The following is a 57,671-nucleotide window of genomic DNA, read 5'->3' as shown; positions in this document are numbered from 1 at the left end:
AGCAGCCCGCTCGCGGCGTACGTGATGATCTTGATCCGGGCCACGGGCAGGCCCATCATCGCCGCCGCCTGCTCGCTGCCGCCGACGGCGAAGACCGCCTGCCCGTACCGGGTCCGCTGCAGCAGCAGGCCGCCGACGGCGAAGGCCAGCAGCGCCAGCCACACCGGGTAGCCGAGGCCGAGCAGGGTGCCCTGCCCCAGCTTCGCGAACGCCGACGTCTTGTCGATCAGGTACGTCTGGGCGCCCTCGTCGGTCAGGGCGAGCAGCAGCCCGCGCGCCCCGAGCAGGCTGGCCAGCGTCACGATGAACGGCGCCAGCCGCGCCCGCGCGATGAGCAGGCCGTTGACCAGCCCGATCGCCCCGCACACGACCAGCGGCAGCAGCAGCGCGCCGAGCATCCCCCAGCGCGAGCCGTACGCGGCGAGCACGCCGCCGAGGGCGAACACCGAGCCCACGGACAGGTCGATGCCGCCACCGATGATCACGAAGGTCATGCCCAGGGCGACGATCGCCAGGAACGCCGACTGGATCGCGACGCCCTGCGCGTTGCCGACCGTGCCGAACGACGGGAACCGGATCGACGCGACGACCACGACGATGCCGAGCACCGCCAGGGCGCCGTGGCGCTGCAGCAGCCCGGCGATGCGCTCGCCGCGGGTGGACTGCTCGACCGGGACCTCGTGCCGCTGCGGCGCGGGGGCGGCGAGGGTGGACGTGGTGCTCATCGGCGTCGCTCCCGGGCCAGGTAGACGGCGCCGAGGATGATGACCGCCTGGACCATCTGCGCCGTCGAGTCGGACAGGTTGTGGCTGATCAGGGTGGCCCGCAGCAGCTGCATCAGCAGCGCACCGGCGACGGTGCCGAGGACCCGGATCCGGCCGCCGTTCAGCGGCGTGCCGCCCACGACGACGGCGGTGATGGCGGACAGCTCCATCAGGTTGCCGATCGCGGACGGGTCGCTGGCGGTGAGCCGGGCGGTGGCGAGCACCCCGGCCAGGGCGGCGAGCACCGCGCACAGCACGTACGTGCCGAGCAGCACGCGGCGCACCGGCAGCCCGGCCAGCGTGGCCGCCGCCCGGTTGCCGCCGACGGCCACCAGCTGGCGGCCGTACGTCGTGCGCGACACCAGCAGGCCCACCGCCAGCGACAGCAGCCCCGCGATGACCACCACGACCGGGATGCCGAGCAGGTCGTCGGAGCCCAGGGCCAGCAGGTCGGCGTTCTCGATCTGCTTGAGCCGCCCCTCGGCCAGCACCAGGGCCAGGCCCCGGCCGCCGACGAGCAGGGCGAGGGTGGCCACGATCGGCTGCAGCCCGACCACGGCGACCAGCAGTCCGTTGACCGCGCCCACGACCACGCCGGTGAGCAGCGCCATCGCGATGGCGGGCCACATGCCGTAGCCGAGGTAGAGCGGCAGCGCGGCGGCCGACAGGGCCATCACGGAGCCGACGGACAGGTCGACGCCCTCGGTACCGATGACCATGGCCATGCCCAGTGCCACGATCAGCACCGGTGCGACCTGGATCAGCTGGGTACGCAGGTTCGCGCCGGTGAGGAAGTTGTCGGTGAACACGGCGTTGAACGCCAGCAGCACCAGCACCGCGGCGTAGACGCCGTACTGGGGCAGGGCGGCCGACAGCCGGGCGGTGCGGGGCAGGGCGAGGTCGGTCATGCCTGCTCCCCCGCCAGCGCCGCCATGATCCCGGCCTCGGTGACCTCGTCGCCGGTGAGTTCGCCGGTGACCGCACCGGCGCGCAGCACGACCACCCGGTCGGCTCCTTCCACGAACTCCTCCAGGTCGGAGGAGATGAGCACGACCGCCAGCCCGTCCCGGGCCAGCTCGTCCACCAGGGCCTGGACCTCGGCCTTGGCGCCGACGTCGATGCCGCGGGTGGGTTCGTCCAGCAGCAGCAGGCGCGGGTGCAGGCACAGCCACCGGGCCAGCAGCACCTTCTGCTGGTTGCCGCCGGACAGCTCGCCGACGGGCTGCTCAGGGCTGGCCGCCTTGATCCGCAGCCGCTGCATGAACGTCTCCACGATGCGGTCCTGCCGCTTGCGCGACACCAGCCCGAACCGGGAGATGCGCGGCAGCGCGGCGAGCACGATGTTCTCGCGTACCGACAGCTCGGGCACGATGCCCTCGGCCTTGCGGTCCTCGGGCAGCAGCACCATGCCGGCGCGGATGGCCGCGGCCGGGTTGAGCCGCCGCAGCCGCCTGCCGCCGATGGTGACGGTGCCGCTGTCGAGCGGCAGGGCGCCGACCACGGCCTTGGCGGTCTCGGAGCGGCCGGAGCCGAGCAGGCCGCCCAGGCCGGTGACCTCGCCGGGGCGTACGTCGAAGGAGACGTCGTGCAGCACGTGGCGGCGGGTGAGGCCGCGTACGCTGACCAGCGGTTCGGCGTCGGTGTCGTGGTGGCCCTCGAAGCCGGTGAGGCCCTCGCGGCTGACCGCGGCCGGGTCGCGGCCGAGCATGTGCGACACCAGGTGCAGCCGGTCGAGGTCGGCCAGTTTGCCGCTGTGCACTCCCCTGCCGTCGCGCAGCACGGTGACCCGGTCGCACAGCCGGTAGAGCTCGTCGAGGCGGTGGCTGACGTAGATGATGGCGATGCCCTGGGCGGACAGGTCGCGGACGACCGCCTCCAGGGTCTGCACCTCGCGCGGCTCCAGCGACGAGGTGGGCTCGTCCATGATGAGCAGCTTCGCGTCGACGGCCACGGCGCGGGCCAGCGCCACCATCTGCTGCGCGCCCAGCCCGAGCGAGCGCAGCGGGCGGCGGACGTCGACGGTGATGCCGAAGCGGGCCAGGGTCTGCGCGGCTTCGCGGTGCATGCGGCCGAAGTCGATGAGCCCGCCGGGCAGCATCGGTTCGCGGCCGAGGAACAGGTTGCGGGCCACGCTCATCAGCGGGACCAGGTTCACCTCTTGGTAGATGGTGGAGATTCCGGCGTTCTGCGCCTCGCGCGGGCTGCCGAACGACACCGGTGCCCCGTCGAGCAGCACCTGGCCCTCGTCCGGGGTATACACGCCGGTGAGCACTTTGATCAGGGTGGACTTGCCCGCGCCGTTCTCGCCGACGAGGGCGTGGACCTCGCCCGGCGCGACGGTCAGCGACACGTCCTGCAGGGCGAGCACGCCGGGAAAGCGTTTGGACACTCCGCGCACGTCCAGCATCGGCGGATCTGCCTCCGGTTCTGTCGAGGGCGGGCGCCCGGGATCGTATAGGATCCCGGGCGCCCGTGGGTGGGTCAGTAAGCGCTGGACAGGGAGGAGGCCGCGTTGGCCGGGTCGTACTCGCGGTCGGAGATGATCACGTTGGCCGGGATCGCCTCGCCGCTGTAGAACTTGGCCGCGGTGGCGAAGGCCAGCGGGCCGAAGCGCGGGTTGGACTCGATGACGGCGTTGATGGTGCCGTCGACGATCGCCTTGACGGCGTTGGCCGTACCGTCGATCGAAACGATCTTGATGTCGGTGCCGGGCTTCTTCCCCCGGCCCTTGATCGCGGTGACCGCGCCCAGGGCCATCTCGTCGTTCTCGGCGTAGACCGCCGTGATCTCCGGCTTGGACAGCAGCAGCTGCTCCATCACCGCCTGGCCCTTCTCCCGCGAGAACTCACCCGTCTGCTGGGCGACGATCTCGATGCCGGGCGCGGTGGCCTTGATCTGGTCGACGAAGCCGTTGGTGCGGTCGGTGGTGACGTTGTTGCCCGAGGAGCCGAGCAGGATCGCCACCTTGCCCTTGCCGCCGGTGGCCTTGACCATCGCGTCGGCGGCGCGCTTGCCCTGCTCGACGAAGTTCGAGCCGAGGAAGGCCAGGTAGTCCTTGCAGGCGCCGGCGTTGACCTTGCGGTCGATGGTCAGCACCGGAACCTTCTTGGCCGCCGCGGCGGCCAGGGCCGGCTCGAGGCCGTCGGAGTTGAGCGGCGCCACGATCAGGAACTGCGCACCCTGGTTCAGCATGTCCTGGATGTCGCTGATCTGCTTGGACAGCTGCGACTGGGCGTTGGTGACCAGCAGCTGCTTGACGCCGATCTTGGCCGCCTCGTCCTTGATCGACTGAGTCTCGGCGATCCGGAACGGGTTGGCCTCCTTCTCCGACTGCGAGAAGCCGACGACGGCGTTCTTGAGGTCGAGCTTCTCGCTGCCGTACTGCTGCAGCGTGCAGCCGGCCCCGCCGGGGCTGGCGGATGCGACGACCTGCGCACCGGCGCTGGCGTCGGTGCCCGGGGTGCCGCTGTCCTCGGCCTTGGTGCAGGCCGAGAGCATCATCGCGCCGCCCAGCAGGACGACTGCGGCACGGACCGAAGTCCGCGAACTGATCTTCATTTGAGGGATCTCCTGAGTACTGGATGGACGGTCAACCAGTTTTGTGCCATATTTCGACACATATCACTAAAAGGTGGAGATTAGAGAGACCCAGGCCTAGGCTCTATAACGTTATACAGCCCGGTATCCGTGTCAGCAAGATGTCCGTCCCGTGACAACCCCGTCGCCCGGAGGTGCTGTCCCGCATGAAGGTCAGAGCAGGTCTGGCCGCGCTGAGTCTGATCGCGACGGTGCTCGTCACCGCCGCGTCACCCGCGCAGGCCGGCTACGTACCCAAGACCCCGCCCCTGTCCACGCCCTGGACCAGCCAGGTCTCGCTCACCAACCCGCTGCCCGAGTACCCCCGCCCGCAGCTGACCCGCCCCGACTGGCAGAGCCTCAACGGCCAGTGGCAGTTCGCCGGGGCGGCCAACCTCAACACCCCGCCGACCGGCCAGACCCTGGCCGAGACGGTGCTGGTGCCGTACCCGATCGAGTCGGCCCTGTCCGGGATCAAGCGGCACGAGAACAACATGTGGTACCGGCGCACCTTCACCGTCCCGGCCGCCTGGTCGGGCCGTCGCGTGCAGCTCAACTTCGGTGCCGTCACCTACCGTGCCTCGGTCTGGGTCAACGGCGTGTCGATCGGCGGCCACAGCGGCGGCTACGACGCGTTCACCTTCGACATCACCGGCGCGCTCAACGGCGGCACCAACGAGCTCATCGTCGGGGTCTACTCCCCCGTCGACGCGGCCGGCATCCCCCTGGGCAAGCAGCGCCTCAGCCCCAGCGGCATCTTCTACACCGCCGCCAGCGGCATCTGGCAGACGGTATGGCTCGAGCCGACCAACGCCGCGCGAATCACCCGCCTGGACACCACCCCGGACCTGGCCGCCGGACAGCTCGACCTGGTCACCCAGGTCAGCGGCTCGGCCCAGGGCGTGACCGCCGAGGTGCTCAGCGGCGGCGCCGTGGTCGGCACGGCCACCGGCGCCCCCGGCGCCCACCTGCGCGTCACCATCCCCAACGCGCACCTGTGGACCCCCGACGACCCGTTCCTGTACGACCTGCGCGTCACGCTGACCGGCACCGGCGGCGGCGACCAGGTCGGCGGCTACTTCGGCATGCGCTCCATCGGCAAGGCGGTGGTCGGCGGCGTGCTGCGCCCGGTGCTCAACGGCAAGTTCGTCTTCCAGCTGGGCACCCTGGACCAGGGCTACTGGCCCGACGGCATCTACACCGCGCCGACCGACGCCGCGCTGCGCTTCGACCTGGAGCAGCAGAAGGCGCTGGGCTTCAACATGGTCCGCAAGCACATCAAGGTCGAACCGGCCCGCTGGTTCTACCACGCCGACCGCCTCGGCCTGCTGGTCTGGCAGGACATGCCCGCCATGAAGACCGGCTTCACCCCGTCGGCGGCCGACAAGACCACCTTCGAGGCCGAGCTGCACCGCATCGTCGACCAGCTCAAGGGCATCACGTCGATCGTGTTGTGGGTGCCGTTCAACGAGGGCTGGGGCGAGTACGAGCCCGCCCGCATCGCCGACCTGGTCAAGAGCTGGGACCCGACCCGCCTGGTCACCAACAACTCCGGCTCCAACTGCTGCGGCTTCGACGGCGGCAACGGCGACACCATCGACGACCACATCTACGTCGGCCCCGGCCAGCCGCAGCTGCCCACCGCCAGCCGCATCGCGGTCCTCGGCGAGTACGGCGGCCTCGGCCTGCGGGTCTCCGGCCACGAGTGGTCGCCGGGCAACGGCTTCGGCTACGAGATGCTGCCGGACTCGGCGTCGCTGACCCAGCGCTACGTCGGCATCACCGGCCAGCTGCGCGACCTGATCAGCACCCGCGGCCTGTCCGCGTCGGTCTACACCGAGCCGACCGACGTGGAGAACGAGGTCAACGGCTTCTACACCTACGACCGCGCCATCCAGAAGATGAACTTCGCACAGGTGACCGCGGTCAACAACTCGGTGAAGGCGGCCGCGCAGGGCACCTACCTGCCGGTCGACCAGCCGGTGTCGCTGAAGGTCACCACCTCCTGCTGCACCGACCGGTCGCTGAGCGTGGCCGCGAACCTCGGCGTCACCTCGGTCGTCAACGCCGCCAGCACCGACGCGCTCAAGAAGGACTCCACCTTCTGGGTACGCCCCGGCCTGGCCGACGCCGGCTGCGTCTCGTTCGAGTCGCGCGGCGCACCCGGCCAGTTCCTGCGCCACTCCGGCTACCGGGTCCGGCGCGACGCCAACGACAACAGCACCGGGTTCAAGGCCGACGCGACGTTCTGCGTCCGGGCCGGGCTGGCCGGAGGCGGCAGCTCGCTCGAGTCGTACAACCTCCCCGGCCGGTACCTGCGCCACATCGCGTCCGAGGTGTACGTCGCGAACAGCTCCGGCGCCAACGCCTGGGACAGCCCGACCAGCTTCGCCGCCGACGCGACCTGGGCGGGCGTCCCGCCGTGGTGGCGCAGCGGCGCCGACCTCACCCTGAACGCCGCCCAGTCGTTCCAGGTGGTCACGCCCGGGTTCACCGACCGGTTCCTGCGCCACTCCGCCTCGCTCGGCTACACCGAGGTGGTCAACTCGGGCAGCTCCGCCACGCTCAAGGCCGACGCCACCTTCTACGTCCGCCGCGGCCTGGCCGACCCGAGCTGCTACTCGTTCGAGTCGCGCAACTTCCCGGGCCACTACCTGCGCCACGCGGCGTTCCGCGTCCGCAAGGACGCCTCGGACGGCAGCACGCTGTTCAAGAACGACGCGACCTTCTGCGCCCAGCCGGGCCGGTACGGCAGCGGCAACGTCACCCTGGAGTCCATCAACATCAACGGCTACCGGCTGCGCCACTACTCCGCCGAGGTGTGGATCGCCTCGGCGGGCGGGCCCAACGCCAGCGACAACCCGAGCAACTACGACGCCGACACCAGCTGGAAGGTGGTGGCGCCCTGGGCGCCGTGATCCCGACCCGCTGATCCGGAACCGCCGGACCGCACGCACCCACGCCGGCGTGCGGTCCGGCCCCATGATCACTAGGTGACGCTTCCGTGGCGGTCGGTATGGCTCCAATCAGGTCGGCGGACTATGCTGCTTCCCTTATCACCAACCAGGGTCGATGGGAGCGGCACGTGTCGCAGGACAGCAAGGTTCGCGAAGAGGTCGCGCCGCCCGGCGTGGACACCAGCGCGCCGCACTCGGCGCGCATGTACGACTGGTGGCTGGGCGGCAAGGACAACTTCGCCGCCGACCGGGCGATGGGCGAGGCCTTCATCCAAGCCATCCCCACCATCAAGACGATGGCCAAGGAGAACCGGAAGTTCCTCGGCCGGGCCGTGCGCCACCTGGTCGCCGAGGCGGGCATCCGCCAGTTCCTCGACATCGGCACGGGCATCCCGACCCGGCCGAACCTGCACGAGGACGCCCAGGCGATCGCCCCGGAGACCCGGGTGGTCTACGTGGACAACGACCCGATCGTGCTGGTCCACGCCCGCGCCCTGATGGTCAGCTCCGAGCAGGGCCGCAGCGAGTACATCCACGCCGACCTGCGCGACCACGAAAGCATCCTCAACGACCCGGCGCTGCTGGCCACCCTGGACCTGAACAAGCCCGTGGCGCTGATGATGATCGCGGTGCTGATGCTGCTCAAGACCGAAGAGGACCCGTGGGCGCACACCCGGGCCCTGATGGACGCGCTGCCCTCGGGCAGCTACCTGGTCGTCACGCACCCCGGTCGCGAGTTCGACGAGGAGGCGATGGAGCTGATCCGGTCGTCGGCCGCGCGCGGCGGCATGACCGTCATCCCGCGCACCAAGGCCGAGGTGGAGCGCTTCTTCGAGGGCTGGGACCTGGTCGAGCCCGGCGTCGTGCCGGTGATGGGCTGGCGCCCGGACGAGCCGGTCGAGGATCCGGCCAGCGCCTTCTACTGGGCGGGCGTGGCGCGCAAGCGCTGACCCACGCTGCCGTCGAGCGGCGCGGTCGGCAGGGACTTCCCTGCCGACCGCGCCGCTTTCGCGTGCGTAGGGGCGTCACCGGACGGGCGCGGGCTCGTTGGTTCGCACGGGCGATCCCCGTGCCGCTCTCGCGTAACGCAACATTCATCTCGTACCACCGCCGATCAGCCCGTATCGCGACCATCTACATTAGACTCGCGCGCATGAGTATCCCGACCGAGCCCATCGGCAGCATCCCGCGCTCCCCTGAGCTGCTGGCGGCCGTGGCCGACCACGCCGCGGGCAAGATCTCGTCAACGGAGCTCGATGAGCACTACGACGCGGCCGTCCGCGACACCGTCAAGCGGTTCGAGGAGCTGGGCTCGCCGGTCGTCACCGACGGCGAGCAGAGCAAGCCGAGCTTCGCCACGTACCCCCTGGTCGGGCTGGCGCTGGCCGCCGACGGCGCGGTGATCCCGTTCGCCGACGGGCACACCCGGCAGCTGCCCCGGCTGACCGCAGGCCCGTTCCGCTACGGCGTACGCGCCGGCAGCTACCTCGCCGCGGCGCAGCGGCACGCCTCGGTGCCGGTCAAGCAGGCGGTGATCGCCGCCTCGGCGCTGAGCCTGCTCTACCCGCAGGACGGCATCGCCGGCTACGACCGCGACGCGTTCGTCGCCGACCTGGTCGCCGAGGCGGAGGCCGACATCCGCAGCGCGCTGGACGCCGGGGCGCACCGGGTGCAGCTCGACTTCACCGAGGGTCGGCTGGCGCTGAAGCTGGATCCGTCCGGCGGCGTGCTCGACTCGTTCATCGACCTGAACAACCAGGTGCTGGCCCGGTTCAGCGACGCCGAGCGGGGCCGGATCGGCGTGCACACCTGCCCCGGCGGCGATCAGGACTCCACCCACAGCGCCGACGTCGACTACGCGCAGCTGCTGCCGAAGCTGTTCGCGCTGAACGCGGGGGCGTTCTTCGTCCAGCTGGCGAGTGAGGCCGACCCCGACCGGGTGCTGCGGATCATCGGGGCGCAGGTCCGCGACGGACAGCAGGTCTTCGTCGGGGTCACCGACCCGATCGACCCGCGGGTGGAGACCCCGGAGCAGGTCCGCGACCGGGTGCTGCGGGCCGCCGAGCACCTGGGCGTGGAGCGGCTGGGCACCACTGACGACTGCGGGTTCTCCCCGTTCGGCGACGACACGTCGACCTCGCGGGAGACGGCCTTCGCCAAGGTGCGCGCGCGGCTGGAGGGCACGGCCCTGGCCGCGGCGCAGCTGGGCGTCTGACCGTCCGCGCTGCGCCGCATGGGGCGCCAGCGCGGACGAATCAGGCCGGGTACGGGCGGCTCGCACCGCTGCCCGTACCCGGCCTGCCTGGCCTGTACCTCACACGTACGTGAGCGTGTCGATCGCGGGGACGATCGAATCTCGCCTGGCCAGGAAGCGTGCCGTCCTGATCTCGATCTCATTGCCGCGCGCTGAGGCCGCGCGGCAGATGACCGTGGCGGCGAATCCCGAGGCCTCGTAGATGACGGCCGGGTCCCACTCGCCCTCGCGGAATACCCAGACCCGGTCACGCGGAGCGTAGGACTCCGTGGACTCGACTTCGGCCAGCTCGCGCCGGTCCGGGTGCACCTTCGGTCGTGGCATGGATCGTGAATCCTCCCGTAACGCGGTACAGCGGTGTGTCGCGGTGCCCAGACGGTTCCGGGAGGGGGTCCGTGCCGTCTGCAGAGCTGCCAGGTCGCGTTCGCACTGGTGCCGGGGGTGGCGGTGGTCGCGCTTCCATCGAACTATCTGACTTAGCTGCAACCATGATGCACGGGTATCCTGTGCAAAAGCAAGCGCCAAATGCACGTGCAGATGCAATGCCGACTGCACGTGTCTCTGGCGTGGGGGGCAGAAGGAGCACGGGATGACGCACACCCACGGCGCAGCACCGGAGCTGACCGCGGTGACCTGGCGAAAGAGCGAGCGCAGCGGGGCCGACGGCAACTGCGTCGAGATCGGCCGGTTGCCCGGCGGGGGCTACGCGATCCGCCACTCCCGCGACCCCGGCGGCCCCGTCCTGCTCTACACTCCCGCCGAGATGTCGGCGTTCCTGCTGGGCGTCTACGACGGCGACTTCGACGATCTACTTTCTTGATCGTTGCTTGATTGATCGCTGCTTCTCGACAGTCGACCCTCGCTTTGGGACAGTATGCGCAACGAGATCAGCGGCAGGACGGTGGACTGATGGCAGCGGACCCGGAAGCCGGGGCGAGCGGAGGCCCCACCGTGCTGCGGATGCTGCTCGGCGCCCAGCTGCGCCGCCTGCGCGAGGCCGGGGGGATCACGCGCGAGGACGCCGGCTGGCACATCCGGGCCTCCGAGTCCAAGATCAGCCGGATGGAGCTGGGCCGGGTCGGCTTCAAGGAACGCGACGTGGCCGACCTGCTCACGTTCTACGGCGTCACGGACACCACCGAGCGCGAGACGATGATGGCGCTGGCCCGCCAGGCCAACGAGGCGGGCTGGTGGCAGCAGTTCGGCGACGTCTACCCCGCCTGGTTCCAGTCGTACCTGGGGCTGGAGTCGGCCGCCCAGATCATCCGCATGTACGAGGTGCAGTTCGTGCCCGGCCTGCTGCAGACCGCCGACTACGCCCGCTCGGTGATCATGCTCGGCCACGCCGGCAAGCCGACCGCCGAGGTCGACCGGCGGGTGGAGCTGCGGATGACCCGCCAGCAGATCCTCACCCGCAGCCGCCCCGCCCCGCCGCACTTCTGGGCCGTGGTCGACGAGGGTGCGCTGCGGCGGCCGGTGGGCGGCCGGGCGGTCATGCGGGCGCAGATCGCCAAGCTGCTCGAAGCCACCAAGCTGCCGAACGTCACCCTGCAGGTCATCCCGTTCGCCCACGGCGGGCACGCCGCCTACAGCGGATCCTTCGCCCTGCTGCGCTTCCCGGAGCACGACCTGCCCGACGTCGCGTACATGGAGCAGCTGACCAGCGCCCTCTACCTGGACAAGCGCGAGGACGTGGAGCGGTACCTGACCGTCATGGAGCAGCTGTGCGTCGACGCGGCTCCCCCGGCCCACACTCCGCGCATCCTGGAAGGCATCGCCCGCGACCTGGACCGCGACTGACCGGCCGGGCCCGGCCCCGGCGTAACGATTCGATAACTCTGCCGCTCAGGCCGGTGGCGGCGACCCGACCGACAACGTTGCCAGGCGGCTGACCTGAGGGTTCGCAAATCGGTGCGAGGCTAGCGGTTTTCCCACCAGGCGCGACGGCGCAGCATCTGCACACATCGACCTCCGTCGCTGATTCTTGCCCTGCTACCTGCGCAAGCTTTGATCATATGGCGAAATACCGGGGTCGGGCGTGTCGCGCGCCACGCAAGGGTGACTACCCTGCGGCTACCCGGGACCCAACTGCGACCATGGCGGAAGGCGCCGATGTCAGATTAGGACCGATAGCTGGTTCAGCGCCCGAATAGTCGACAAGCATGAGGAGCCCCCGCATGACCACCACCAGCAGCCCGCCAGCCGCGGCTGACCCCCCGGCCCCAGCAGCCGCGACCGAGAAGCTGGACAGCGGCGTCCTGAAGGTCGCCGGCGTGGTGGTGCTCGGCGCCATCATGTCGATCCTCGACATCACCGTGGTGAGCGTCGGCCTGCCGACCTTCGGCCAGGAGTTCCACGCGACCCCGGCCACCGTCGCGTGGACCATGACCGCGTACACCCTGGCGCTGGCCGCGGTGATCCCGGTCACCGGCTGGGCGGCCGACCGGTTCGGCACCAAGCGCCTCTACCTGACCTCGATCGTGCTGTTCGTGGCCGGTTCGGTGCTGTGCAGCTTCGCCTGGGACATCGGCCCGCTGATCGCGTTCCGGGCGCTGCAGGGCCTGGGCGGCGGCATGCTCATGCCGCTCGGTATGACGATCATGACCCGGGCCGCCGGCCCGGAGCGGATCGGCCGCGTCATGGCCGTGCTCGGCGTGCCGATGCTGCTCGGCCCGATCGGCGGCCCGATCCTGGGCGGCTGGCTGATCGAGTCCTTCGAATGGCAGTGGGTCTTCCTGATCAACCTGCCGATCGGCCTCATCGCGCTGGTCGCCGCGTGGCGGGTGCTGGCCAAGGACGAGCCGAAGCCCTCGGAGTCCTTCGACTTCTTCGGCATGCTGCTGCTCTCCCCGGGCCTGGCCCTGTTCCTGTACGGCGTCTCCTCCATCGCCGGCGAGGGCAAGGTCGCGTCCGCGAAGGTCCTGGTCCCGGGCATCATCGGCCTGGTCCTGGTCGTCGCGTTCGTGCTGCACGCGCTGCGCAAGCAGCACGCGCTGATCGACCTCAGCCTGTTCAAGGACCGCAACCTCACCATCTCGGTCATCACGATGACCCTGTTCTCGGTGGCGTTCATGGGCTCGATGCTGCTGCTGCCGAGCTACTTCATCCAGGTGCGCGGCGAGGGCACCCTCGACGCCGGCCTGCTGCTGGCCCCCAACGGCCTCGGCGCGATGCTGACCATGCCGATCGGCGGCAAGCTCACCGACAAGATGGGCCCGGGCAAGCTGGTGCTGACCGGAATCGCCCTGATCACGGCCGCGCTCGCGGTCTACACCCAGGTCGGCGCCGACACCTCGTACCTGGTGCTGCTGGGCGCGCTGTTCGTGCTGGGCATGGGCATGGGCCTGACCATGATGCCGATCATGTCGGCGGCGATGAGCAGCCTCACCGACGGCCAGATCGCCCGGGGCTCGACGATGATGAACATCGTCCAGCAGACCGCCGGTTCGATCGGCACCGCCGTCATGGCCGTGGTGCTCACCAACAAGGTGCTCGCCGACCAGGCGGCCAGCGCCTTCTACGCCGTCGCGCAGGGCGTCCTCCCGGCCGACCAGGTGCCCCCGCAAATCCTGACCCAGGGCAAGGAGGGGCTGGCCGGCGCGTTCGGCAGCACCTACCTGGTGGCGATGGTGCTGGTCGCGCTGTGCGTGGTCCCGGCGCTGTTCCTGCCGCGCAAGAAGGTGGTCCGGGCCGCGGCCGAGGGCACCGAGGGCAAGCCGGCCGAGCCGGCGTTCGTGCTGCACTAGTTCCACCGAGGCACCGGACGGGCTGCCCGCACCAGGCGGGGATGCGGCAGCCCCGTTCGGCACCGAGGCCCGGCTCGTACGAGCCGGGCCTTCATGCTTTACGGACCTGGGCGTCCACAGTAGATGATCTACGAGATTGGCATCCCTGGACCCATTTACTTAAAAGTAAACCTTACTAATAATTGCGGGATGTCGAACACTTCGTTTCGGACACCGCGTCGCGCGGCGCGCTGGGCGGTCGCACTGGCCGCCAGCACGGCCGTCACCTTCGCGGTCGCCGTGGTCTCCATGCCCAGCGGACAGGCCGCCGAGCCCACCGGCGCCGTGACCGCGCTGGCCGCCTGCACCGCCCCGGCCTGGGCCGAGGGCAACACCTACACCGCGGGCACCCAGGTCACCTACAACGGGCGGCTGTACCAGGCCCTGGTGACCCACACCGCGTACGTCGGCGCCGGCTGGAACCCCGCCGCCACCCCGTCGCTGTGGAAGGACCTCGGCGCCTGCGACGGCACCACTCCGCCGTCGCCGTCCGCCTCGCCCTCCCGCTCGGCGTCGCCCTCGCCGTCGCCGTCGCGCTCGGCCTCCCCCTCGCCGTCCCCGTCGAAGTCGGCTTCGCCCTCTCCGTCGCCGTCCACCTCCCCCGGCGGCACCACCTGCGCCGTCAAGTCCCGCCCGGCCGGCAAGGTGCTGGTCGGCTACTGGGAGAACTGGGACGGCGCGTCCAACGGCGTGCACCCGGGCATGGGCTGGATCCCGATCACCGACTCGCGCATGGCGCAGCACGGCTACAACGTCATCAACGCCGCGTTCCCGGTGATCCGCTCCGACGGCACCGCGCTGTGGGAGAACGGCATGGACGCGGGCGTCAAGGTGGCCACCCCGGCCGAGATGTGCGCGGCCAAGGCCGCCGGGCAGACCATCCTGCTGTCCATCGGCGGCGCCGCGGCCGGCATCGACCTCAGCTCCAGCGTGGTCGCCGACCGGTTCATCGCCACCATCGTGCCGATCCTGAAGACGTACAACTTCGACGGCATCGACATCGACATCGAGACCGGCCTGACCGGCAGCGGCAGCATCAGCACCCTGTCGACCTCGCAGGCCAACCTCATCCGCATCATCGACGGCGTGCTGGCGCAGATGCCGTCCAACTTCGGCCTGACCATGGCGCCGGAGACCGCGTACGTCACCGGCGGCAGCGTCACCTACGGCTCGATCTGGGGCTCGTACCTGCCGATCATCAAGAAGTACGCCGACAACGGCCGCCTGTGGTGGCTGAACATGCAGTACTACAACGGCAGCATGTACGGCTGCGCCGGCGACTCGTACTCCGCGGGCACCGTGCAGGGCTTCACCGCGCAGACCACCTGCCTCAACAACGGTCTGACCATCGGCGGGGTCACCATCCGGGTCCCCTACGACAAGCAGGTGCCGGGCCTGCCCGCGCAGTCGGGCGCCGGTGGCGGCTACATGGCGCCGAGCCTGGTGTCGCAGTCGTGGAACAGCTTCAGCGGCAGCCTCAAGGGCCTGATGACCTGGTCCATCAACTGGGACGGCAGCAAGAGCTGGACCTTCGGCGACAACGTCAAGTCCCTCCAGGGACGCTGACCCTCCGCCACACCGGTGGCCCGGCTCCACACGCGGAGCCGGGCCACCGGCCTTTTCACGTGCAGTTTCGGGGAAACTGCACCAATCTTGAGCGCAATTCCTGCAGTTTCCCCGAAACTGCACTACTGCCCGCCGCCAGCGACCGCGCCGAACAGCCGGTCGAGGTGGTATCGCAGCACGGCCAGTGCCGCCTCGCCGTCCCGCTGGCCGCCCAGCACGCTGGAGCCCAGCCCGTTCGTCAGGGCGAGCAGCCCCGCGGCGATCGTCGCCGAGTCCGCCGGCGAGGCCGCGCCCGCCGCCTCGATCTGCCTGGCCAGGAACCTCTCCAGCGCGTCGGGGTAGGCCGTCCCGTGCTCGGTGGCCAGGTCCGGTTCGGCCAGCACCAGCGTGTAGTACGCCGCGTAGGTGCGGGTGATCCGGCGGCTCTCCTCGTCGGTCGGCAGGATCGCGGTGAGCGTGCCGTAGACCATGCCGGCCGGGGTCGGGGGCGTGCCCAGGGCACGGATGTGCCGCTCCACCCGGGCCGACAGCTGCTCGCCCAGGTAGGCCAGGCCCGCGAGCAGCAGGCCGTTCTTGCTCTGGAAGTAGTACTGCACCAGCCGCAGCGACACCCCGGCCTCGGCCGCGACCTCCCGCATGCTGGCCGACTGCAGGCCCTTCGTATCGGCGATCCGCAGCAGGGCCGCACCGATCTCCCGGCGGCGCACCTCATGGTCGACTCTCTTCGGCACCTTTTGATGATACAGTCGTATCATGAAAACGGTGGGAGGCTTCACCAGCGAGAAAGCACGCGCCAGATTCCTCACCGCGTACGGTCAGGCCCTCGACCGCCGCTGGCCGGACCGGACCGCCGCGGACGTGCCGACCACCTTCGGCACCACTCGCGTGCACACGTGCGGCCCCGCCGGGGCAACGCCGGTCGTGCTGCTGCCCGGGGCGGGAGGCAACGCCCTGATGTGGCACCGCTACGTGGCGGAGCTGGGCAGGCACCGGCGCGTGATCGCGATCGACCCGGTGGGCGACCCCGGCGGCTCCACCCAGGACCGGCCGATCGACGGCCCCGAGCACCTGACGCAGTGGCTGGGCGAAGTCCTCACCGCGCTCGGGATCGGACGCGCGCACCTGATCGGCTGCTCATACGGCGGATGGACCGCGCTGCGGTACGCGCTGCGCGACCCCGCCGCCGTCGCCTCGCTCACCCTGCTGGACCCGGCCGGATTCGGGAAGGTCACCGGTCGGTTCATCGCCTGGGTGGTGCTCGGCGGCCTCGCCGGGATGGGCCCCCGGCCGCTGCGCCACCGGGCGGCGGGCCGGCTGCGCAACGCCACCCTGCGCGACGACGACCTGATGGGCCTGGCCACCGCCATGATGGGCTTCCGGCGGCGCCTGCCCGTCCCGCCGCCACTGACGGACGAGGAACTGCGCGAGGTCGGGGTACCGATGCTGGTCCTGCTCGGCGAGCGCGGCCAGCTCTACGACGCCGCCGAGGTGGCGCGCCGGATCCGGACCCTGACCGGCGCCGAGGTCGAGGTCGTGCCGGGCGCGGGCCACGACCTGCCGATGAGCTGCCCGGACCGGATCCTCGACCGGGCCGGCGCCTTCATGGACGGCGTGGCTGCCTGACCTGCATCGATGTGACGGCCGCCGCTGAAGCACTCGACGTGTTCGGGGAAAGTGCAGTGATTCCTGCCAAGATTCCAGCACTTTCCCCGAAGCTGCACCGGGGCGCCCGCACGGGCGGGCGGGCGGCGCCCCGGTTCTTTTAGGTTTGTTTCTAGTAGGGTGGCGCGCATGGTGGACGCGCAGATAGTCAGGCCTGGCGATGCCGCGCACGGGGAACTCGCGCGCGCGCTCAACCGCCGCTTCGCCGGCAGCCCGGACGAGATCCACCGCGTACGCGACACCGCCGACGTGGTGGCCGCGGTGACCCGCGCGGTGCACACCGGACGCAGGATCGCGGTGCGCGGCGGCGGCCACTGCTACGAGGACTTCGTCGCCCACCCGGACGTCGCGCTGCTCATCGACGCGTCCGGACTGGACACCGTCGACTGGGACGCCGAGCGCGGCGCGTTCGCCGTCGGCGCGGGGGCGACCCTCGGCGCGGTGTACAAGAAGCTGCTCAAGGGCTGGGGCGTCACCATCCCCGGCGGGTCCTGCCACAGTGTCGGGGTCGGCGGCCACTTCACCGGCGGCGGCTACGGCGTGCTGTCGCGGCGGCACGGGCTCACCATCGACCACCTGGAAGCGGTCGAGGTGGTGGTGGTCGACGCCGACGGCGCCGTACGCGCGGTGCTGGCCTCCCGGGACCCGCACGACCCGCACCACGACCTGTGGTGGGCCCACACCGGCGGTGGCGGCGGCACGTTCGGCGTGGTCACCCGCTTCTGGCTGCGCTCGCCCCAGGCCGGTGCCGAACCCTCGCGCGCCCTGCCGGCTCCGCCGGCCGAGGTGTGGCTGCACGCCGCCACCTGGCCGTGGGAGTCGCTGGACCGCGACGGGTTCGACCGGCTGCTGGCCAACTTCGGCGCCTGGCACGAGCGGCACGCCGACGTGGCCGACCCGTACGCCGGGCTGGCGTCGGCGCTGCTGGTGCCGACCCGGGCAGCCGCCGGGATCAGCCTGCGCTCCACCATGGACGCGACCAGCCCGGACGCGGAGCCACTGCTGCGGGCGTTCGTCGCCGAGGTCGGCGCCGAGGTGGGCCCGGCGGCGCCGATGACCGAGCAGGCGGGCAAGGTGGCGGCGCTGCCCGAGGCGGCCGCGCCGCGCAGGCTCAAGTGGGCCTGGGCCAACCAGCTCGCCGCAGGCACCGACCTGAGGCTGCGGGCCAAGTACAAGTCGGCGTTCCTGCGGCGCGGGTTCACCGCGGCCCAGCGGGAGGCGATCTGGGCGTCGCTGGCGTACGGCCACCCGGACGCCCAGCTGCAGCTCGACTCGTTCGGCGGGGCCGTCAACGCGGTGGCCGCCGACGCGACGGCATACCCGCACCGCGACAGCGTGCTGAAGGCGCAGTGGCAGGCGTACTGGGCCGATGCCGCCGACGACGACCGGCACCTGGACTGGATCCGGCGCGCCTACCGGTCGGTGTTCGCCGACCGGGGCGGCGTGCCGGTCCCCGACGACCAGCTCGACGGCTGCTACGTCAACTACCCCGACGTCGACCTGTCCGACCCCGCCTGGAACACCTCGGACACCCCCTGGTCCGCGCTCTACTTCGGGGGCAACTACGAACGGCTGCAGCGGGTGAAGGCCCGCTGGGACCCGACCGACACCTTCCGCCACGCCCAGTCGGTCCGGCTGCCTTGACGGAGGGGTTGACTTTGTCGCAAGGTATGGCTCATCTTGATGATACATTACTTGCGACATACGGAGGTGGCGCGATGAGCCCGGCGGAGCATGCGGAGGTCAGCCAGTGGCTGGCCCGGCACGGTATGGCCGACGCCGAGCCGACCCCCCTGCTGGCGGCCCGGCTGGCGGTGCGCGGACGGGCCAAGTTCATGGACAGCCTCCTGCTGGCCGTGTTCCTGATGGGCGCGGCACTCACCCACGCGCTCGCACTGCCGGGCGACGTCACGTCCGCCCGGTGGCCGCTGCTGGTGCTGGTGGCGCTGGTGGCCGCGTTGCTGGCGGGGCAGTGGCTGGTCGGCCGGTGGGTGCGCCGCGCCGACCAGCGGGCCGGCGCGGGGCTGCCCCAGCGGGTGGCCCACCCGGTCGAGCTGGGCTGGCCGGCGGTGCTGGGCAGGCCGTTCGCGGTCTTCACCGTCGCCGCGTACGCCAGTGCCGGGCTGCTCGCGCTGAGCGTGCTGCCGGTCGCCGACCCCGGCCTGCGGCGCGGGGCGGCGGTCGTCCTGATCGGCCTCGCCGGTGCCTGCGCCGGTCTGCTCCTGCAGCTCCGCCAGGTGCTGGCCAGCCCGGCCGTGGCGCAGGACGAGGCGTCGCTCACCGCCGACGTCATCATGCGTGTCGAGGATGCCCGCGCGCTGGTCACCCCCAGCCTGGTGTGGTCGCTGCCGCCCATCTTCCTGTACGGGGAGTCGCTGGGCTGGTGGAACGCGGCGGCCGTGGCGCTGGTGGTGGCGGGCGTCGCAGCGTTCGCCTTGATCCAGTTCCGAGCGCCACGTCCGGCGTCGGCGGCGCGGCAGGCCATGGCCACCCGATGATCGTCATCGACCAGAACTCGCCGACGCCGCCGTACGAGCAGCTCCGGGTGCAGCTGGCGCGCCAGATCCAGGATCGCACGCTGGCGGTCGGCACGAGACTGCCGACGATCCGGCGGCTCGCGGCCGACCTGGGCCTCGCCGTGAACACCGTCGGTCGGGCGTACCGGGAGCTGGAGGAGGCCCGGCTGATCGAGACCCGGGGACGGGCCGGCTCGTTCGTCTCGGCCGCCGGTGAGCAGGCCCTTGAGCAGGCCCATCGGGCCGCCCGCGACTACGCGGCGGTCATCGCCGGCCTCGGCATCGACCGCGACGAGGCGATCCGCATCGTCGCGGCGGCGCTGGGCCGTCCGGTGGCTCCCTGAGCACTGACGACTCGCCGCTACGGCGCCGGCGGCCGGGAATCACGCGCGGCCGCGGCCTGCCGCCAGCGCAGGTCCGCGCCCCCGGCCACGAGCATGCCGGCCGCGCCCGCCAGCGCGGTCACCCCGGCGGCCGGGCCGAGGTCGGTCCACGGCGCCGGGCCGTCCACCGGCGGCCGGCAGCGCAGCCGGGCGCCGGTCGCGGCGAACAGCAGGCCGCTCAGCCCGGCCAGCGCGACCACGCCGGTCGCGTCGTCGATCCGCTGCCAGGCTCCCGTGCCGTCGGCCAGCGACGCCGCTGTCCGGGACCACAGCCCGCCGTCGGCGACCGCGAAGTAGGTGGCGTTCACGCAGGCCAGCGCCGTCGTCCCGGCGGCGGCGCCGCCGAGGTCGCGCCACGGGGCCGGTTCGGGCACCGGATCGCGGTAGACGATGCGCCCGTCGGTGGTCACGCCCAGCAGACCCAACGGCATGCCCCGGTACGCCTCCCGTGGTGAGCCCAGCGCCACCAGCTCCGGCGCGGTGTCCACGGTGCGCCACGACAGGTTCTGCCCGCACAGCTCCCGTACCCGCAGCACGCCGTCCGCGGCCGCGAACAGGCGCCCCTCGCACGCGGCCAGCACCGCGCCCGGCACCGCCGGGCCGATCGGCTCGAAGCCCGGCTCGGCCGCCCGGGTGAAGCGCGCCAGCACGTTGCGGGTGATCCGGTCCACGACCGGGTCGGCCAGTGCGGCGCCCCAGTTGACGGTCGCGGCGGTGAACACCTCGCCCTGCCCCAGCCGGTGCACGCCCATGGTGGCGTGGCCGCCCTGCCCGTAGTGGCGCCAGTGCCGCAGGTCGGCGGTGGCGAGGATGACGAACCCGGGCGGGGTGCCGTCCCGGCCCGTCACCCGGGGTACGCCGTCGACCTCGGTGAAGTCGGCGGCGTCGGTCTCGTACCCGAGGGCGCCCTGGGCGAAGGGTTCGCCGTCGCGCAGCCCGGTGCCCGCGAACACCCAGTGTTCGGCGAACCGGACCCGGTACGACTCCTCGCGCATCTTCACCATGTGCTCGCCCCACGTCCCGGCCCCGCGCCGGTAGCTGACCCCGGTCAGCGCGTTCTCAGGCCGGTCGACCGGCGCACTGGACCACTCGACGGTGGTGCGCGACGGATCGGTACGGGCCACCGGGTCGGCGACGGCGTCGCGATGGCACACCATGCTCCGGCCGCCGTCCTCAAGCCGTATCTGCCACCAGCAGGTGTTGGCGCCGAACACGGCCAGGTTGCCGCCGCCGCGCACGTACGCCTCGACGTGGTCGCGCATCTCCCAGGTCCAGTACTCGTCGTGGCCGTTGACGACCAGCACCCGGTGCCGGGCCAGCAGTTCGGGCTGGTCGTGCAGGTCCAGGTTGGCGCAGTACGCCACCCGCAGCCCGCTGCCGGGCAGCCACCGGATCAGCCCGTGCTCCCATTCCTGCGGCGGCGGCCCGCCGCCGGGGCGGTCGAAGCCGACCTTCGCGGCCCGGGTCGGCTCCTCCGCGTAGTACAGGCCCTGCCCCGGCTCACCCGCCCGGTTGTACGCCTGCCAGGTCAGGAACGGCACCGACACCAGCACCTCGGCGTCGCCGGTGCCGCGTACGACGAAGTGGACGTCCGCCTCGGGGCTGTCGGCGACCGTCGAGGCGGCGCGGCCGTCGCCGCGGAACGCGGCCCGGTACAGCGAACTGGGCCAGTTCCCGGGCACGTCCAGCGACCAGTGCGGCCCGTCCACGGTGTCGACGAGCATGACCTGCCCGGTCGGCACGTCCACGACGGTGACGTGTCCGAGCGGATGACCAGGCTCGACGCAGGCGACCACGAAGTCGAGGCTCTTGCCGGGGTCGACGGCGCAGGCGCGGGCGTAAGCGGTGAGCCTCATGCGGCCGCCCCGCCCAGCCGCGCCGGCAGCGCCGCAAGCGGCGCCGGGCCGGCCACGGCCGCCACCACCAGCTCCTCCAGCCCCAGCGCGAACGCCCGCAGCCGCTGCGGCGGCAGGTACCGGGTGTCGCCGGTGACCTGGTAGGTCAGCGCCGGACCGGCGGCGGTCACGTGCGCGCAGAACCGGCAGCCGACCAGCGGCTGCGGCGCCGCCCAGGTGAACACGGTCGCGGCGCGGGCCGCGCGGACCTGCTCGGCGGTGGGCGCGGGGCCGGGCGGCAGGTCGACCAGGCGCATGTCGTTGAAGCAGCACATCGGATGGACCTGCTCGCCGCGCTCGGCGCTGACCTGCGCCAGCGCGGCGTCCAGGGCGAGCTGGTCGTAGTAGCCGGACCGGTAGGCGCGCAGGCTCTCCCGCCAGGCGGGCCGCAGCAGGTCGGCGAAGTCGGCGGCGGAGGTGTCCAGGGTGAACAGGCCCTCCTGGGACAGGGTGGCGACCAGGTCGCGCCGGGACGGGTCGAACCGGTTGCCGACGATGGTCAGCACGGCCGCCCGGTCGCCCGCGCCGTCGGCGCTGACCATCGCGGCGGTGGCCGCCAACAGCACCGACGACACGCTGGTGCGGTGCCGCGCGGCGAGCGCGGCGGCGGCCAGCCCCAGGGCGGGCGAGGTCAGCCGCCCGACCCACCAGCGCACCGGCTGCGGTTCGGCGCGCGGCGTGGGGAACATGCTCGGCGGCAGGGCCCGGTAGGCGTCGCGCCAGGTGTCCACTACGCCGTCGCTGCGGTCCCGCCCCGCCGCCGAGGTCTCCTCGGCCACGACCGTGCCCGGGTCGCCCGGCGGCGGCCCGGTGCGGCCGAGCAGCGCCAGGCGCAGGTCGCGGAGCAGGATGTCGGCGCCGTGGCCGTCGGTGGCCAGGTGGCACAGTGCCAGCACCACCCGGGCGACGGCACCGTCGACGAGGACGAGCCCGACCCGGACCGGCGCCTCGGTGCCGTAGTCGAACGCGGTCGCGGCCAGCTCCTCGACCAGGTCGGTCGCGGCGGATCCGGCCGTGGCCTCGTCGGCGGCCGCGACGGTGCGCACGGCGACGTCGGCCTCCGCCACGATCTCCTGCTGGACCGCCGACCCCGGCGGCACCGCCGACCGGTCGGTGCCGGCTGGTGCCCGGCCCGGGGCGGTGCCGGCGGGCACGATCCGGGTGCGCAGGGCCGGATGCCTGCTCAGCGCCGTGCCGATCCGGTCGAGTGCCGTATCGGGATCGAGCGGGCGGCACCTGTCCGGTGGGGTCAGCACGCGGGTGAGGTTGAAGTAGTGGTCGTTGGGGGCGGTACGCCCGATCGCGGCCCAGATGGCGTACTGGCCCCAGGTGAGCGGCGCGGCCGCGCCCGGTGCCCCGCGCACCGCCACCGTCGGCATCAGACGCCCCGTTCGCGCAGGTGCGCGGCCAGGCTGCCGATCGTGTCCAGGTACGACACATCGTCGTCCAGGTCGAGCGCGACGCCGTAGCGGCGCTCGACGGCGTGGATGAGCCGCAGGAACCCCAGCGAGGTCAGGCCCAGCAGGCCCAGCGAGTGCGGCTCGGCCAGCGCCTGCGCCGGGGTCACCGCGCCCTCGCTGGCCTGGGCCACCAGTCCGGCGAGGTCGGTCTCCAGGGTCGTGGCGGTCACGCCTGCTCCCCCAGCAGCTCTTCGATCGAGGCGACGACGCCTTCGACGGTCGGGGTGTCGAAGAAGACGTCGAAGGGCACCTCGACGCCGTACGCGTCGCGGACCCGGGCGGTGATCTGGGTGATGGTCAGCGAGTGCCCGCCGAGGTCGAACAGGGTGTCGTCCGGGGCGATGTCGTCGATGCGCAGCACCTCGCACCAGATCGCGGTGACCTGGGCGAGCAGGTCCCCGCCGGGCACGGCCGCGGTCTCGGGCGCGGCCGCGCAGGCGCCGTCGAGCTCGTCGGCCGGGTCCTCGGCCGGGCTGCCGGCCAGCGCGGGCGGTTCGGGCAGCGCCCTGCGGTCGAGCTTGCCGTTCGGGGTGAGCGGCAGGCGGTCCAGCCACACGTACTGGCCGGGCATCATGTAGCGGGGCAGGGTGCCCGACAGGTGCCGCCGGATCTCCGGCAGGTCGCCGGCGCCGACCAGGTACGCCACGAGGGTGCAGCCGCGTACCGCGACGGCGGCGTGGCCCACGCCCGCGGCGCCGAGCAGCGTCTGCTCGATCTCGCCGAGTTCGATGCGGTGGCCGCGCAGCTTGATCTGGTCGTCGACCCGGCCCAGGAACTCGACCTGCCCGTCGGCGCCCAGCCGCACCAGGTCACCGGTGCGGTAGAGGCGCTGCCCGGCCACGGTCACGAACTTCTGCCCGGTCAGCTCCGGGCGGCCCCGGTAGCCCCGGGCCAGGCCGGCGCCGCCGATGCACAGCTCACCGGGCACGCCCGGCGGCAGCGGGCGCAGCGACTCGTCCAGCACGTGCAGGGTGGTGTTGGCCAACGGGCCGCCGATGGTGATCCGCTGCGGGTCGGCGGGGATCTCGGCGGCGGTGGACCAGATGGTGGTCTCGGTGGGGCCGTACACGTTGAGCAGCCGGGCGGTGCGCTCGCGCAGGCGCCTGGCCAGCGGCGGCGGCAGCGGCTCGCCGCCGCACAGAGCCGTGATCGGCGCCCCGGCGAAGTCGGCGTCCAGCAGCATCCGCCAGGTCGACGGGGTGGCCTGTACGTGGGTGGCGCCGCTGTCGCGGATGAGCCGGTCCAGCGCGGCGCCCTCGCGGGTGGCCGCGTCCGGCGCGACGATCACCCGCGCGCCGGTGGTCAGCGGGAGGAACAGCTCCAGGCCGCTGATGTCGAACGACAGCGAGGTCAGGTTGAGCCAGCGGTGCGCCGGGTCGGTGCCCAGCAGCTCCGCCATGGCCGCGATCAGGTTCGCCAGCGCCGCGTGTCCGATCTCGACGCCCTTCGGGCGGCCGGTCGAGCCCGAGGTGTAGATGGCGTACGCGAGCGCGTCCGGGTCGCCGCCGGTCTGCGGGGCGGTGTCGGGCTCGGCCGCGAACACGGCCAGCCCGTCCAGCGCCAGCACGTCCAGGGGCCCGCCGGTGTGGCCGAGGATCACCTTCGCGCCCGCGTCGGCGGCGATGAACTCCAGCCTTGCCTGCGGGTACGACGGATCCAGCGGCAGGTACGCGGCCCCGGCCGCCAGGATGCCCAGCACCCCGGCGACCAGCTCGGTGCTCCGCCTGGCGCACAGGCCGACCAGGTCGCCGTCGGCGACGCCCCGGGCGCGCAGGCCGTTGCCGACCCGGTGCGCGGCCTGGACCAGCTGCCGGTAGGTCAGCTCACCGTCGGTGCCGGACACGGCGGTCGCGTCGGGGCTGCGGTCGGCCTGCTCGCGGACCAGGTCCAGCACGGTGGCGGCCCGGCGCGGCCGGTCGGTGGCGTTGCCCGCCGCGAGCAGCGCCTGCTCGTCGGCGGTGAGCAGGTCCAGCTCCCGGACGGGGCGCTGCGGATCCGCCACGGCCGACTCCAGCAACCGGGTCAGGTGCAGGAAGAACCGCTCGGCGGCGGGCGCGTGCCGGGCGGGCACGTACACCGACCCGGCCAGCCCCGCGGCGCTGTCCACGAGCTGCAGGTGCAGCGCGGTGCGCACCACCGGCGGAACGAGCTCCCAGTGCACGTCGGCGTCGAGGTCGCCGCGGCGCCGGTAGCTGACCGACACCGGCGCGAGCGCGAGCCGGGGCGTCAGGCCGGGCACCGCCCGGCCGAGCGGCACCTCGCGGTGGCGGTAGACCGCGCGGGCCTCGGCCCGGACCGTGTGCGCGAACGCGGCCCACGGCTGGTCGAGGTCGGGGGCGACGGTGACGGGCAGTTCGTTGACCCACATGCCGATCTCGCCGGACAGGTCCGGGGTGCGGGTGGTCAGGTCTACCGCGACCGACGTGGTGGTGTTGCCGTACCGGGCCAGGACCGCGTGCACCGCCGCGAGCAGCTGCTCGAACCGGGTCAACCCGAGTGTGTCCGCGTTGGCGGTCAGCGCCGCGTCGAGGTCGGCGCCCAGGCTGAACCGCACTGAGGCGTGCGGTTCGGCGGCGGTCACGGGCCCGTCGGCGTAGGGCAGGGCCACCTCGCCGGACGGCGATGGCCGGGTCGCCCAGAACTCGCGCGCGGCCGCGGTGCCCTCGGCGATCCGCTGCGCCTGGGCACGGGCGGCGGCGCCGAGCTCGGCCGGCGACCCGGACGGCAGCGGCCGCCCGTCGTACGCGGCGAGCAGGTCGGCGACGAGCACGTCCTTGGACGCGCCGTCGAAGATCAGGTGGTGCGCGACGACCAGCACGGTCGTGCCGAGGTCGGTGTGGATCGCGCTGCACCGGGCCAGCGGGCCCTGGGCCAGGTCGAACGGGCGCTTGAGCTCGTCGGCGACCACCGTGTCCAGGTCGCCGGTGCGGTAGGCGACCGGTGCGGCCGGCACGGCCCGCAGCAGCGGCTCGCCGTCGTGTTCGGTCACCGCGACCGCCAGGGCCGGGTGCCGGTCCGCGACCTGCGCCCAGGCCTGATCGAGCCGGTCCGGGTCCGCCGGGCCGGGCAGGGTGACCGCGACGGCCAGCCGGTACGCCGTGTCGGCGGCGCCGACCCGTTCGGTGAACCAGACGCCCTGCTGGGCGAGGGTGACGGGGATGCCGTCCAGTGCCTGGGTCATGAGGTTCCCTCCTGGTCGGGCCGCTCGGTGAACAGGGCCCGGAGCCGGTGCTTGATGACCTTGCCCCCGGCGTTGCGGGGCAGTTCGGTGACGTGGGCGAGGCGGCTGGGCTGCTCGTGGGCGGCCAGCCGGGTGGCCAGGAACGCGCGTACCTCGGCCAGGGTCAGCGGCCGCGCGGCGACCAGCACCGCCGCGGGCACCTTGCCGAGCACCGGGTCGGGCAGGCCGAGCACGGCCGCGTCGGTGATCTCCGGGTGCTCGTGCAGGGCCGCTTCCACGGCGACGGTGGAGACCTTGTCGGCGCCGCTCTTGATGACGTCGCTCTCGCGGTCGGCCAGGTACAGGTAGCCGTCTTCGTCGAGGTGGCCGACGTCGCCCATCCGGGTCCAGCCGTCGCGGAACACGTGCCGGGTCGCGTCCGGGTCGTCGTGGTAGGACCGGGCCGTCCCGGCAGCGCGCAGCCACACCTCGCCGACGGTGCCGGGCGGGCACGGGGTGCCGTCGGCGGTCAGGATGCGCAGCTCACCGCCGCCGGTGGCCTTGCCGAGCGCGGCGGGCCGGTCGGGGTGGAACACCATGCTGGTCTGCGTCGGCGCGGCCTCGGTGGAGGTGTAGTAGTTGACGATCGTCGCCTTGGGCAGCTGCGCGGCCAGGCCCGCCGCGATCGACGGCGGCAGCGCGGCGGCGGTGGAGCCGAGCAGCACCACGCTGGACAGGTCGTGCTCGGCCAGCGCACCGGAGTGCAGCAGCTCGATCGCCATCGCGGGCACCACGAACACGCTGCCGACGCGGCGCTCGGCGATGAGCCGGGCGAAGTGCGCGGCGGCGAACCGGGCGGTGGCCAGCATCCCGGCGTGCGCGTCCAGGGCGTTGAGCAGCATGGTCTGCCCGGCGTTGGTGCCGATCGGGAACGCGTGCAGGAACTGCCGGGAGTGGGCCAGGCGGCGCAGCGGCGGGTCGATGCGGCAGCCGTGGGTGAGGTTGGCGTGTACGGCGGTGACGCCCTTGGGCCGACCGGTGGTGCCGGAGGTGTAGAGGATCTGGGCGGGCGCGGCCGGGTCGGGGCCGGGCAGCGGTCCGGCGTCGGGCAGGGCGGTTACGGCGGCGGGATCCCATACCAGCTGGATCGGTGTCTCGGGCCGGACCGCGTCGGGGCCGTGCAGCAGCGCGACCGCGCCGCTGTGGCGCAGCATGTAGTCGAGCTCGGCGGCGGCGCTGCGGGTCGACAGCGGCACCGCGACGGCACCGGCGGCCAGGACGCCGGTGTACGCGGTGGCGTAGGCGATCCAGTCGCGGGCGCCGTACAGCAGCCCGACCCGGTCCCCCGGCCGCACGCCGCCCTCCCGCAGCCCGGCCGCGATCGCCTGGGTGCGCCGCTGCCAGGTCGCCAGGTCGAGCGTGGTCGAACCCTGCGTGATCGCGACATGGTCCGGCTGGGTCCGGGCCCGCGCCGCCAGCAGCTGCGGCACGGTCAGCGGGGCGCGTCCGGCCGCACGCGCGGCGGCCCTGGCGGCGGCGACGGCGCTCACGCGGTCACCGCCCGGCCCGTGACGCGGTAGCGCGCGTTCACGCGTCGACCCGCTCGACCTGGCCGGAGGCGGCCGAGGCCGAGTCCGAAGCGGAGTCGGCGGCCGCGCGGCGGCGGATCTCCTCCAGCCCGAACTGGTCGTCGGGCCGGGCGTCGGGCACGTCGTCGTCGAACCGCTTGATCGCGGGCAACCGCATCGCCACCAGCACCACGGCCGCGATGCAGAGCGCGAGGATCAGGTACAGCAGCCCGATGCCGCGCCCCTCGCCGGTGCCGATGATCCGCCCGAGCGTCCCCGCCAGCGGCCCGTCGGCGGCCATCAGCGGCTCCAGCAGGCTCGACCCGACCGGCCCGACCAGCGTCCAGCCCAGCGGCAGCGTCGACCAGGCGATCACCGTGTTGATCGCGAACACCCGGCCGTGGAACCGCTGCGGCACCTTGACCTGCACGATCGTGGTGTAGACGCCGTTGAGCAGCACCAGCCACATCGAGATGCCGAACGATCCGACCGCGATCACCCACAGCGTCGGCCGCAACCCGATGATCAGGCAGAACACCGCCAGCACCAGGGTGCAGCACAGTACGGTGAACAGCCGCCGGTGCCGCGGTCCGCCCCAGAAGCTCATCGTCAGCCCGCCCAGGAACGCCCCGACCCCGCCCGCGACGGAGATCTGCGCGACCTGGTCCATGCCCCCGAACGCGAGCACCAGCGGTGTCATCATCATGAACAGCGGCGACAGGAAGATGTTGAGCGCCATGAAGAACGCCAGCATGGACCGGAACCCGTGGTTGCCCCAGGAGAACCGGAACCCCTCCCTGATCTCGGCCGACAGGCTCTCCCGCCGCTTCCAGGCCAGCGTGCGCGGGAACCGGACCAGCAGCACGATCGCGATCGCGGCGGCGTAGCTGAGCACGTCGATGACCAGGATGCCGCCGAGGTCGATCACGGCCAGCAGCGCCACCGACAGCATCGGCATCATGATCGTGGCGACGCCGCCGATCATCTGCACGACGCCGTTGGCGTGGCCGAGGTACTGCTTGGGCACCAGCTGCGGGATCGCCGACCCGTACGCCAGGCGCTGGAAGGTCAGCGACACCGACAGCAGCGCGATCAGCGGGTAGATGTGCCACACCTGCAGCGACCCGGTCCACAGCAGCACGCCGAGCACCAGCTGGGTGCCGCCCGCGCCGACGTCGCCGCACAGCATCACCAGGCGCCTGCTGTACCGGTCGACCACCGCCCCCGCCAGCGGCAGCACCACCAGCCCCGGGATCAGCCCGGCGACGGCCAGCAGCGAGAAGTCCAGCAGCGACCCGGTCTCGTGCAGCACCCACAGCGGCAGCGCCACGTCCGTCAGCGTCGACCCGAGGATCGAGATGAGCTGCGCGAACGCGACCATCAGGAACCGGCCCATGCTCGGCTGCGGCCCGGTCGTGACGACCCGGCCGGTCGCCGTCGAGGTGCCGTGCAGCCACCAGCTGGCCCGCTCGCCCCGGCTCTGGCGGGTCAGCGGCGCGGACTGTTCCGCCTTCACCGCCGGGTCGACCGTGGTCACGATCTCGGCCAGCTCGTCGGCCCGCCACTTGAGGAAGAAGTGCCCGGCCTCGTCCAGCACCACCACCGCCGCGTCGTCGGTGAGGAAGTGCCACTCGGTGAAGCGCTCCGGGTAGAACTCGGTCGCCGGGTCGCGCTCGCCCGCGACGCTGATGATCGGGGCGCGCAGCCGGTCGGTGCCGCTGTGCATCAGCTCGGTGAAGTACGCCTCGGCGCTGTCGGAGTCGCGGCGCATGTTGCGGATGATCTGGCGGGCCTGGCCGGGCTCGATGTCGCTCATGTCGACGCCCATCGAGGTCAGCCAGTTGGCGTACGCCTTGTCCGAGCGCAGCGACTCCATCCGGGTGATCCGCGACAGCGCCATCCACACCTTGCTCTGCGGCCGCGCGAACGGGAAGATCGCGCCGATGTAGACGGCGTCGAGGTCGCGGCCGCGCTGCTCCAGCCGGCGGGCGATCTCGACGGTCAGCGCGGAGCCCACGCCGCAGTGGCCGTACAGGGCGATCGGGCCGGTGACCTTCTCCAGGATCTCGGCGGTGCACCGTTCGGCGAGCTCGTCGAAGGGCAGCGCGTCCTCGTCCAGGCCGATGTCGTGGCCGGGGATCGCGACGGAGAACAGCCGGTGCCCGGCGGGCAGCGCGTCGGCCAGCGGCTGGTAGACCACGGCGCTGCCGCCGCCGTACGGGACGCAGACGAGGCTGCGCACCAGCCGGGCGGCCGGCACGGGCCGGGTCAGCTCGTGCACCAGGGCACGGGGTCCGCGCTGGTTGGCGGGCACGTCCACCAGGGCGGCCAGTTCGCGCACGGTCCGGTTCTTGAACAGGTCCATCACCGACACGCCCGCCCCGGCGGCCCGGCGCAGCTTCGCGATCACCTGCGTGGCCAGCAGCGAGTGCCCGCCGAGGTCGAAGAAGTCGTCGTCGCGGCCGATCTGCTCCAGCTCCAGCACCTCGGCCCAGATCGCGGCGACGGCGACCTCGGTCGGGGTGGCCGGGGCCTCGAACACGGCGTTGGCGTCGCGGCCGCGCTGCGGTGCGGGCAGCGAGCGCCGGTCGAGCTTGCCGCTGGGCGTGAGCGGCAGCCGCTCCAGCGGCACGTACGCGGTGGGCACCATGTAGTCGGGCAGGCGCCGCTTGAGGGCCGCCCGCAGCTCGGCCGTGTCCGGTTCGGCGTCGGTGACCAGGTACGCCGCCAGGCGCTTGTCGCCCGGGGAGTCCTCGCGCACGATGACGGCGGCTTCGCGTACGCCCGGCTGGTCGCGCAGCGCCGCCTCGATCTCCCCCAGTTCGATGCGCAGGCCGCGCAGCTTCACCTGCCCGTCGATGCGGCCGAGGAAGTCGATCGTGCCGTCGGGGCGCCAGCGGGCCAGGTCGCCGGTGCGGTAGAGGCGCCGCCCGTCCAGGCCGGTGACGAACTTCTCCGCGGTCAGCTCCGGCCGGTTCAGGTAGCCGTGAGCCAGGCCGACCCCGGCCAGGTGCAGCTCACCGGGCACGCCGACGGGCAGCGGCTCGCCGTGCTGGTCCAGGACGTACACCCGGATGTTGTCGATCGGGCCGCCGATCGGCACCCGCGCCTGCCCCGCCAGCCCGCCCTCCGTGCAGTGGTAGGCGGTGACGTCGATCGCGGCCTCGGTGGGGCCGTACAGGTTGTGCAGCTGCGCGCCCGGCAGCGCGGCCAGGGTCCGCAGCGCCAGGTCGACGGGCAGCTCCTCGCCGCTGCACACGATCGTCCGCAGCGACGCGCACGCCGCGATGCCCGACTCGGCCAGGAACATGCCCAGCATCGACGGCACGAAGTGCAGCGTCGTGACCTCCTCGGCCACGACCAGGTCCCGCAGGTACGCCGCGTCCTTGTGGCCGCCGGGCCGGGCAAGCACCAGCCGCGCCCCGGTCAGCAGCGGCCAGAAGAACTCCCACACCGACACGTCGAACCCGGCCGGTGTCTTCTGCAGCACCGTGTCCGCGCCGGTCAGCCCGTAGCGGCGCTGCATCCAGTGCAGCCGGTTGACGATGCCCCGGTGCCCGTTGAGCACGCCCTTCGGGCGGCCGGTCGAGCCGGAGGTGTAGATCGCATAGGCGACGTCGTCCGGCCCGGCCAGCGGCTCCGGCGCGGTGTCGGGCAGTCCGGCCCAGGCCGCCGGGTCGTCCAGCGCCAGCACCGGCCGCCCGGTCGGCGGCAGGACGTCGCGGGCCGGACCGGCGGTCAGCACGGCGGCCACGTCGGCGTCGTCGAGCATGAACGCGAGCCGGTCGGCCGGGTACTCCGGGTCCAGCGGCAGGTACGCCGCCCCGGAGATCATCGTGCCGAGCAGCGCGGCGACGAGGTCGTGGCTTCGCTCGGCGCACACCGCGACCAGCCGTCCCGGCCCGGCGCCGAGGCCCCGCAGCCGGTGCGCGATCCGGTGCGCCCGGACCAGCAGCTCGGCGTAGGTGATCGTGGCGCCCTCGAAGGTCAGCGCGGGCGCGCCGGGCGTCGCGGCGGCCTGCCGCTGGATCAGCCCGTGCAGGGTCTCGGTGTCCGGGAACGGCGCGTCGGTGTCGTTCCAGCCGGTCAGCACCTGCTCCCGGGCCGCGCCCGCGACCGCCGACAGGCGGCTCAGCGGCCGGTGCGGATCGGCGACCACAGCCGCCAGCAGCTGCGCGAACCCGTCGGCGATCCGGGCGACGGTGTCGGCGGTGAACAGGTCGGTGTTGTACGTGAACGACCCCCACAGCCCGTCGGCACCCTCCAGCAGCGACAGCTCCAGGTCGAACCGGGTCGCTACCGCGCGGGAGCCGAACGGCGACACGCTCAGCCCGCTGGCCGAGGCCCGGCCCGGCGCGGTGTAGTTCTGCAGCGCGAACACGACCTGGAACACCGCCGAGCGGCCCACGTCGCGGACCACGTTCAGCTCGGTGATGACCTGCTCGAAGGACAGGTCCTGGTGGGCGTACCCGTCCAGGGTCGCTTCCCGGACCCGGGCCAGCAGCTGCGCGAACGTCGGGTCGCCCGCGGCGTCGATCCGGGTGGCCAGCATGTTGACGAACATGCCGATCAGCGGTTCCAGCTCGGGGTGGGTCCGCCCGGCCTGCGGCGACCCGATCGCGAAGTCGTCCTGCCGGGCGTGCCGGGCCAGCACGGCGGCGTACGCGGCCAGCAGCGTCATGTACAGCGTCGCCCCGTGCTCGCGGGCCAGCCGCTGCAGCGCCCCGACCAGCGCACCGTCCAGGGTGATGCCGTGCGCGGCACCGGCGAACGTCTGCTCGACCGGGCGCGGGAAGTCGGTGGGCAGGTCCAGCGGCGGCACGCCGGTCAGCCGCTCGCGCCAGAACGCCACGTCGCGGGCCTGCCCGCCGTCGGCCACCCGGGACCGCTGCCAGCAGGCGAAGTCGCCGTACTGCGCGGTGAGCGGAGGCAGCGGGTCGGGGGCGCCCGCGGCCAAAGCGTCGTAGTAGGCGACCAGCTCGCCGACGAGGACGTCGACCGACCAGCCATCGCAGACGATGTGGTGCACGGCCAGCATCAGCACGTGCTCGCCCTCGTCGAGCCGGTACAGCGCGGCGCGGACCAGCGGGCCGGCGGCCAGGTCGAACGGCTCGGCCAGCCGCGCCCGTACCGCCTCGTGGACGTGCTCCTCGCGCGCGGCCGGGTCGGCGCCCTGCGCGTCGAGCACCGCGAGGTCGAGGTGGACGGTGTCGTCGAGGTGCAGCACCGGCTCGCCGTCGGCGGTGGCCCCGAACCGCATCCGCAGGCTCTCGTGCCGGGCCGCGACCGCGTTCAGCGCCGCCGCCAGCACCGCCGGGTCCAGGCCGCCCCGCACCCGCAGCACCACCTGGATCGTGTACGCCGCGGTGCCGGGCGCGAACTGCTCCATGAACCACAGCCGCTCCTGCGCGTGCGACAGCGGCACCGGCGTACCCGCCGGCCGCGGCGTGATCGTCGCGGCCGGGGCGGCGGTGCTCTGGCGCAGCCGCGCGGCCAGCAGCGAGCGCTTCGTCGCCGACAGCGTGGCGGCCTGCGGGGTCTCGGCGACGTCGGTCACGGTGCTCCCTGTCCCGCCGCGAGCAGTTGCGCCGCGGCCTCTTCCTCGGTGAGCCGGTCGATCTCGGCGACCAGCGCCTGCTCGACGGCGTCGGCGAACCCGGCCACGGTGGGCCGGTCGAACAGCGCCCGGATGGGCAGGTCCAGCTCGACGGTGGCACGCAGCCGGGCGATGACCCGGGTGGCCAGCAGCGAGTGCCCGCCCAGGGCGAAGAAGTCGTCGTGCGCCCCGGCCCGCTCGATCGGCAGCAGCTCGGTGAAGATCCCCGCGACCAGCACCTCGGCGTCGGTACGCGGTGCGAGGTAGTCGGCGCGCAGCTCCTGCCCGACGGTCACCGGCGGCAGGGCGCGCAGGTCCACCTTGCCGTTGCGCGTCAGCGGCAGCTCGGCCAGCACCACGACCACGCTCGGCACCAGCAGCGCGGGCAGCCGCCGCGCGGCGGACGCGCGCACCTCGTCGGCGCCGACCGGGCCGGTGACGTACCCGACCAGGGTGTCCCCGACCGCCACCACGGCCGCCTGGCCGACACCCGGATGCCCGGTGAGGACCGCCTCGACCTCGCCGGGCTCGATCCGCACCCCGCGCACCTTCAGCTGCCGGTCCACCCGGCCCAGGAACTCCAGCACGGGTTCGTCCCGGCGCCAGCGGACCCGGTCCCCGGTGCGGTACATCAGCCCCGGCCCGTACGGGTCGGGCGCGAACCGCTCGGCGGTCAGCTCCCCCTGGCCCAGGTAGCCCTCGGCCAGCCCCGCTCCGGCCAGGCACAGCTCCCCGGCCGCGCCGGGCGGCACCAGGCGCCCGAACCGGTCCAGCACGTAGGCCCGGACACCGGCCAGCGGGCGGCCGATCGGCGGGCGGCGGCGCGTGTCGGCCCCGCCCAGGTCGGTCGCGGTGGCGATGATCGTGGCCTCGGTCGGGCCGTAGGTGTTGACCAGGCGGATCCGGTCGGCGTGCCGGTCCCGCCACGTCGCGATCGCGGCGGCGTCGACCTGTTCTCCGCCGAGGATGACCAGCCGCAGCGCGGCGGGCCACGCGGGCACCACGTCCAGCAGCGCCTGCCAGTACGCCGTGGGCAGGTCCAGGACCGTGACCGCCGGGTCGGCGGCGAGCAGTTCGGGCAGCGACTGCGGGCCGTCGGGCAGCAGCACGAGCGTGCCGCCGGTGGCCAGGGTCGGCCAGATCTCCTCGGCGTGGGTGTCGAACCCGACGCCCGCGAACTGGACCACCCGGTCGGCGGCGGTCAGCGCGTACTCGGCGGCCATCCACGTCGTACGGTCGTCGAGGGCTCGCCGGCCGACCAGAACGGCCTTCGGCGTCCCGGTCGAACCCGAGGTGAACAGCACATAGGCGGCGTCGGGTGCGGTCGTCGGCTCGGCCGCGCCGGGCAGGACGCCGTCGGCGGTCAGCACCGCGGCCACCGCGGCCTGGGCGGTCATCGCGTCGCGGCGGGCGGCGGGCAGCTGCGGATCGAGGGGCACGTAGCCGCAGCCGACCCGCCATACCGCCAGCAGCGACACGATCAGGTCGGCGCCGCGCGGCACGCTCACGCCGACGAGCGCGCCCGGGGCGACCCCGGCCGCGCGCAGCGACTCGGCCAGCTCGCCCGCGCCGGTCCACAGCCGCGCGTAGCTGACCTGCTCGTCCCCGCTGCGCAGCGCGATCGCGTCCGGGGTGGCCGCGACGGTCGACTCGATCCGGTCCAGCAGGGGCACGTCGGGTGCCAGGTCGGGTCCGGTGCCCAGGCGCAGCAGTTCGGCGCGGGTGTCGTCGTCGACCAGCGGCAGCTCGCGGACGCGGGCGTCCGGGTCGGCCAGCACCGTGTGCAGCAGCGCGGTGAACCGGTCGGCCAGCGCGTGCGCGGTGGCCGGGTCGAACAGGTCGCGGTTGTAGGTCAGCGCCACGTCCATCGCGTCGGCGCCGAGCTGCACGTCCATCGCCACGTCGGTCTTGACGTGCGGGGTGCCGGAGTCGAACGCCTCGGCGGCCAGCCCGCCGAACCCGTCGGTCGCGGTGGCGGAGACGTTCATGGTGGTGTGCAGCGTGAACGTGGCCTGGAACAGTGCGTTGCGGCTCAGGTCGCGGGGCAGGTCCAGCCGCGCGGTCAGGTCCTCGAACGGGATGTCCTGGTGCGCGAACGCCTCCATGAACGACTTGCGGGTCCGCAGCACGAGGTCGCGGAAGGTGACGTCGCCGGAGAGGTCGGCGCGCAGCACCAGCATCCCGCTGAAGTAGCCGAACACCGCCTCCAGCGCGGTGTCGTCGCGCCCGGCGACCGGGGTGCCGACGGTCAGGTCGTCCTGGCCGGACAGCTGCGCCAGGGCCAGCTCGTACAGCGTCACCAGCAGCATGTACGGCGTGCACCGCAGCTGCCGGGTGGCGGCCTGCACGGCGCGCAGGGTGTCGCCGGGGAACTCGCGCAACACCACGCCGCCCGCCGACGTGCGCACGGGCGGGCGGGGCCGGTCCAGCGGCAGGTCCAGCGTCGGCGGGTCGGCCAGGACGCCGGCCCAGAAGTCCAGGCCGGTGCCGGCGGCACCGGCGCGGGCGGCGGCGTGGTCGAGGTAGCGCACGGCCGGGGCGGCCGGTTCGAGGCCCCGGTAGGACTCGGTGATCTGCCGGTAGAGCAGGTTCATCGACCAGCCGTCGCCGACGATGTGGTGCACGACGGTGCACAGGACGTGCTCGTCCGCGGACAGCCGCAGCAGTCCGACCCGGATCAGGTGCCCCTGGGCGAGGTCGAAGGGGCGGCCGATCAGCTCCTCGACCCGGGCGCGGGCGGCCGCCTGCGGGTCCGGGGCGGCCGACAGGTCGGCGTACTCGACCGGGGTCGGGCGCGGGTCCTGGACCTGCTGGTACGGCACGCCGTCGTGGTCGCCGAAGCGGGTGCGCAGGCTCTCGTGCCGCCGGGTGGCGTCGTCGTAGGCGCGCGTCAGCAGCTCGTAGTCCAGCTGCCCGCGCAGGCGGCTGGTGGTCGAGATGTGGTACGCCGCATCGCCTGGGTCCAACCGGTCCAGGAACCACAGCCGCTGCTGCGCCGCCGTGAGAATGCCTGCTTCGGACTCGGCCATGAGTGTCCCCCCGCGACTGGAGAATGCGAGTCAGTCGGGGGCAAACGTAAGGTGGATTTCTTAAACTGGCAAGACTCTTAACTGAAAGACATAGACCGTTTCCGCACGTGAATAGACATGTCTCGACGTTTTGACCGGCGCGGCCAGCCAAGTGACCGCTCCGGTCGCGCCGCATCCGATTCAGAAGATTTTCCGATCAGTGCCGTCCGGTCAGGACCTCGGCGGCGGCCCGTCCGCAGGCACGGGTTCCGCCGTGGGTGACCACATAGACCGACCCCACCGGCTCGGGCTCCGGCATGCCGAGCTCGACCACGACCGCGTCCGGCCGGGCCGCGAGCAGCCGCGCCCGCGCCTGCCGCGCCCAGGGGTGCCGGGCGGCGTCGCGCCCCACGACGACCAGGGCCCGGCCGTCCGCCGCCGCGAGCGCCGCGTCCAGCCAGTCCGGCTCGGGCTCGGGGCCGACCCGTCCGGTGGTGGTACCGGCCAGCAGCGCGGCCAGCGGCCCGGCCACGCCCCAGGGCATGCTCTGGTCGACGGCGATCCCGGTCGGGGTGTCCAGCTCGACCACGTGCGCCGGACCCGCCAGCGGCAGCCCCGAACCGGTCACCCGCACCGCCCGCCGGGCCGCGGCGAGCCCGACCTCCGGCGTACGCCCGAGATCCGCCGCGGCCTCGCGCCCCCACCGGGCCAGTGCGCGCACCCGCGCCGCCGCGTCGGCCAGCCGCTCCTGCGCCAGCGCACCCTCGCGCACCGCGGTGACGATCGAGTTGCGCAGCAGCCCGACGATGCCCTCGTTCTTGTACTCGCCGCCCACGCAGATCGCGTCGGCACCGGCCGCCAGCGCCCGCACCGCGGCCCCGCCGACGCCCCACTGCCGGGCCACGGCCGCCATCTCGATGCCGTCGGTCACGATCAGCCCCTGGAAGCCCAGCCGCTCGCGCAGCAGCCCCGTCAGCAGCACCGGACTCAACGTGGCCGGCAGCTCCTCGTCGTACGCGGTGACCAGCAGGTGTCCGGTCATGATCGCGCGCACCCCGGCGGCGATCGCGGCGGTGAACGGCGGCAGCGCGGTGGCGGCCAGCTCCTCGCGCGAGGCGTGCACCCGGGCCGCGTCGAAGTGCGAGTCCTCCACGGTGTCGCCGTGCCCCGGGAAGTGCTTGGCGCACGCGGCCACCCCGGCCGCCTGCAGCCCGCGCACCCAGGCCGCGCTGTGCCGGGCGACCAGCGCCGGATCGGCGCCGAAGGACCGCACCCCGATGACGACGTTCTCGGGCCGGGAGTTGACGTCGACGGTGGGCGCGTAGTTCAGGGTGATGCCCACGGCGGCCAGGTCGGCGCCGATGTCGCGGGCCACGGCCTCGGTGAGGTCCGGATCGTCCACGGCGCCCAGCGCCAGGTTCCCGGGTCGGTCGCTGCCGGTGCGGGCGTCCAGCCGGGTGACGTCACCGGCCTCCTCGTCGATCGCGATCACCACGTCCGGGTTCTCGGCACGCAGCTGCGCGGTCAGCTCGGCGGTCTGCTCGCGGTCGGCGACATTGCGCGAGTACAGCGCGACCCCGCCCAGGCCCCGGCCGAGTCTGCGGCGCACCCAGTCCGGCGCCGAGGTGCCGACGAAGCCGGGCTGCAGCACGGTGTCGGCCAGCAGGGCCAGGTCGGAGTCGAGCTGCGTCATCGTGGATCTTCCCTTTCGCTCACTGCGCGCAGGCGCTGTGCGCGATCCAGCGCACTGGAGGCGCGTCGGAGTCATCTGTGCGCACGGATGGGCGGGAGCGTACCGGTCGGCATCCTGATTCGACAGCCCGGTCCGGGCGACCCGGTCGTGCCGATCGTCCGCACGGCGTTGACCCGCGCGACAGCCGCTCTTAAGTTTGTAAATACGATAAACTTAAATCCGTCGCCACCGGACGCCCAGCAGCCCCTCCACGGCCGCGACCGCCCCCCTGGCGACCGACTGGAGGAGTCATGCGGAAACGGACCTCAGCCATCGCAGCCGTAGCGGCGGCGACGATGGCCGCCCTGGGGACCGCGGTCGTCACCGGACTGCCCTCGTACGCGGCGGCCGGCTGCACCGTCACCTACAACGTCACCAACCAGTGGCCCGGCGGCTTCGGCGCCGACGTCACCGTCAAGAACCTCGGCGACCCCCTCAGCGGCTGGAACCTGGTCTGGTCCTACTCCGGCGGCCAGACCGTCGGCCAGCACTGGAACGCCACCATCACCCAGAGCGGGACGCAGGTCACCGCCGTCAACGTCGGCTACAACGGCTCGGTGGCGACCAACGGCACCGTCAACTTCGGCTTCAACGGGTCGTTCACCAGCAGCAACCCGGCCCCCACGAGCTTCCGCCTCAACGGCGTCACCTGCACCGGCGGCGTGAGCGGCTCGCCCAGCCCTACCCGCACCGCCGGACCGTCGCCGTCGCGCTCGATCTCGCCCAGCCCATCGCGCAGCAGCGGCACCCCCGGCGTACCGTCCGACGCCGTCTGGGTGGCCTCCGGGCAGTGGGACAACTGGGTCAACAGCGGGTACACCGTCTACAACAACATCTGGGGCTCCGGCGCGGGCAGCCAGACCATCTGGGCGCGCACGCCCACGAACTGGGGCGTCATCGCCAACCACCCGACGACGTCGGGCGTCAAGTCGTACCCGCACACGGTCAAGGGCACGGTCAACCGGACCGTCAGCTCGCTGGGCAGCATGACCAGCTCGTTCAACGTCAGCGTGCCCGGCAGCGGCAACTACGCCACCACGTACGACATCTGGGCCAACAACTGGGCCTACGAGATCATGCTGTGGATGAACTACAACGGCGCCGTCGGCCCGATCGCCGACCAGTACGACTCGAACGGTGCCGTGCCGGCGTTCCGCAACCTCAGCCTCGGCGGGCACACCTGGAACGTCTACCGGGGCAACAACGGGGCCAACGCGGTGTTCTCGTTCCTGCGCACCAGCAACACGAACTCGGGCACGGTCGACATCCGCGCCATCCTGAACTGGCTGCGCACCCAGAACTGGTGGGGTGACGTGACCGTCGGCGAGGCCCAGTTCGGCTTCGAGATCAGCGGCACGAACGGCTCGGCCGCCTTCACCGACAACAGCTTCGCCATCTCCTGGAGCTGACCTGAGACCGGGAGCCGACCCGGGTCGGCTCCCGGCAGTGGCATCGACCCGCGGGGGTCGAGTCGCTGCAGGACCCAGCGACCCGCATCAACCCACGGAACAGATCACGCCGTGATCCCTTTTCAAACCTCGGACCAGGGTGTCCAATGGAACAGAGGCGTCACTCCTCGACGTGGTCGCATCGAGCGTACGACGTAAGCCGTGAGCACCGTCTATCACACATGGGCTTGGCCGCAGCAACAGCGAATTGAGCAACCAAGAGGCATCCCATGAGCGCTCTATCTGTTTCGACGCACCCAGTGCTGGTCACTGGCGATCAAACCATCGATTGGGCAATCGTCCCGAAGAACGATTGCAATCTACAGAACACCGACGACCGCCCCCACACCAACGTCGACCTCTATTGGCACAAGGGTGGAATCTTTCAGCTTAAATCGATGATCAACGCTGCCATCAACGGCGGTAAGGCAGGTCGAGACCAGGTGCATTGCGCGCAAGAACCGGAACTGGCCACCGACTTGACCGCATACGGCAGCGGCTTCAACCACTCGATCTCAACAATGAGATCTTATTCATCCGATAAGAAAACAGTCTTCCGGCTAGCTGGACATGTCGGCTTTCGCCGCGCGGTCGACGACCCCGCCTCGGTTCGCAAAGACGCCACGCCCACCAACCGACCGACCCAACCGCCAAGAATCATCGTGATCGACGACGCCGACCTCGGCTTCAGAAGAAATCCGGCGAATTGGAGAGATGTACTGCTTCTCAGCGAGTATGCCGACGACCCGCCGTGGGTTCTTCTAAAGATGAGTTTCAACATAGTCGAAGGTGGACTTTGGGAAGAGATCAAAACGATACTGGCGAGCAACGGCAAGAGCGAGCACGCCTGGCTCAAAGAGCGCCTCATCATCCTGACCAGCGCTGCCAAGCTCAGGGACGCGAAGGCTGAAATCAGCAGGAACCTCTCCTGGGAACGTTCAGCGTACGACACGATCACAGAAGTCGAACTTCGTCATGAACTCAAGGATCTGACCCTGTGCCCCAAACTGGTCGTTTCCTTCGGACCTTCCGGCGCGCTCCTGCTCCAGGACAGACTCACACAGTGGCAATTGATCCACAGGTCGAGCCTCATGGAAGGCGAATGGCGCACTCAGCACGACAAGGGGATGATGTTCGGGTACGGAGGAGCCCTCTGCGCCTGCCTTGTCCGAGAATTGTCCCGCAATTTCGACGCCCCTCGTTTCGCCGACGCCGTCAAAAGCGGTCTCGTAGCCATGCAGAGGTTGTATGACACCGGGTTCGACGTCAACGAGGGCGAGAAAACGTTCAACTTCTTCCCGAGCATCTTTAGACATGGGAGCCACAATCTCTTTGATGACATCAAAATCCCTGATCCCAGTCGCCCAACCCCCGACCACAATCGCGTGAAGTGCCCGCCGCTATACGAGATGTCAGCCATCGATGACTCTGTCCTCATGCAGATCGCCCGCAGCGGCAAGAGGGCCGTCAGCGCTCGGCTGCCCGATGTCCCGCTGGCCAAGTTCGGCAAGCTCATCACGGTGGATCGCGAGGAGATCGAAGGTCTGCACGCGATCGACAACCTCGTCCAGAACCACCTTGACAACGATCTCCATCACGGAGCCAAACCCCTGGCCATCGCCGTGTTCGGATGCCCTGGCTCCGGGAAGGGCTTCGCAGTGGAGGAACTCTTCAGGAGATGGAGCGAAGAAAAGCGAATCGCATCGCACACGTTCAATCTGTCACAGATGTCATCACCCGACGATCTCATCGGAGCTCTCCATCAGATCCGCGATATAGCACTATCCGGAGTTGTTCCCGTGGCGCTGTGGGATGAGTTCGACTCTCCGATGGGGACCAAGCGCCTCGGCTGGCTCCGCTACTTCCTCGCGCCCATACAGGACGGAAACTTCAATCAGGGAGAAACAGTGCATCGCCTGGGCCCAGCGGTGTTCGTCTTCATCGGCGGGACGTCCAAGACCTTCGCCGATTTCAAGAAGAAGGCACACAAAGCCGCCCCCGAATACAAGGCGGTCGACTTCATCAGCCGCATCCGAGGGTACATCGACATCGCTAGCGTCGACTCCGCCGACGGTTCATTGGAGCCCGCGATCAAGCTGCGACGGGCGCTGACCCTCCATGCTCTCTTCGAGAAATACCATGTCGCCAAGACGAAAGACAGTTTCGACGTCGACGACGGAGTACTCGCAGCCTTCTTGACGGTGGCCCGCTTCGAACACGGGGTCCGCTCTATGGACGCGATCATCCAGATGAGCACGCGCGGACTGGAACGAGCCTTGAACCGATCGTCGCTGCCGAGCCAAGAGCAGATCAACTTGCACGTCAACGGTCGACTGTTCTTTGAGGCCATGCGCAAGCATCAGAACGTACGTTCTGGCAAGGCAGCCGTTTGAAGCCAGGCCGTCAGACCGATGGCTGACGATGCTTCCCGCGACGATGATGCTCCCCAATAGTCAGAAGCCCGGCTCCGCGTGCGGAACCAGGCTTCTCTTTCAGTAGCGGGGACAGGATTTGAACCTGCGACCTCTGGGTTATGAGCCCAGCGAGCTACCGAGCTGCTCCACCCCGCGTCGGCTCCGTAAGCCTACGCCATCGGCTCCGGCGGAGCGAATCGATTACCGCAGCGGGCGGTAGCGGACGTTCACCACGGCGGTCGGATCCTCCGCGCCCACCCGGTGGAGCCGGATCGGCGCCCCGGCTGGGTTGTCGTACAGCCGGACGCCCGCGCCGAGCAGGACCGGGGCGACGTGCAGGTCGATCTCGTCGACCAGTCCGAGTTCCAGCAGCTGGCGGCCGATCGACGGGGAGAACACCTCCAGGTTCTTCCCGCCCGCGGCGGCCAGGCCGATGCGTACCGCCTCGACCGGCCCGCAGTCGAGGAACGTCACTCCCTCGGTGGGTGTCGCGTCCTCAGGGCGGTGCGTGAGCACGAACAGCGGGCCGGACCAGGCCCCGCCGTAGATGCCGCGCGGGTCCGGGTAGGCGTCCCAGCCGTCACGGCCGCCGAGCACGGCACCGGTCGTCCGCGCGTACTGCTCGATCAGGCCCGGCTGCATGGTGGCGGCCGCCATCCAGTCCATCGCGTGGTCCGGCCCCGCGACGAAGCCGTCCAGGGACATCGTGAAGTGCCATAGCACCTTGCCGTTCGCGGTCTGCGGTTCAAACTCGCCCATACCGCCGATCCTCGCCCCTGGCACCGACACTTCCGCCGATGCGACTCGCCGGTCGGCCGGCCTTGGGCACCGGATCAGGCGTGCTGGCGGCGGGCGATGACGATCGCGCTCTGGGCGCCGCTGTCCACGTCGAGCAGTAACTGGGCCTCCACGGTGAAGCCCGCCTCGCGCAGCCAGGTCGCGACCCGATCGGGCCGGCGGCGGTGGACGTACACCTTCATCGGGTGGCCGCCGTAGCCCTCGGTCTTCAGCCGGGACGTGTCCCCCACGTGGAAGCCGAGCAGCAGTGGACCACCCGGGCGAAGCACCCGCCGGAACTGCGCGAACACCCCGGGCACCACATCGTCGGGCACATGGATCAGCGACCAGGACGCGAGCAGGCCGGCGACTGACTCGTCCGGCAGGTCGAGATCGGTCATCGAACCGACCTCGAAGCGGGGTCCCGGATTGTCGCGGCGGGCGATCTCGATCATCGCCGGGGACAGGTCGATGCCGATCATGTCGAGGCCGAGGTCGTACAGGTGGGCGGTCACGTTCCCCGGCCCGCAGCCCACGTCGGCCACGATTCCGCCACCGGCGTCGCGCACGAGTTCGGCGAACAGCGCCAGCGCCGACCTCAGGTAGGGCGCCGCCGCCAGCGCGGTGTGGACGAAGTCGGCGTAGCTCTGCGCGACGGTGTCGTACGAGGTCCGAGTGTCGGTCAGCCAGTCGTCGGCGCTCATGGTCGGCCAGGCTAGCCGACCCGGAGCCGGGCTCCGCGACACCCGAGAACCAGCCGCAGGGAGGCGGGCGGATCCTGCTGACCGACGAGTCGATCCCCAGCCTCGCCAAGTACGACTTCAACGACGTCATCTCCTCGGTCGCCGTACGGGTCGGCCAGGACACCGGAATCGCCCTGTGGAGCGCCTCCTACTACGACGGTACCGAGTTCCCGCTGACGAACTGGCGATACCCGTCGATGAAGAATTGGAGCAAGGTGCCCGGCACGACAGGCTTCCAGGAGAACGACTCGATCTCGTCAGTCGAGTTCGTGGCCCTCTCCATCCGATCGCACCTGTTCCGCGTGCGCAACGACCGAGACGGCCCGGACGCATACGAGTTCACGCCCGGCGAGAACTGGCGCCCCTGAGGTCCCACCGAACAGCCCCGAGTGGGCCGTGCCGGAGCCGTCGCCTCCAGCGCGGGCCACTCGTCCTAGACCGTCACCACCACGTTGCCCCGCTTGCGGCCGGTGTCGACGTACCGGTGGGCCTCGACGATCTCATCCAGGCGGTACGTGCGGTCGATGACGATCCGCAGCCCGCCCGCCTCGATCAGGTCCCGCAGGAACGGCAGCGCCCGGGTCTTGTCCGCCGACATCCCGCACCTGACCCTCGGCGCGCCGGTCACCGCCGCCATCACCGCGTACCAGTAATTGACCAGCCCGGTGGTAGGCAGGTAGCAACCCGACCGGTGCAGCACCCGGCGTGCCGCCGGATAGCCGAGCTTGCCGACCGTGTCGAACACGACGTCATAGCGTCCGCCCCGACCGGTCACCTCCTCACGGGTGTAGTCGACCACGTCGTCCGCGCCCAGCGACCGGACCAAGTCGGCGTTCGCTCCGCTGCACACGCCGGTCACGTGGGCGCCGAAATGCTTGGCCAGCTGCACCGCGTACATCCCGATGCTGCCCGAGGCCCCCACGACGAGCACCCGCTGCCCGGAGCGCACCCCGGCCCGGTCGCGCAGGAAGTACAGCGCCGTCGACGCCCCGTCCACCACCGCCGCAGCCTCCTCGAAGCTCAACCCGGCGGGCATCGCGCCCAGCGACGCGGCCTGCGGCAGGCACCGGTACTCCGCGTTCGCCCCCAGCTTGAACCCGGTGAACCCGAAGACCCGGTCGCCCGGCACGAACCGGGTGACACCTGCACCCACGGCCTCGATCTCACCGGCGAACTCAAGCCCGAGGGTCCGCATCGCGCGGCGAGGGCCGGTGAAGCCGAGGATCACCCGCCCCCACATGGGCCTGCCCTGCCGCATCCCGGTCTCGGCCGACGTCACCGTCGTGGCACGGATCCGGATCAGGACCTCACCGTCCGACGGCGACGGTCTGGGCACCTCGCGCAGGCCCAGCACCTCCGGCGGACCGAACCTGGTGAACACGACCGCTCTCATGACCCACCACATTGGCAGCCACGGACCGCGGCCCGCCTCGGGATCTGCCCGGAGCCTGGACCCGTAGCGCACCCTGAGCCCGGCGGCGCCCGCCGTCCGGCCGTCTCGGGGAACCCGGCCTCCGCCGCGCGGATCGTGCCTGGTGGAATGGGTGCAACCTGGCGCGGCGGCGCCCCGTGTCCTGTAGGTGACAGTGTCAGACTTCGAGGCGTTCTACCGGGGCACCGCCCCCAGGCTGATGCGCTTGGCCTACGGCCTCACCGGTGGTCTCGCCGAAGCGCAGGACTTCACCCAGGAGGCGTACGCCCGCGCGTGGCAGCGCTGGCCCACCCTGCAGCGCTACGACAACCCCGAGGCGTGGCTGCGGCTGGTGGTGACCCGGCTGGCCACGGACTGGTGGCGGCGGCTGCGCGTACGCAGGGCGGCGCAGCCGCCCGAACCCGACGTGGTGCCACCACCGGACGAGGAGCTGATGAGCCTCGTCGCGGCGCTGCGTACGCTGCCCGTCGACCAGCGCAGGGCACTGGCGCTGCACTACCTGCTGGACCAGTCGGTGGCCGACATCGCCGCCGAGATGTCCGTATCGGTCAACACGGTGAAGTCCTGGCTCGCCCGCGGTCGAGCCAGCCTGGCCGCAGCTCTGGGAGATCGCAGCCATGTCAATTGATCTGGACCGGCTCTACGCCAAGCTGGCCGACCGGGCCGACACGCTGCAGCCCCCCACCCTCGACGGCATCCGCCACCGGGCCCGGCAGCGCCGCCGCGGCAACGCGCTCACGCTGGTCGCCGCCTGCCTCGCCGTCCTGGGCACGGCCCTGGGCATGCGCCTGCTGCTGGCCCCGTCCGCGCAGGTCGAGCCGCTGCGACCGGTGCCCCCGGCCGACTCCCCCTTCATCCCGTTCGACGGTGCCGCCCCGCCGGTGCTGCGGTACGACTCCCCCACCCGGTTCGCGCTCAGCGCGACCGTCGGCGACCGCTCCTTCGCGATGTGGATGGCCGAGGACGCCACCGAGTGGGTCGGCGGGGTCGATCTGACGACCGGCCGGGCGCTGTGGCCGCCGCTGTCGCTGGGCAAGTTCGGCGACACCAACGGCATGCAGGTGTCGGCCGGGGCCATCCTGCTGCTCACCGAGCAGGGCTTCGGCAATCCGCTGGTCAAGGACGGCAGCGACACCGTCGTCGCGGTCGACCCGGACACCGGGAAGATCGCCTGGACGCTGCCGTACAACTTCAACGACTGCGAGTGGGCGCTGTTCGACGACGTGATCGTCCTCGGCTGCCAGGAGAAGCACACCGTGCAGGCCCTCGATCTGCGTACCGGCAAAGCCCGCTGGACCAGCGAGGTCGGAGCCGTGCAGGGCGGCATCAACCCGGTCCGGAAGCTGGCGGAGTACTACCCGGTCCATGGCTGGTCTGACGGACCTACCGCCGGCGGCAAGGTCGTGCTGCACCTCACCGACGGGAGGGTGCAGGTGCGCGACGCCGCCACCGGCACCGTCGCCAAGGAGCTGACGATGCCGGTGCTGCCGAGCGACCTGCGCCGTCAGGAGTTCGCGGTCGACGGCTGGCTGTACCAGTTCGTCGCGGGAACGTTCAACCGGATGCCGCTGGACGGATCGGCCGCGCCGGTCGGCGGCACCCTAGCCGCCGGTGCTTCGCAGCTGCACCCGTGCGCGGTGGCCGGGCGGTTCTGCAACGCGGTGAGCCAGGGCACCGAGAGTGCCGTCGTGACCATGGTGGACGCCGTCGCCGGGCAGACGGTGTGGCGGGTCGAGGTTCCCACCCAGGCAGACGACGTGATCCCATCAGCCCACGGGCTGCTGGTCAGTGGGCAGAATACGACGGTGCTCGGTATGGACGGGAGCACGCTGTCCGAGATCGAGGGCAGCGCCATGTGGATGGAGTCGGGCGATCTCCTCGTCTTCGACCAGCGGAACGTGTCCGGCTTTCACCTGGCCACGCGAGAGTCGCTCAAGCTGGCGGAACTCTCCTCTCCCGCTCGATTCTGCTCCTGGAGCAGCACGATGCTGACCTGTCCCACAGCGGAGGGCATCGCCGTCTACCGCTACTCCCGCTGACCGTGTGACCGCTGCCGCGTTCTCGGGGGGAGTGCTCGAATCCAGACCCGGATCCTTGCACTTTCCCCGAAACGAGGCACGGCCACCACCTGCGACGACAAGAGGTGAAACATCCATTCAGCGGGGTCCGCGTATGGCTATTCAATGCGCGTCCGGTGCCAGTGACGTATTTCCGATCCAGCGCCGCGACATCGTCAGCGATGACATTCATTGTCCCGGCTGGGTATGGTGGACCCGTGGTCGCACGCCGCGCGGATGGGGATAGGCCCACGGGGTACGGACGGTCGCTGCTGGAGTTGTTGGCCGAACTACGATTACGCGCCGGTTCACCGACGTTTCGCGCGATGGCCGCGCGGATTCCGTCAGCCGGGGGGCGAAAGACCTCCGCGGGCTATATCAGCGAGGTGTACAAAGGCAGTCGCGTACCCAGCGGTGACATGGCAGCCGCGCTGGTCCGCGCCTGCGGTGGAACGCGCGACGATCAGACGAGGGCCCGGCGTTACGCCGAGGAGGCGGCGACGGACCGGGCCGCAGCCCGGTCCCGCCACAGCGGACAGCAGCCGAGGCCGGAGGCGCCGTCCACGCCGGCGGGCCACATACCTCGCCAGCTGCCCCCGGTTCCGGACGGGTTCACCGGACGCGGCGAGCAGTTGGCGCTGCTGGCCGCGTACACGGAGCAGCCCCGGGCGGTGGGGGCGACCCCGGTCGTGGTCATGGAGGGCATGCCCGGGGTCGGGAAGACCACATTGGCGACGCTGCTCGGCCACCGGCTGGTCGAGCAGTTCCCGGACGGCCAGCTCTTCCTGGACCTCCATGGCTATGACCGCACCGAAGGGCCGATGGACACCGACGAGGCCGCCACCGCGCTGCTCGAAGGACTCAACGTCATGGCGGGGGCACTGCCGAAGACCACCCCGGCACGCCTCGGCCTGCTCAGAACGCTGCTGGCCCAGCGCAGAATGATCATCCTGCTCGACAACGCGCGCACGGCCCAGCAGGTCCGCCCCCTGATTCCCGGCACGTCCGCCTGCTTCGTCGTGGTCACCAGCCGCAATCAGCTCACCGGCCTGCACACCACGATCCAGGCACTGCGCCTGAACCTGTCCCCTTTGACAACCGAAGACGGGCTCTCGCTACTGACCGCACGGCTGGGCACCGGCGCCGTCCAGGCGGACCCCTCCGCCGCCCTCGACCTCGTCGACCTCTGCGGAGGACTCCCCCTCGCCCTGTCCGTCGTCGCCGCCCGAGCCGCCCACGACCCCGCTGCCACCCTGACCTCCCAACGCGACCAGCTCCGACGGCGCCGGCTCGACATGTTCGGCCCCCACGACGACCAGTTCGATCCCCGCTCCGTGTTCACCCTGTCGTACGAGGCGCTCAGCGACTCGGACCGAATCCTGTTCCGGCTCCTCGGCGCCCATCCCGGGCCGGAGATCACCGTCCCCGCGACCGCAGACCTCGCCGACACCTCACCCGAAGAGGCCGCGGCAGCACTGCACCGCCTGGCTCAGGCGAATCTCCTCCTGCACCGCTGGGGCGACCGGTACGCGCTGCACGACCTCATCCGGCTCTACGCCGAGGAACTGGCCGCCGCCGACCCACCTCGGTCCCATGACGCCCGGATCCGCATGTTCGAGCACTACCTGACGACCGCCATCGCCGCCGCCCTGAAGATCAACCCGACCATGCGGGTCGAGCGCAAGAACAGCGTGAGCGGAGTGCGCCCGCAGGAGATGCCCACCGTCACCGACGCCAACCGATGGGTCGACGCCGAACTGCCCGTGCTCGCCCGGCTGATCCGGGCAGCGGCGACCAGCGGCTTCGACGCCTATGCCCCGGAACTGACCTATGTCATCGCGCTGCACCTCGACAAGCGGGGGCTTTGGCGGGAGAACGTCGCGTTGCACGAGGTCGCCCTGGCCGCCGCCCAGCGGACCGGGAACGCTCGGACCGTGGCCCGGGTGCACGGCGGCGCGGCGCGGGCCCGGATCCAGCTCACCCAATATGACCAGGCGTACGCGCATCTGCAGGAGGCCGTCCGGCTCTACCGCGACGCGGGCGACCAGCTCGGCGAAGGTCGCAGCCTGATGGGACTGGCACGGGCCAAAGCCCACGCCGACCGCAGCGAGGACGCGCTCAGGCACGCCCATGAGGCACTGACGGTGTACCAGGCCGCCGGGAACAAGGGCGGCGAAGCGGATGCGCTGAACGCAGTCGGTTGGCACAGCTCGCAGCTGGGTCGTTACACGGACGGTCTGACGTACTGCCGTGCGGCCCTGGTCCTCCAGCAGGCGATGCGGGTGCCGTTGGGCGAGGGTGACGCGTGGGACAGCATCGGGTTCGCGCACCTGCATCTGGGCGACGCCGACCGGGCGATCGAGTGCTTCCAGCACGCGATGCGGATCTGGCGGGAGCACGGCCATCCGTACTACGAGGCGGACACGCTGATGCACATCGGCGACGCCCACCTGGCGGCGGGCCGCACCGAGGCCGCCGGCATGGCGTGGCGGCGGGCGCTGACCATCTTCGACGAGCTGCAGCATCCGCACGGTGATCGGGTACGGGACCGGTTGGCCGGGTTGTGACCGGGGCGGATCCCGCCGCGGACGTGCCGGTGGGAGCGGCTGGCCCGTCCCCACCGGCGCGGTGATCCCTACCCGGTCAGACCGCCCGCCGAGACAGGCGCCGGATTACCGGGGGTGTTTGGTGCCCACTGGACGGTCCACGCATTGGTGGGCCGGCCCTCCTGGACGAGGAACGTGCCCGCGGTGAGCACTCCGACGCGGTAGGGGGACAGCACCACAGCGTCGGCGGCGGTATGGATGACGGTCTCCGACGCGGTCAGACCGCCTTCGCGCAGAGTCGCGGTACGTCCGGTGGTGACCAGGGCGAGGCGCTGTCCGGCGGCGGCGACGGACCGGACGCCGGTGCCGACAGCGGTGAAGGGCGCGCTGGTGGCCCCTTCGTTGGCGAAGGCACGGCCCTGGTTGTCGACGATGATCACGCGGTTGGGGGTGATCGTCCCGGCGACGAAGGTGCCGGTGTAGTCGACCAGGGGCGCGTCGATGGCTCCCTCGCGGACGTAGTAGTGGCCGTTGCCCGACAGCACGCCGATCCGGTTGCCCGCGACGGAGCCCGCGGTGACGCCGTAGCCGACGTCGGTCCAGCCGCCGTAGTCCAGCGGACCGGCTTCGACGTAGTAGTGGCCGTTGCCGGACAGTACGCCGATCCGGTTGCCGGACGCGCTCACCGACACCACGTTGTAACCGATCTTGACCCAGCCCGCGTTGAGGGCACCGTCCTTGGCCCACAGGTCCCGGTTGGCGTCGATGACGACGATCCGGTCACCGGCGATCGCGCCCGCGATCGCCGGCGCGAACTCGTCGACCCAGCCGGCACCGAGCGAGCCCTCCTTGACGTAGTAGTGGTCGCCGACGAGGACCCCGATCCGCTGGGGCGCGGCGAACGAGGTGGCCCGGCCGAACTCGGTCACTACCGCGTAACCGCCGTCGGAACGGCCGCTGATGCCCACGACCCGCCCGGAGGAGCCGGTGGCGCCGAGGCTGCCGTAGAACGGCGCGTCGAAGGCGAACACTCCGCCGTCACCGCCCACCAGCCAGTACCCCTGCCCGTTCGGGCGGGCCAGGATTCCGGTGATCGGGGCGTTGAGCGGTCGGCCGCCCATGGAACCGTGGAACCCGGCGTTGCCGAAGGCGAAGATGCCGCCGTCGGCGCCGACCAGCCAGTAGCCGTTGCCAGAGGGGGTGGCGGCGATGCCCACCACCGGGGCGTTGAGAGGACGGCCGCCCATCGAGCCGGCGAACCCGGCGTCGCCGTAGGCGAACACACCGCCGTCGGCACCGACGAGCCAGTACCCCCGGCCGGTACGGGTCGCCGAGATCCCCACGACCGGTGCGTTGAGCGGCTGCCCGGCCTTCGAGCCGTAGAACTGGGCATCGCCATAGGAGAAGACACCACCGTCGGCACCGACGAGCCAATACCCGCGACCGGACGGGGTGGCGGCGATACCGGCGATCGGCCGGTTGAGCGGCTGACCGGCCATGGAGCCGTAGAGGGCGACCTCACCGTCGACCACGATGACCTTCCCGTCGGCGGTGGCCGCCCAGGTGCCGAGCGGTGTACCGGCGGTGCCGACGACCTGCTGGACCGCGCGGATCGGGGTGACCGTCCCGGCGGAGGACGCGAGGCGGTACCCCTCGGCCTCGTCGCGGGTGATGGCTATGACACGACCGCCTGCGGTGACCCGACCGAGGTAAGGGGCGTTGTACGCGAACACGCCGCCGTCCGCGCCGACGAGCCAGTACCCGTGACCGTCCGAGCGGGCGAGGATCCCGGTGACGGGCGCGTTGAGCGGTCGACCGCCCATCGAGCCGTGGAACTGGGCGTCACCATAGGCGAATACGCCACCGTCGGCGCCGGCGAGCCAGTAGCCACGGCCGCTGGGCGTGCCGGTGATGCCGACGACCGGGGCGTTGAGCGGCTGCCCGCCCATCGAGCCGACGAACGGCGCATCGCCGTAGGCGAAGACGCCGCCGTCTGCCGCGACAAGCCAGTAGCCGTGCCCGGACCCGGTCGCGGCGATGCCGACCACCGGCGCGTTGAGCGGCTGCCCGGCCTTCGAGCCGTAGAACTGCGCGTCGCCGTAGGCGAAGACACCGCCGTCACGGGCGGCGAGCCAGTAACCGCGGCCGGTGGGGCTGGCCGCGATGCCGGACACGGGTGCGCTGAGCGGCTGCCCGGCCTTCGAACCGTAGAACTGGGCCCCGCCCGCGGCGAAGACGCCGCCGTCCGTGGCGGTCAGCCAGTAGCCGCCGGTCGGTGCCGCGGCGATGCCGACGAACGGCTTCACCCGGTACGTGAAGGAGAATTCGGCGCCGGTGAACCAGGTGACGCCCTCCGCGATGAGGTTGAACCGCTCGGTGCCGGAAGTGTCGGCGTCGGGGGCGGCGATCGGAAAGGAAAGAGTCACCGACTGGCCGGGCGCGACGGTGCCCGGGACGGTGACAGGCCTGGTCGAACTCTGCCAACCGCTGGTGGCGAGGGGACTGGTGCGGTCGTTCGGGCTGCTGGTGCCCAGTCGGATCGGATGCGTGCCGGTGCTGCTCCAGGTCTCGGTGCCGGTGTTGGTGGCACGCAGGGACACGGTGGCGGTCTGACCGGGGCGCAGGTTGGCCAGGTCGACCGGGTTGCCGGCCGGGTCGGTGTACGCCGGGGCGCCCACGGTCCAGGAGTACGGCGGTGGCAGGCGGTACTGGCGCAGCAGCCACTCGTCGTACCCCTTCCCGACGCAGTCGGCGTCGTCGGCGCAGGTGTTCTCGTCGTGCGCGGCGTACGCGTAGAAGACGGCCTTCTTCGTGGCCAGCGCGGCTCCGGTGACGTTGGCCGGGTCGGCGCTGACGGGATAGCCCCGGTAACCGGTGGTGGTGTGCGGCGTGGTCATCAGCCGCTGGGCCTCGTACCCGAAACGCGCTCCGGCCCGGTGGTCGTGATGGTCGTCGGCGCCGTCCTGCCCGACCGGGCCGACGGCTCCGAGATAGTCCTGCAGGCGGACCCGGCGAGCGCCGAAGTCGTCCAGCATGGTGCGCAGGACGTTGAGCAGTTCGGTTCTCGTGAAGGTCGCGCCGTTGTCGACGGCGGTGGCCGACCCGATGCTCTGCTCCCAGAGCTTCTGCAGACTCTGGTGCTGGTAGGTGCTCGTGCCCGAGCCGTCGATGCCGTCGGGCAGGCGGACGAAGACGAGACTGACGGCGGTGTCCGCGACGAGCGTGGACAGGCGTACCCGCTTGCCGGCGACGGTCATGTCGGTGTTGGTCCAGGCGTCGGCGACCTGCCGCATGGTGGCATAGGCGGCTTTGGCGCCCGCCTCCCGGCGCAGCCAGTAGTCACTGCCGCCGCCCGCGTCGCCCGCGGTCAGGAAGACCGTACGGACGCAGGCGCTGCCGTCGGTGTCAGCGAGCAGGTCGGGGTTCATGAAGATGATGTCGTCGTCCTCGTGGGCGACGATGTTCATGACGCGGTTGGTGCCGCATGATCCGGCGTGAGCGGCAGTCGCGGGGACGGCAGCCAGTCCGGCTGCGGCGAGAACGATGGCCAGCCATCTGGCTGTGGACCGTTTGATGTGCACGGGTTCTCCCGGTGAGGTGAGGGCAGGACGCGAGGCGGCACCCGTCGATCGGATGCGCGGAGGAGCCGGGGCGCCCGGTCGGGGCGCCCCGGTCGTGCTCAGGCCTTGGCGTAGACCACGACCCAGTCGACGAGGACGTCGCCGGTGGAGCTGTCCGGGGTGGTGCAGGAGCCGAGGCAGGTCTCGGTCTGGAGCATGTAGTGCATCGGCTTGCTGGGGACCTTGGTGGTGGACGTACCCACGACCACGTCGTCGAGCAGGAAGGTGACCTTGCCGGGTGACCATTCGGTGGTCGCGGTGTGCCAGCTGGTGTAGGTGGCGCTGGTGGAGTAGCCGTTCTGCCCGCCGGCGGGATCGGCGAAGTGCATGAAGGCGCTGATGGTGCCGTTGAGGTTGCCCTCAGGGAAGTCGATCTCTCCGTCGCCGGGCCACACCTCGCTGTCGGGCCACAGCAGCCACGCGGTCTTGTATCCAGCGATGGAGTCGGCCTTAAACCGTACGGAGTAGCGGCCGTAGGTCTGGCCGTTGCTCAGTCCGGGCAGCTTCGGAATGGGGTTGGCCACCATGTGCACCCCGTTCTCGGTGTGCAGGTGCATCTTGAGGACGCCGTCGGCCACGCTGAGTACCTTCGACGGGTAGTACGTGCCGTGGTGGGAGGTGTCCGACCAGCCGTCGGGGTAGACACGCCAGGTGCCGTTGTAGGCGGTGCCGGGGAAGCTGCCCACTGCGGCGGGGGTGGCGAAGTTGTCCGCGAAGATCTGGCGCCAGCCGGCCAGGTCGCCGACGGGCATCGCCTCCGCCGACGGCGTGGTGTCCGACAGCAGCTCGATTCCCGTGACACTGGCGGAGTTGGCGCTGGCGGTGAATCGCAGCGACAGGACACCGCTGGTGACGGTGACCGTGGCGGCTTTCACGACGGCGCGGTAGTTGCCGACGTTGGCGGCGATGTTGTAGTTCGTGAGCACGGGGCTGCCGTTGGCGGTGACGCTGAAGATCCGCGTACCCGATGCCGGGTTCAACTCCGCCAGCAGCAGCTGCAGGGTGTAGGTGCCGTTGGCGGCGGGGATGTCGTAGCCGGTCATACCCCAGCGTTCGGACTGGAAGAGGGCCTGGTCGGCGGTTCCGGCGATGGTGTTGGTGACAGTGTGGGACGCGCCGCCGACGGCGTACTCGTCGGCGCGCCAGAGCCGGCCGATGGAGTCGGTGACGGCGGGGCCACCCGCGTTCATCCGGTAGACGCTGGTGGTGGTCGCGGCGACCGGCCGCAGGTCGGGCGTCGACTGCGGGACGGCAGCGGGCGCGCCCGCGACGGCGAGGGCCGTGAGGACGGCGACCACGCTGATCGCGGTAGGGCGTACTCGGCGGGGTGGTGCTAGGACTCTCATGGGTTCTCCCCTCTTCGCGGCCCGAAGGGCGAGCCGCGGTTCCAGGACCGCCTTGCCTGGGTTGTGTCCAGGCTGTGGTCCGGGCGAGGAGATCTGCGCGAAGAGCGAACAGCAGCTCCAGAGGATGCCAGTTGAGCTGCGACGATCTCCGATGCGGCAGTGGCGTTCGGCGAACGCGGCGAACGCGGCACGACCGTCGGCGGCCCGTTTCCCGATCTGCCGGAAAACGGGCCGCCAGCCGCCGGTTCTCTCCTGGCGGGGACAGGATCCGAACCCGCGGTCGCCGGGCGGCCGTCAGACTCTGCACAGCACCGCGAAGGTGAGCCGGGTGCCCGGCTCGGCGTCCGCGTGCGGCCACTGGGCGCCGTAGACCACCCCGGGCTCCTGCACCTGCCAGCCCGCCAGCAGATCAAGGACCTCTTCCCGGGTACGCAGCACCGCCTGGCCGCTGGTCCGCCGGTAACCCGTCTCGATCTCCTCGACGGGGTTGGCGTCCTCTCTGGCGCCGTGCGACACGGCCAGGTGACTGCCCTCGGCGAGCCGTTTGCGCAGCAGGGTGAGCAGACCCGCGGGGTGGTCCTCGTCACCGACGAAGTTCAGCACGGCCAGCATCAGCACCGCGACGGGCCGGGAGAAGTCGAGCCCGCACCGATCGAGGATGTCGGCCATCTCCCGCACGTCACCGAGCAGGCATGTCGCCCCGTCGACGTCGGCCAGCAGCGCCTGGCTGCGGTCGACCACGTACGGGTCGTAGTCGACGTAGACCACTCGGGCACCGGGTGGCGCGATCTCGTGCACGTTGCGCTGTGTCGGAAGGCCGCTGCCGATGTCGAGGAACTGGCGGATGCCCGCCGCCGCGAGCCGGGTGACGACCCGCTCCAGGAACCCGCGGTTCTCCTGGACGGCGATCCGCACCTGGGGCACGGCTGCGAGCACCTGCTCGGCTGCCGCCTGGTCGACGGGGGTCGCCTCGGTGCCGCCGAGGTAGTAGTCGTACATCCTGGCCACATTCGGGGTGTCCATGCACATCGATGTTAGGGCATCCTGCTGCCGCTTCGCGCGGTCCCGCGACGGCCTGCGGACGCCGACGACCGCCCACAACAGGCGAGGGCGCTCACCCGGATGAACGGTGAGCGCCCTCGACTTCTCGTAGCGGGGACAGGATTTGAACCTGCGACCTCTGGGTTATGAGCCCAGCGAGCTACCGAGCTGCTCCACCCCGCGTCGGCTCCGTAAGACTACGTCATCGAGGTCGACAACGTCCAATCGGATACCCGTGTCCGCTCGAATCAAGGTATGGCCGCAGCTTGGCCGTACCGCTGGAGTTCACGCACCGGCCACGGAATCATGGCCCTATGCCCGAGCCGCCCCCGCAGCCGCCCGGCCTGATCGTCCCCGGACGACCCGGTCGCGGTGCGGCGACCCTCGGCGACACGGTCCACGTCGCGCTGGTCTTCCCGATGCGCGGACCGGCCGGCATCTTCGGTCCGACCTGCGAGTTCTGCGCCCAGCTGGCGGTGGAGGAGGTCAACCGGGGCGGCGGCGTGCTCGGCCGCGAGCTGTCGCTGGTGCCCGTCGACGGCGGCGCCCCGCCGGAGCAGGTCGCCCGGGAGGTCGAGTCGCTGGTGTCGCTGGGCGCGGTGCACGGCGTGACCGGCTGGCACATCTCCTCGGTCCGCCAGGCCCTCACCCCGCGCATCGCCCACCGCGTCCCGTACGTGTACACGGCGCTGTACGAGGGCGGCGAGCGCGCCGAAGGCGTCTTCCTGACCAGCGAGACCCCCGCCGAGCAGCTGCTTCCGGCGATGCGGCTGCTGGCCCGCGAGAAGCGGGTGCGCCGCTGGTTCGTCGTCGGCAACGACTACGTGTGGCCCAGGCGCACCGCCGCGGCCGCGCACCGCTACGCCGCGCAGACCGCGACGTCGCTCGTCGGTCAGGCGTTCCTGCCGCTGGGCGTGCACGACTTCGGGCCGGTGCTGCGCCGCGTCGAGCACAGCGGCGCCGACGCGGTGCTGATGCTGCTGGTCGGCAACGACGCGGTCCGGTTCAACCGGGCGTTCGCCGCGGCCGGGCTCGACCAGCACTGCCTGCGACTGAGCACACTGATGGACGAGAACATGCTGATGGCCAGCGGCGCGGGCGCCACCCGCGGCCTGTTCAGCGCGGCCGGCTTCTTCTCCGGCCTGGTCACCCCGGAGAACCTCGACTTCCACGGGCAGTACGCGCGGCGCTTCGGCATCGAGGCACCGCAGCTGGGCAGCCTCGGCGAGTCCTGCTACGAGGGCGTGCTGCTGCTCGCCGCGCTGATCAACCAGGCGCGGACGCTGGACGTGCGGGCGATCGGCGCGGGCGCCGACACGGTCCGCTACGACGGCCCGCGCGGCGAGATCACGATGCACCGGCGCCACGCCTGCCAGCGCATCTACCTCGCCGAAGCCGACCGGCTGGAGTTCAACGTGCTGACCCAGCTGTGACGGTCACTCGACCGGGGCGCTGGCGATCAGGTGGAACAGGCGCGCGGTGAGCAGGAACGGCATCCGGTCGGTCAGCGCCAGCTCCAGCCGCTCCAGTTCGGCGAAGAACGAGGCGTCGTACTTGCGCTCGTCGTCGGGGATGAAGTCGCAGACCGAGCGGATGCCGTAGTGGCCGAGCACGCCCGAGCCCAGCCGCCGCAGCGCGGCCGACACGTCGTCGGCGGTGCGCGGGTAGACGGGGGTGCTGAAGGTCTGGGTGTAGCGCTCGGTGGCGTCGAGTGACTCGTACGCCGCGGTGAGGTCCATGTCGCGGATGGCGATGCGCAGCGGCTCGGAGTGGGCGTTGGCGGCGATGATGCTGGCCAGGCCGCCGGGGCGCAGCGGGGCGAGCACGCTGGCCAGGGTGGACTCCACGTCGGCCACGTACGGCAGCAGGTTGTGGCACAGCACGAGGTCGTACGAGCCGGCCTCGACGACGTCGACGAGCTTGGCCACATCGGATTCGATGACGGTGACCCGGTTGCCGACGCCGGTGGACTCGGCCAGCGACCGGGCCGAGGCGAGCATCTGCGGCGCGTAGTCCACCAGGGTGACCTGGTGCCCGGCTGCGGCGTAGCGAACCGCCTCGACCCCGTTGCCGCCGGCCACGTCGAGGATGCGCAGCCTGCGGCCGTCCAGGTGGCGGGCGATGTTGTGCTCGGCCAGCGTGTAGCGCAGGCGGCCCCAGGGCGCGTCCTGCCACTGGCGCCAGGCGGTCACCTTGTCGTCGAAAACGTCGCGGGTCACGTCACTCATGCCTGCGACCGTAACCCGGCAGGCGCCGCGGGGCACGCTGGAACGCGCGTTAAGCCATCAGCCGATCGTGGCGCGCCGCTGCCGGTCGAGTGCCCGCACCCGCCGCTCAGGCGGCTTCGAGCGCCTGGCGCAGCTCG

At 71.6% G+C, this 57,671-nt stretch carries 40 protein-coding genes and 2 tRNA genes (2 of these 42 running past the window's edge); 18 read left to right on the top strand and 24 right to left on the bottom strand.

What is annotated here, in order from left to right; all coding sequences use genetic code 11:
• From QEZ54_RS27640 to QEZ54_RS27625, 4 genes are all read right to left on the bottom strand, one after another.
• Nucleotides 1-725, bottom strand: the 5' portion of a protein-coding gene (locus tag QEZ54_RS27640) for an ABC transporter permease (protein ID WP_281307654.1). The gene continues 298 nt to the left of window position 1, outside the view; 725 of the gene's 1,023 nt are visible here — the first part of the coding sequence; it begins with the start codon at nt 723-725; the stop codon falls past the left edge of the window.
• Nucleotides 722-1,672: an ABC transporter permease gene (locus QEZ54_RS27635; protein WP_281307653.1), complete on the bottom strand. Its 951-nt coding sequence runs from the start codon at nt 1,670-1,672 to the stop codon at nt 722-724. Before QEZ54_RS27635 ends, QEZ54_RS27640 begins: the two co-directional genes overlap by 4 nt.
• On the bottom strand, nt 1,669-3,171 hold the full coding sequence (locus QEZ54_RS27630) for a sugar ABC transporter ATP-binding protein (protein ID WP_281307652.1): 1,503 nt from the start codon (nt 3,169-3,171) through the stop codon (nt 1,669-1,671). The genes QEZ54_RS27635 and QEZ54_RS27630 overlap by 4 nt, the downstream gene beginning before the upstream one ends.
• Nucleotides 3,172-3,245: 74 nt before the next feature.
• Nucleotides 3,246-4,322: an ABC transporter substrate-binding protein gene (locus QEZ54_RS27625; protein WP_281307651.1), complete on the bottom strand. Its 1,077-nt coding sequence runs from the start codon at nt 4,320-4,322 to the stop codon at nt 3,246-3,248.
• Between the two features lie 185 nt (nt 4,323-4,507).
• Here QEZ54_RS27625 and QEZ54_RS27620 point away from each other — a divergent pair, with 185 nt between their 5' ends.
• From QEZ54_RS27620 to QEZ54_RS27610, 3 genes are all read left to right on the top strand, one after another.
• Nucleotides 4,508-7,258: an AbfB domain-containing protein gene (locus tag QEZ54_RS27620; protein WP_281307650.1), complete on the top strand. Its 2,751-nt coding sequence runs from the start codon at nt 4,508-4,510 to the stop codon at nt 7,256-7,258.
• A gap of 167 nt (nt 7,259-7,425) precedes the next feature.
• Complete coding sequence (locus QEZ54_RS27615; RefSeq protein WP_281307649.1) at nt 7,426-8,247, top strand: SAM-dependent methyltransferase; 822 nt, start codon at nt 7,426-7,428, stop codon at nt 8,245-8,247.
• A 203-nt stretch (nt 8,248-8,450) separates the two neighbouring features.
• On the top strand, nt 8,451-9,512 hold the full coding sequence (locus QEZ54_RS27610) for a cobalamin-independent methionine synthase II family protein (RefSeq protein WP_281307648.1): 1,062 nt from the start codon (nt 8,451-8,453) through the stop codon (nt 9,510-9,512).
• A gap of 99 nt (nt 9,513-9,611) precedes the next feature.
• Here the strand turns inward: QEZ54_RS27610 and QEZ54_RS27605 are convergent, their stop codons facing one another.
• Nucleotides 9,612-9,875: a hypothetical protein gene (locus tag QEZ54_RS27605; protein WP_281307647.1), complete on the bottom strand. Its 264-nt coding sequence runs from the start codon at nt 9,873-9,875 to the stop codon at nt 9,612-9,614.
• 265 nt (nt 9,876-10,140) lie between these two features.
• Here QEZ54_RS27605 and QEZ54_RS27600 point away from each other — a divergent pair, with 265 nt between their 5' ends.
• The 4 genes from QEZ54_RS27600 (at nt 10,141) to QEZ54_RS27585 (ending at nt 14,902) form a co-directional block, all read left to right on the top strand.
• Nucleotides 10,141-10,371, top strand: coding sequence for a DUF397 domain-containing protein (locus tag QEZ54_RS27600; protein WP_281307646.1), 231 nt, complete (start codon nt 10,141-10,143; stop codon nt 10,369-10,371).
• Nucleotides 10,372-10,460: 89 nt separating this feature from the next.
• Nucleotides 10,461-11,351, top strand: a complete 891-nt coding sequence (locus QEZ54_RS27595) for a helix-turn-helix transcriptional regulator (RefSeq protein ID WP_281307645.1) — start codon at nt 10,461-10,463, stop codon at nt 11,349-11,351.
• 377 nt (nt 11,352-11,728) lie between these two features.
• On the top strand, nt 11,729-13,297 hold the full coding sequence (locus tag QEZ54_RS27590; protein WP_281307644.1) for a DHA2 family efflux MFS transporter permease subunit: 1,569 nt from the start codon (nt 11,729-11,731) through the stop codon (nt 13,295-13,297).
• Between the two features lie 288 nt (nt 13,298-13,585).
• Nucleotides 13,586-14,902, top strand: coding sequence for a glycosyl hydrolase family 18 protein (locus QEZ54_RS27585; RefSeq protein WP_281307702.1), 1,317 nt, complete (start codon nt 13,586-13,588; stop codon nt 14,900-14,902).
• 122 nt (nt 14,903-15,024) lie between these two features.
• Here the strand turns inward: QEZ54_RS27585 and QEZ54_RS27580 are convergent, their stop codons facing one another.
• Nucleotides 15,025-15,633, bottom strand: a complete 609-nt coding sequence (locus QEZ54_RS27580; RefSeq protein ID WP_281307643.1) for a TetR/AcrR family transcriptional regulator — start codon at nt 15,631-15,633, stop codon at nt 15,025-15,027.
• 22 nt (nt 15,634-15,655) lie between these two features.
• On the opposite strand from QEZ54_RS27580, the gene QEZ54_RS27575 reads away from it, so the two are divergent.
• From QEZ54_RS27575 to QEZ54_RS27560, 4 genes are all read left to right on the top strand, one after another.
• Nucleotides 15,656-16,525: an alpha/beta hydrolase gene (locus QEZ54_RS27575; protein WP_281307642.1), complete on the top strand. Its 870-nt coding sequence runs from the start codon at nt 15,656-15,658 to the stop codon at nt 16,523-16,525.
• Nucleotides 16,526-16,693: 168 nt separating this feature from the next.
• Entirely contained in the window at nt 16,694-18,208 is a 1,515-nt protein-coding gene (locus QEZ54_RS27570) for an FAD-binding protein (RefSeq protein WP_281307641.1), read from the top strand.
• 74 nt (nt 18,209-18,282) lie between these two features.
• A complete protein-coding gene (locus QEZ54_RS27565) occupies nt 18,283-19,062 on the top strand; it encodes a hypothetical protein (RefSeq protein ID WP_281307640.1) in 780 nt (259 codons plus the stop codon).
• Nucleotides 19,059-19,424 (top strand): GntR family transcriptional regulator, encoded by a 366-nt coding sequence (locus QEZ54_RS27560; RefSeq protein WP_281307639.1) that lies wholly within the window; start codon nt 19,059-19,061, stop codon nt 19,422-19,424. The genes QEZ54_RS27565 and QEZ54_RS27560 overlap by 4 nt, the downstream gene beginning before the upstream one ends.
• Before the next feature lie 17 nt (nt 19,425-19,441).
• Here the strand turns inward: QEZ54_RS27560 and QEZ54_RS27555 are convergent, their stop codons facing one another.
• The 8 genes from QEZ54_RS27555 to QEZ54_RS27520 form a co-directional block, all read right to left on the bottom strand.
• Entirely contained in the window at nt 19,442-21,319 is a 1,878-nt protein-coding gene (locus QEZ54_RS27555; protein ID WP_281307638.1) for a N,N-dimethylformamidase beta subunit family domain-containing protein, read from the bottom strand.
• Nucleotides 21,316-22,737: a hypothetical protein gene (locus QEZ54_RS27550; RefSeq protein WP_281307637.1), complete on the bottom strand. Its 1,422-nt coding sequence runs from the start codon at nt 22,735-22,737 to the stop codon at nt 21,316-21,318. Before QEZ54_RS27550 ends, QEZ54_RS27555 begins: the two co-directional genes overlap by 4 nt.
• Nucleotides 22,737-22,988: a phosphopantetheine-binding protein gene (locus QEZ54_RS27545; RefSeq protein WP_281307636.1), complete on the bottom strand. Its 252-nt coding sequence runs from the start codon at nt 22,986-22,988 to the stop codon at nt 22,737-22,739. The genes QEZ54_RS27550 and QEZ54_RS27545 overlap by 1 nt, the downstream gene beginning before the upstream one ends.
• On the bottom strand, nt 22,985-25,999 hold the full coding sequence (locus QEZ54_RS27540; RefSeq protein ID WP_281307635.1) for an amino acid adenylation domain-containing protein: 3,015 nt from the start codon (nt 25,997-25,999) through the stop codon (nt 22,985-22,987). The genes QEZ54_RS27545 and QEZ54_RS27540 overlap by 4 nt, the downstream gene beginning before the upstream one ends.
• Nucleotides 25,996-27,528 (bottom strand): class I adenylate-forming enzyme family protein, encoded by a 1,533-nt coding sequence (locus QEZ54_RS27535; RefSeq protein WP_281307634.1) that lies wholly within the window; start codon nt 27,526-27,528, stop codon nt 25,996-25,998. The genes QEZ54_RS27540 and QEZ54_RS27535 overlap by 4 nt, the downstream gene beginning before the upstream one ends.
• Before the next feature lie 37 nt (nt 27,529-27,565).
• Nucleotides 27,566-33,103 (bottom strand): non-ribosomal peptide synthetase/MFS transporter, encoded by a 5,538-nt coding sequence (locus QEZ54_RS27530; RefSeq protein WP_281307633.1) that lies wholly within the window; start codon nt 33,101-33,103, stop codon nt 27,566-27,568.
• Nucleotides 33,100-36,171, bottom strand: coding sequence for a condensation domain-containing protein (locus QEZ54_RS27525; protein WP_281307632.1), 3,072 nt, complete (start codon nt 36,169-36,171; stop codon nt 33,100-33,102). Before QEZ54_RS27525 ends, QEZ54_RS27530 begins: the two co-directional genes overlap by 4 nt.
• A 196-nt stretch (nt 36,172-36,367) precedes the next feature.
• Nucleotides 36,368-37,843: a glycoside hydrolase family 3 N-terminal domain-containing protein gene (locus tag QEZ54_RS27520; protein ID WP_281307631.1), complete on the bottom strand. Its 1,476-nt coding sequence runs from the start codon at nt 37,841-37,843 to the stop codon at nt 36,368-36,370.
• A 290-nt stretch (nt 37,844-38,133) separates the two neighbouring features.
• Here QEZ54_RS27520 and QEZ54_RS27515 point away from each other — a divergent pair, with 290 nt between their 5' ends.
• Entirely contained in the window at nt 38,134-39,291 is a 1,158-nt protein-coding gene (locus tag QEZ54_RS27515; protein ID WP_281307630.1) for a cellulose binding domain-containing protein, read from the top strand.
• Between the two features lie 269 nt (nt 39,292-39,560).
• Nucleotides 39,561-41,723: a hypothetical protein gene (locus tag QEZ54_RS27510; protein WP_281307629.1), complete on the top strand. Its 2,163-nt coding sequence runs from the start codon at nt 39,561-39,563 to the stop codon at nt 41,721-41,723.
• Nucleotides 41,724-41,826: 103 nt separating this feature from the next.
• Here QEZ54_RS27510 and QEZ54_RS27505 read toward each other — a convergent pair.
• The 3 genes from QEZ54_RS27505 to QEZ54_RS27495 form a co-directional block, all read right to left on the bottom strand.
• Nucleotides 41,827-41,900, bottom strand: a tRNA-Met gene (locus QEZ54_RS27505).
• Between the two features lie 45 nt (nt 41,901-41,945).
• Nucleotides 41,946-42,503 carry a dihydrofolate reductase family protein gene (locus tag QEZ54_RS27500; protein WP_281307628.1) on the bottom strand — a complete coding sequence of 186 codons (558 nt, stop codon included), beginning with the start codon at nt 42,501-42,503 and terminating at the stop codon, nt 41,946-41,948.
• Between the two features lie 74 nt (nt 42,504-42,577).
• The gene (locus QEZ54_RS27495; protein WP_281307627.1) at nt 42,578-43,225 is read right to left on the bottom strand and encodes a class I SAM-dependent methyltransferase; all 648 of its coding nucleotides are present in this window, start codon (nt 43,223-43,225) and stop codon (nt 42,578-42,580) included.
• A 236-nt stretch (nt 43,226-43,461) separates the two neighbouring features.
• On the opposite strand from QEZ54_RS27495, the gene QEZ54_RS27490 reads away from it, so the two are divergent.
• Nucleotides 43,462-43,632, top strand: a complete 171-nt coding sequence (locus QEZ54_RS27490; RefSeq protein ID WP_281307626.1) for a hypothetical protein — start codon at nt 43,462-43,464, stop codon at nt 43,630-43,632.
• 65 nt (nt 43,633-43,697) lie between these two features.
• Here QEZ54_RS27490 and QEZ54_RS27485 read toward each other — a convergent pair whose 3' ends face one another.
• A complete protein-coding gene (locus tag QEZ54_RS27485) occupies nt 43,698-44,657 on the bottom strand; it encodes an NAD(P)-dependent alcohol dehydrogenase (protein ID WP_281307625.1) in 960 nt (319 codons plus the stop codon).
• A 187-nt stretch (nt 44,658-44,844) separates the two neighbouring features.
• Here QEZ54_RS27485 and QEZ54_RS27480 point away from each other — a divergent pair, with 187 nt between their 5' ends.
• The 3 genes from QEZ54_RS27480 (at nt 44,845) to QEZ54_RS27470 (ending at nt 49,320) form a co-directional block, all read left to right on the top strand.
• Complete coding sequence (locus tag QEZ54_RS27480; RefSeq protein ID WP_281307624.1) at nt 44,845-45,324, top strand: SigE family RNA polymerase sigma factor; 480 nt, start codon at nt 44,845-44,847, stop codon at nt 45,322-45,324.
• Complete coding sequence (locus tag QEZ54_RS27475; RefSeq protein WP_281307623.1) at nt 45,314-46,735, top strand: PQQ-binding-like beta-propeller repeat protein; 1,422 nt, start codon at nt 45,314-45,316, stop codon at nt 46,733-46,735. The genes QEZ54_RS27480 and QEZ54_RS27475 overlap by 11 nt, the downstream gene beginning before the upstream one ends.
• Nucleotides 46,736-46,971: 236 nt before the next feature.
• Nucleotides 46,972-49,320, top strand: a complete 2,349-nt coding sequence (locus QEZ54_RS27470; RefSeq protein ID WP_281307622.1) for a tetratricopeptide repeat protein — start codon at nt 46,972-46,974, stop codon at nt 49,318-49,320.
• A 68-nt stretch (nt 49,321-49,388) separates the two neighbouring features.
• Here QEZ54_RS27470 and QEZ54_RS27465 read toward each other — a convergent pair whose 3' ends face one another.
• The 4 genes from QEZ54_RS27465 to QEZ54_RS27450 all read right to left on the bottom strand — a co-directional run bounded on the left by QEZ54_RS27465 (nt 49,389) and on the right by QEZ54_RS27450 (nt 55,489).
• Nucleotides 49,389-52,766, bottom strand: a complete 3,378-nt coding sequence (locus QEZ54_RS27465) for a PIG-L family deacetylase (RefSeq protein ID WP_281307621.1) — start codon at nt 52,764-52,766, stop codon at nt 49,389-49,391.
• Between the two features lie 212 nt (nt 52,767-52,978).
• Entirely contained in the window at nt 52,979-54,217 is a 1,239-nt protein-coding gene (locus QEZ54_RS27460; RefSeq protein WP_281307620.1) for a malectin domain-containing carbohydrate-binding protein, read from the bottom strand.
• 342 nt (nt 54,218-54,559) lie between these two features.
• The gene (locus QEZ54_RS27455; RefSeq protein ID WP_281307619.1) at nt 54,560-55,288 is read right to left on the bottom strand and encodes an SAM-dependent methyltransferase; all 729 of its coding nucleotides are present in this window, start codon (nt 55,286-55,288) and stop codon (nt 54,560-54,562) included.
• A 127-nt stretch (nt 55,289-55,415) separates the two neighbouring features.
• Nucleotides 55,416-55,489, bottom strand: a tRNA-Met gene (locus QEZ54_RS27450).
• Between the two features lie 131 nt (nt 55,490-55,620).
• Here QEZ54_RS27450 and QEZ54_RS27445 point away from each other — a divergent pair.
• Nucleotides 55,621-56,739: a substrate-binding domain-containing protein gene (locus QEZ54_RS27445; protein WP_281307618.1), complete on the top strand. Its 1,119-nt coding sequence runs from the start codon at nt 55,621-55,623 to the stop codon at nt 56,737-56,739.
• Between the two features lie 3 nt (nt 56,740-56,742).
• On the opposite strand, the gene QEZ54_RS27440 is transcribed toward QEZ54_RS27445, so the two are convergent.
• Both QEZ54_RS27440 and QEZ54_RS27435 read right to left on the bottom strand, forming a co-directional pair.
• Nucleotides 56,743-57,534, bottom strand: a complete 792-nt coding sequence (locus tag QEZ54_RS27440) for a methyltransferase domain-containing protein (RefSeq protein ID WP_281307617.1) — start codon at nt 57,532-57,534, stop codon at nt 56,743-56,745.
• A gap of 106 nt (nt 57,535-57,640) precedes the next feature.
• Nucleotides 57,641-57,671, bottom strand: partial view of an NADPH-dependent F420 reductase gene (locus QEZ54_RS27435; protein WP_281307616.1) — the final stretch only. 635 nt of this gene lie beyond the right edge of the window; the window shows 31 of its 666 coding nt (coding positions 636-666); its start codon lies off the right edge, out of view; the stop codon is at nt 57,641-57,643.

The organism is Catellatospora sp. KI3 (assembly GCF_029948125.1).
Classification (GTDB): domain Bacteria; phylum Actinomycetota; class Actinomycetes; order Mycobacteriales; family Micromonosporaceae; genus Catellatospora.
This window is presented reverse-complemented; position numbering and strand designations above follow the sequence as displayed.

Coding starts and splice junctions, on each gene's coding strand:
- QEZ54_RS27635 (WP_281307653.1), bottom strand. CDS start 1,672: ATGACCGACCTCGCCCTGCCCCGCACCGCCCGGCTGTCGGCCGCCCTG.
- QEZ54_RS27630 (WP_281307652.1), bottom strand. CDS start 3,171: ATGCTGGACGTGCGCGGAGTGTCCAAACGCTTTCCCGGCGTGCTCGCC.
- QEZ54_RS27625 (WP_281307651.1), bottom strand. CDS start 4,322: ATGAAGATCAGTTCGCGGACTTCGGTCCGTGCCGCAGTCGTCCTGCTG.
- QEZ54_RS27620 (WP_281307650.1), top strand. CDS start 4,508: ATGAAGGTCAGAGCAGGTCTGGCCGCGCTGAGTCTGATCGCGACGGTG.
- QEZ54_RS27610 (WP_281307648.1), top strand. CDS start 8,451: ATGAGTATCCCGACCGAGCCCATCGGCAGCATCCCGCGCTCCCCTGAG.
- QEZ54_RS27605 (WP_281307647.1), bottom strand. CDS start 9,875: ATGCCACGACCGAAGGTGCACCCGGACCGGCGCGAGCTGGCCGAAGTC.
- QEZ54_RS27600 (WP_281307646.1), top strand. CDS start 10,141: ATGACGCACACCCACGGCGCAGCACCGGAGCTGACCGCGGTGACCTGG.
- QEZ54_RS27595 (WP_281307645.1), top strand. CDS start 10,461: ATGGCAGCGGACCCGGAAGCCGGGGCGAGCGGAGGCCCCACCGTGCTG.
- QEZ54_RS27590 (WP_281307644.1), top strand. CDS start 11,729: ATGACCACCACCAGCAGCCCGCCAGCCGCGGCTGACCCCCCGGCCCCA.
- QEZ54_RS27585 (WP_281307702.1), top strand. CDS start 13,586: ATGCCCAGCGGACAGGCCGCCGAGCCCACCGGCGCCGTGACCGCGCTG.
- QEZ54_RS27575 (WP_281307642.1), top strand. CDS start 15,656: ATGAAAACGGTGGGAGGCTTCACCAGCGAGAAAGCACGCGCCAGATTC.
- QEZ54_RS27570 (WP_281307641.1), top strand. CDS start 16,694: ATGGTGGACGCGCAGATAGTCAGGCCTGGCGATGCCGCGCACGGGGAA.
- QEZ54_RS27565 (WP_281307640.1), top strand. CDS start 18,283: ATGAGCCCGGCGGAGCATGCGGAGGTCAGCCAGTGGCTGGCCCGGCAC.
- QEZ54_RS27560 (WP_281307639.1), top strand. CDS start 19,059: ATGATCGTCATCGACCAGAACTCGCCGACGCCGCCGTACGAGCAGCTC.
- QEZ54_RS27555 (WP_281307638.1), bottom strand. CDS start 21,319: ATGAGGCTCACCGCTTACGCCCGCGCCTGCGCCGTCGACCCCGGCAAG.
- QEZ54_RS27550 (WP_281307637.1), bottom strand. CDS start 22,737: ATGCCGACGGTGGCGGTGCGCGGGGCACCGGGCGCGGCCGCGCCGCTC.
- QEZ54_RS27540 (WP_281307635.1), bottom strand. CDS start 25,999: ATGACCCAGGCACTGGACGGCATCCCCGTCACCCTCGCCCAGCAGGGC.
- QEZ54_RS27525 (WP_281307632.1), bottom strand. CDS start 36,171: ATGGCCGAGTCCGAAGCAGGCATTCTCACGGCGGCGCAGCAGCGGCTG.
- QEZ54_RS27520 (WP_281307631.1), bottom strand. CDS start 37,843: ATGACGCAGCTCGACTCCGACCTGGCCCTGCTGGCCGACACCGTGCTG.
- QEZ54_RS27515 (WP_281307630.1), top strand. CDS start 38,134: ATGCGGAAACGGACCTCAGCCATCGCAGCCGTAGCGGCGGCGACGATG.
- QEZ54_RS27510 (WP_281307629.1), top strand. CDS start 39,561: ATGAGCGCTCTATCTGTTTCGACGCACCCAGTGCTGGTCACTGGCGAT.
- QEZ54_RS27500 (WP_281307628.1), bottom strand. CDS start 42,503: ATGGGCGAGTTTGAACCGCAGACCGCGAACGGCAAGGTGCTATGGCAC.
- QEZ54_RS27495 (WP_281307627.1), bottom strand. CDS start 43,225: ATGAGCGCCGACGACTGGCTGACCGACACTCGGACCTCGTACGACACC.
- QEZ54_RS27490 (WP_281307626.1), top strand. CDS start 43,462: ATGAAGAATTGGAGCAAGGTGCCCGGCACGACAGGCTTCCAGGAGAAC.
- QEZ54_RS27485 (WP_281307625.1), bottom strand. CDS start 44,657: ATGAGAGCGGTCGTGTTCACCAGGTTCGGTCCGCCGGAGGTGCTGGGC.
- QEZ54_RS27475 (WP_281307623.1), top strand. CDS start 45,314: ATGTCAATTGATCTGGACCGGCTCTACGCCAAGCTGGCCGACCGGGCC.
- QEZ54_RS27465 (WP_281307621.1), bottom strand. CDS start 52,766: ATGAACATCGTCGCCCACGAGGACGACGACATCATCTTCATGAACCCC.
- QEZ54_RS27455 (WP_281307619.1), bottom strand. CDS start 55,288: ATGGACACCCCGAATGTGGCCAGGATGTACGACTACTACCTCGGCGGC.
- QEZ54_RS27445 (WP_281307618.1), top strand. CDS start 55,621: ATGCCCGAGCCGCCCCCGCAGCCGCCCGGCCTGATCGTCCCCGGACGA.
- QEZ54_RS27440 (WP_281307617.1), bottom strand. CDS start 57,534: ATGAGTGACGTGACCCGCGACGTTTTCGACGACAAGGTGACCGCCTGG.